The 57,671-nt window shown below is 68.0% G+C and carries 37 protein-coding genes (1 of these 37 running past the window's edge); 19 read left to right on the top strand and 18 right to left on the bottom strand.

Annotated features, from left to right (window positions below; all coding sequences use genetic code 11):
* On the top strand, positions 1-1,440 hold the 3' portion of the coding sequence (locus AB0H42_RS27780) for an acyl-CoA carboxylase subunit beta (protein ID WP_357061231.1). Its footprint begins 105 nt before the window's first position; 1,440 of the gene's 1,545 nt are visible here — the last part of the coding sequence; the start codon falls outside the window, past its left edge; the stop codon is at positions 1,438-1,440.
* 637 nt (positions 1,441-2,077) lie between these two features.
* On the opposite strand, the gene AB0H42_RS27775 is transcribed toward AB0H42_RS27780, so the two are convergent.
* A complete protein-coding gene (locus tag AB0H42_RS27775) occupies positions 2,078-3,130 on the bottom strand; it encodes an acyl-CoA desaturase (protein ID WP_357061229.1) in 1,053 nt (350 codons plus the stop codon).
* 300 nt (positions 3,131-3,430) lie between these two features.
* Positions 3,431-5,968 (bottom strand): hypothetical protein, encoded by a 2,538-nt coding sequence (locus AB0H42_RS27770; protein ID WP_357061226.1) that lies wholly within the window; start codon positions 5,966-5,968, stop codon positions 3,431-3,433.
* 653 nt (positions 5,969-6,621) lie between these two features.
* Between AB0H42_RS27770 and AB0H42_RS27765 the strand changes: the two genes are divergently transcribed.
* From AB0H42_RS27765 to AB0H42_RS27755, 3 genes are all read left to right on the top strand, one after another.
* Complete coding sequence (locus AB0H42_RS27765; protein WP_357061223.1) at positions 6,622-6,861, top strand: hypothetical protein; 240 nt, start codon at positions 6,622-6,624, stop codon at positions 6,859-6,861.
* A 69-nt stretch (positions 6,862-6,930) separates the two neighbouring features.
* Positions 6,931-8,103, top strand: coding sequence for a class I SAM-dependent methyltransferase (locus AB0H42_RS27760; RefSeq protein ID WP_357061221.1), 1,173 nt, complete (start codon positions 6,931-6,933; stop codon positions 8,101-8,103).
* Between the two features lie 208 nt (positions 8,104-8,311).
* The gene (locus tag AB0H42_RS27755) at positions 8,312-9,688 is read left to right on the top strand and encodes an MFS transporter (protein ID WP_357061218.1); all 1,377 of its coding nucleotides are present in this window, start codon (positions 8,312-8,314) and stop codon (positions 9,686-9,688) included.
* A 145-nt stretch (positions 9,689-9,833) separates the two neighbouring features.
* On the opposite strand, the gene AB0H42_RS27750 is transcribed toward AB0H42_RS27755, so the two are convergent.
* The gene (locus tag AB0H42_RS27750; protein WP_357061216.1) at positions 9,834-10,415 is read right to left on the bottom strand and encodes a TetR family transcriptional regulator; all 582 of its coding nucleotides are present in this window, start codon (positions 10,413-10,415) and stop codon (positions 9,834-9,836) included.
* A 4-nt stretch (positions 10,416-10,419) separates the two neighbouring features.
* On the bottom strand, positions 10,420-12,639 hold the full coding sequence (locus AB0H42_RS27745) for an MMPL family transporter (RefSeq protein WP_357061213.1): 2,220 nt from the start codon (positions 12,637-12,639) through the stop codon (positions 10,420-10,422).
* A 225-nt stretch (positions 12,640-12,864) separates the two neighbouring features.
* On the opposite strand from AB0H42_RS27745, the gene AB0H42_RS27740 reads away from it, so the two are divergent.
* Together AB0H42_RS27740 and AB0H42_RS27735 are read left to right on the top strand one after the other, a co-directional pair.
* Positions 12,865-13,614 (top strand): GntR family transcriptional regulator, encoded by a 750-nt coding sequence (locus AB0H42_RS27740; RefSeq protein ID WP_357061211.1) that lies wholly within the window; start codon positions 12,865-12,867, stop codon positions 13,612-13,614.
* A 193-nt stretch (positions 13,615-13,807) separates the two neighbouring features.
* Positions 13,808-15,001, top strand: a complete 1,194-nt coding sequence (locus AB0H42_RS27735) for an acyl-CoA dehydrogenase family protein (protein ID WP_357061208.1) — start codon at positions 13,808-13,810, stop codon at positions 14,999-15,001.
* A gap of 46 nt (positions 15,002-15,047) precedes the next feature.
* Here the strand turns inward: AB0H42_RS27735 and AB0H42_RS27730 are convergent, their stop codons facing one another.
* Positions 15,048-15,479, bottom strand: coding sequence for a universal stress protein (locus AB0H42_RS27730; protein ID WP_357061205.1), 432 nt, complete (start codon positions 15,477-15,479; stop codon positions 15,048-15,050).
* A 131-nt stretch (positions 15,480-15,610) separates the two neighbouring features.
* On the opposite strand from AB0H42_RS27730, the gene AB0H42_RS27725 reads away from it, so the two are divergent.
* The 6 genes from AB0H42_RS27725 to AB0H42_RS27700 all read left to right on the top strand — a co-directional run bounded on the left by AB0H42_RS27725 (position 15,611) and on the right by AB0H42_RS27700 (position 21,137).
* A complete protein-coding gene (locus tag AB0H42_RS27725) occupies positions 15,611-16,399 on the top strand; it encodes an enoyl-CoA hydratase/isomerase family protein (RefSeq protein WP_357061203.1) in 789 nt (262 codons plus the stop codon).
* Positions 16,396-17,622: a CoA transferase gene (locus AB0H42_RS27720; RefSeq protein WP_357061200.1), complete on the top strand. Its 1,227-nt coding sequence runs from the start codon at positions 16,396-16,398 to the stop codon at positions 17,620-17,622. Before AB0H42_RS27725 ends, AB0H42_RS27720 begins: the two co-directional genes overlap by 4 nt.
* Positions 17,623-17,701: 79 nt before the next feature.
* Positions 17,702-18,442, top strand: coding sequence for a 3-oxoacyl-ACP reductase FabG (gene fabG / locus AB0H42_RS27715; RefSeq protein WP_357061198.1), 741 nt, complete (start codon positions 17,702-17,704; stop codon positions 18,440-18,442).
* Positions 18,439-19,326: a MaoC family dehydratase N-terminal domain-containing protein gene (locus tag AB0H42_RS27710; RefSeq protein ID WP_357061196.1), complete on the top strand. Its 888-nt coding sequence runs from the start codon at positions 18,439-18,441 to the stop codon at positions 19,324-19,326. The genes fabG and AB0H42_RS27710 overlap by 4 nt, the downstream gene beginning before the upstream one ends.
* Positions 19,327-19,458: 132 nt before the next feature.
* Positions 19,459-20,670, top strand: coding sequence for an acetyl-CoA C-acetyltransferase (locus AB0H42_RS27705; protein WP_357061193.1), 1,212 nt, complete (start codon positions 19,459-19,461; stop codon positions 20,668-20,670).
* Entirely contained in the window at positions 20,667-21,137 is a 471-nt protein-coding gene (locus AB0H42_RS27700) for a MaoC family dehydratase (RefSeq protein ID WP_357061190.1), read from the top strand. The genes AB0H42_RS27705 and AB0H42_RS27700 overlap by 4 nt, the downstream gene beginning before the upstream one ends.
* A 135-nt stretch (positions 21,138-21,272) precedes the next feature.
* Here the strand turns inward: AB0H42_RS27700 and AB0H42_RS27695 are convergent, their stop codons facing one another.
* The 7 genes from AB0H42_RS27695 to AB0H42_RS27665 all read right to left on the bottom strand — a co-directional run bounded on the left by AB0H42_RS27695 (position 21,273) and on the right by AB0H42_RS27665 (position 31,424).
* Positions 21,273-22,406 carry an extracellular solute-binding protein gene (locus tag AB0H42_RS27695; protein ID WP_357061187.1) on the bottom strand — a complete coding sequence of 378 codons (1,134 nt, stop codon included), beginning with the start codon at positions 22,404-22,406 and terminating at the stop codon, positions 21,273-21,275.
* Between the two features lie 30 nt (positions 22,407-22,436).
* Positions 22,437-24,191: an iron ABC transporter permease gene (locus tag AB0H42_RS27690; protein ID WP_357061185.1), complete on the bottom strand. Its 1,755-nt coding sequence runs from the start codon at positions 24,189-24,191 to the stop codon at positions 22,437-22,439.
* A gap of 1 nt (position 24,192) precedes the next feature.
* Entirely contained in the window at positions 24,193-25,314 is a 1,122-nt protein-coding gene (locus AB0H42_RS27685; RefSeq protein ID WP_357061182.1) for an ABC transporter ATP-binding protein, read from the bottom strand.
* Positions 25,315-25,408: 94 nt separating this feature from the next.
* Positions 25,409-27,526, bottom strand: a complete 2,118-nt coding sequence (locus AB0H42_RS27680; protein WP_357061180.1) for an acetate--CoA ligase family protein — start codon at positions 27,524-27,526, stop codon at positions 25,409-25,411.
* Complete coding sequence (locus AB0H42_RS27675) at positions 27,523-28,920, bottom strand: MmgE/PrpD family protein (protein ID WP_357061178.1); 1,398 nt, start codon at positions 28,918-28,920, stop codon at positions 27,523-27,525. The genes AB0H42_RS27680 and AB0H42_RS27675 overlap by 4 nt, the downstream gene beginning before the upstream one ends.
* Positions 28,917-30,068 (bottom strand): acyl-CoA dehydrogenase family protein, encoded by a 1,152-nt coding sequence (locus AB0H42_RS27670; protein ID WP_357061175.1) that lies wholly within the window; start codon positions 30,066-30,068, stop codon positions 28,917-28,919. The genes AB0H42_RS27675 and AB0H42_RS27670 overlap by 4 nt, the downstream gene beginning before the upstream one ends.
* A 24-nt stretch (positions 30,069-30,092) precedes the next feature.
* Positions 30,093-31,424 (bottom strand): MmgE/PrpD family protein, encoded by a 1,332-nt coding sequence (locus tag AB0H42_RS27665; RefSeq protein WP_357061172.1) that lies wholly within the window; start codon positions 31,422-31,424, stop codon positions 30,093-30,095.
* Between the two features lie 216 nt (positions 31,425-31,640).
* Between AB0H42_RS27665 and AB0H42_RS27660 the strand changes: the two genes are divergently transcribed.
* Both AB0H42_RS27660 and AB0H42_RS27655 read left to right on the top strand, forming a co-directional pair.
* Positions 31,641-32,348 carry a GntR family transcriptional regulator gene (locus AB0H42_RS27660; RefSeq protein WP_357061170.1) on the top strand — a complete coding sequence of 236 codons (708 nt, stop codon included), beginning with the start codon at positions 31,641-31,643 and terminating at the stop codon, positions 32,346-32,348.
* Positions 32,349-32,355: 7 nt separating this feature from the next.
* Positions 32,356-33,531, top strand: a complete 1,176-nt coding sequence (locus AB0H42_RS27655; RefSeq protein WP_357061167.1) for an MFS transporter — start codon at positions 32,356-32,358, stop codon at positions 33,529-33,531.
* Positions 33,532-33,899: 368 nt separating this feature from the next.
* Here the strand turns inward: AB0H42_RS27655 and AB0H42_RS27650 are convergent, their stop codons facing one another.
* From AB0H42_RS27650 to AB0H42_RS27640, 3 genes are all read right to left on the bottom strand, one after another.
* Positions 33,900-34,913: a hypothetical protein gene (locus AB0H42_RS27650; protein WP_357061164.1), complete on the bottom strand. Its 1,014-nt coding sequence runs from the start codon at positions 34,911-34,913 to the stop codon at positions 33,900-33,902.
* On the bottom strand, positions 34,913-36,193 hold the full coding sequence (locus tag AB0H42_RS27645) for a peroxidase (protein WP_357061313.1): 1,281 nt from the start codon (positions 36,191-36,193) through the stop codon (positions 34,913-34,915). The genes AB0H42_RS27650 and AB0H42_RS27645 overlap by 1 nt, the downstream gene beginning before the upstream one ends.
* 62 nt (positions 36,194-36,255) lie before the next feature.
* Positions 36,256-36,816 (bottom strand): hypothetical protein, encoded by a 561-nt coding sequence (locus AB0H42_RS27640; protein ID WP_357061161.1) that lies wholly within the window; start codon positions 36,814-36,816, stop codon positions 36,256-36,258.
* Between the two features lie 225 nt (positions 36,817-37,041).
* Between AB0H42_RS27640 and AB0H42_RS27635 the strand changes: the two genes are divergently transcribed.
* On the top strand, positions 37,042-37,476 hold the full coding sequence (locus tag AB0H42_RS27635; RefSeq protein WP_357061158.1) for an FAD-dependent monooxygenase: 435 nt from the start codon (positions 37,042-37,044) through the stop codon (positions 37,474-37,476).
* The gene (locus AB0H42_RS27630; RefSeq protein ID WP_357061156.1) at positions 37,359-37,844 is read left to right on the top strand and encodes an FAD-dependent monooxygenase; all 486 of its coding nucleotides are present in this window, start codon (positions 37,359-37,361) and stop codon (positions 37,842-37,844) included. Before AB0H42_RS27635 ends, AB0H42_RS27630 begins: the two co-directional genes overlap by 118 nt.
* Before the next feature lie 309 nt (positions 37,845-38,153).
* On the opposite strand, the gene AB0H42_RS27625 is transcribed toward AB0H42_RS27630, so the two are convergent.
* The gene (locus tag AB0H42_RS27625) at positions 38,154-38,474 is read right to left on the bottom strand and encodes a hypothetical protein (RefSeq protein ID WP_357061154.1); all 321 of its coding nucleotides are present in this window, start codon (positions 38,472-38,474) and stop codon (positions 38,154-38,156) included.
* Between AB0H42_RS27625 and AB0H42_RS27620 the strand changes: the two genes are divergently transcribed.
* Positions 38,467-38,793 (top strand): hypothetical protein, encoded by a 327-nt coding sequence (locus tag AB0H42_RS27620; RefSeq protein WP_357061152.1) that lies wholly within the window; start codon positions 38,467-38,469, stop codon positions 38,791-38,793. The genes AB0H42_RS27625 and AB0H42_RS27620 overlap by 8 nt on opposite strands.
* Before the next feature lie 574 nt (positions 38,794-39,367).
* Positions 39,368-39,859, top strand: coding sequence for a MarR family transcriptional regulator (locus AB0H42_RS27615; protein ID WP_357061149.1), 492 nt, complete (start codon positions 39,368-39,370; stop codon positions 39,857-39,859).
* A 294-nt stretch (positions 39,860-40,153) separates the two neighbouring features.
* Here the strand turns inward: AB0H42_RS27615 and AB0H42_RS27610 are convergent, their stop codons facing one another.
* Both AB0H42_RS27610 and AB0H42_RS27605 read right to left on the bottom strand, forming a co-directional pair.
* A complete protein-coding gene (locus AB0H42_RS27610) occupies positions 40,154-41,227 on the bottom strand; it encodes a hypothetical protein (RefSeq protein WP_357061146.1) in 1,074 nt (357 codons plus the stop codon).
* Positions 41,228-41,357: 130 nt separating this feature from the next.
* A complete protein-coding gene (locus AB0H42_RS27605) occupies positions 41,358-57,215 on the bottom strand; it encodes a LuxR C-terminal-related transcriptional regulator (RefSeq protein WP_357061143.1) in 15,858 nt (5,285 codons plus the stop codon).
* 126 nt (positions 57,216-57,341) lie between these two features.
* On the opposite strand from AB0H42_RS27605, the gene AB0H42_RS27600 reads away from it, so the two are divergent.
* The coding region (locus AB0H42_RS27600; RefSeq protein WP_357061141.1) for a hypothetical protein at positions 57,342-57,671 on the top strand (330 nt) is incomplete at its 3' end.

The following is a 57,671-nucleotide window of genomic DNA, read 5'->3' as shown; positions in this document are numbered from 1 at the left end:
CCGTCCGCCCGCGACCGCATCGAGATGCTGCTGGATCCGGGCACCTTTGTGGAGATCGGTGCTCTCGTGCGAAATCCGGCGGACAAGGACGCCCTCTACGGCGACGGGGTGGTCACCGGGCGAGGCCTGGTGGACGGCCGGCCCGTCGCGGTGTTCTCCCATGACCAGACCGTGTACGGCGGCACCATCGGCGAGATGTTCGGCCGCAAGGTCGCCGCGATCATGGACCTGGCCGGGCGGATGGGCTGTCCGCTGGTCGGGATCAACGATTCGGGTGGCGCGCGCGTCCAGGAGGCCGTGACGTCGCTGCGCTGGTACGGCGAATTGGCGACCAAGATGGAACCGCTCTCGGGTGCGGTACCGATGGTCTCGCTGATCCTGGGTAACTGCGCGGCCGGTGCGGTTTACCAGCCGATCTGCACCGATGTCGTGGTCGCCACGAAGAGCGCGCACATGTTCGTCACCGGGCCCAAGATCATCGAGGACGCCATCGGCGAGAAAGTGGATATGGAGGAACTAGGCGGTGCCTACAACCAGGCTGCCTACGGCAATATCCACCATGTGGCCGAGGACGAGGCGGCCGCCTTCGCGTGGGTCCGCAACTACTTGAGCTACCTGCCGTCGAGCGCTGTCGAACTGCCGCCGATCGTCAATCCCGGACTCGAGCCGGAGGTCACCGAATCCGATCTGGCGCTGAACACGCTGGTCCCCGACTCGGACAACGCGGTTTACGATATGCACGAGGTGCTGTTGCGCATCTTCGACGACGGCGAGTTCCACGAGATCGGTGCGGCCGCCACCAAAAACCTGATCACCGGATTCGCCCGCGTCGACGGTCACCCGGTGGGTGTGGTCGCCAACCAGCCGACCGTGCTGGCCGGCGCGCTCGACGCCAAGGCCAGCGACAAGGCCGCGCATTTCATCCACATCTGCAACGCCTTCGAGATCCCACTGGTGCTGGTGGTCGACACCCCCGGCTTCCTGCCCGGCGTGGAACAGGAGAAGGCGGGCGTCATCAAGCGCGGCGGCCGGTTCCTGTTCGCCTATGTGGAGGCCACCGTCCCCAAGGTGACCGTGGTGGTCCGCAAGGCCTACGGCGGCGGGTGGGCGGTCATGGGCGCCAAAGCTCTCGGCTGCGATATCTACCTGGCCTGGCCCACCGCGCGCATCGCGGTCATGGGGGCCGAGAGCGCGGTGGGCCTGACCCAGCGCAAGGTCCTGGACGCGACCCCCGAAGATCAGCGCGCCGCGCTGCGGCAGCAGATGATCGACTTCTACAACGCGACCGTCGCGACCCCGTGGATCGCGGCCGAACGCGGCTACATCGATAGTGTGATCGAGCCGTCGGCCACCCGGCTGGAGCTCCGGCGGGCTCTGCACCTGCTCCGCGACAAGAAGGTCATCCGCTACCCGCGCAAACATCATCTGCTGCCGCTGTGAACAGACCCGCCGATCGGCGGGCAGGATCGGTGGCGGATCTCGGCCGTACCGGCGCATCGAGCCGGTACGGGCTCAGCATCCAGCAAAGTATCAATGGAGACCTCAGCGTCTCCGCTTCGACACCCGTATTCATTCGCCCGGCGACGGAACCCGACCCGGCGCCCGCGACGATCCCACACCCTTGCGCATAGACCATCGCTGCCCGAGTCCGATAGCGCTGACCAGGGACGGCCGTCCGGCGGGCCGACAATGTAACGAATAGGCGTCAGCGAACGAAAGACGCAGCAGCGCACGCATTCCAGCGCGGCGCGTGGAATTCGGAAGGCGCTCCGTGCGCGGATGCCGTTCGATGACCAGGACCGACAATCGAGAAAGATAGATATGCCTGGCTTTCTGAAATACATTCTGTGGCTCAACATGCTGGGCATGCTCTCCGGTGCCTACTACTGACCCAGCCGCGACAGGGCCGGATTCAGTGGTGGATTCCATCGACTGTGAGTAGCTGCCCGCTCCATCGGGCCGGTCGGCGGATCACCACCGCGCCGTCGGCCGGCCCGCGCCGGGTCCGGCGCCGGCGCGAACCCGGTGCCACGAGCGGCGCGAGCAGGCCGGGAAACGTGCGGCCGGCGCCCCTATGTCAGTCGGCGGCGCGCAGGGGCGCGCCGACATGGTGCAGGTGGGCCAGTGCCTCCCGGTACGACGCGAACAGTCCGGTCTCGTGGTAGGGCACGCCGATTTCGGCGCAATAGTCGCGGACTATTCGTTGTGCGTGACGAAGGTTCGGCGTAGGCATACTCGGGAACAGATGGTGCTCGATCTGATAGTTGAGCCCGCCGAGAGCGAGGTCGGTCAGCACGCCGCCCCGGACGTTGCGGGAGGTCAGCACCTGTCGGCGCAGAAAATCGGGGCGGTCGTCACCGGTCAGGGTCGGCATGCCCTTGTGGTTCGGAGCGAAGACACAGCCCATGTACAGGCCGAACAGCGCCTGGTGGACAGCGAGGAACGCGAAGGCCTTGTCCACGGGCAGAACCGCGAACACCGCGGCCAGGTAGACGGCGAAGTGACCGAAGAGCAGGGCGCCTTCCAGCAGACGATGCTTCATCGATTGATTTCTGAGCGCTCGTACGCCCGCCACATGGAGATTCAGGCCCTCCAGCAGCAGTAGCGGGAAGAACAGGAATGCCTGCGCCCGCCCGAGAAGTCGAGGCAGACCGCGGCTGGCCCGAGCCTGCCGCTGGGACCAGAGCAGAATATCGGGCGCGACGTCGGGATCGAGTTCCTCATGGTTCGGGTTCGCGTGATGGCGGGTGTGTTTGTCCTGCCACCAGCCGTAGGCCAGACCTATCCCGGCGTTGCCGACCACTCGGCCCACGATCTCTGTCGCCCGCCGCAGCCGGAAGACCTGGCGGTGCGCGACATCGTGCATGACAAGTGCGACCTGAGCACATGTCACGGCCATGAACGCCGCGATCATCAGCGTCCACCACGAGTCGCCGACGAGGACGAACGCCGCCCAGCCGGCGACGAACACGCCCCCCACCAGGCCGAGCCGGACGGTGTAGTAGCCGGGTCGCCGGTCCATCAGTCCGGCGTCGGAGATTCGGCGCAGCAGGCGGGAGTAATCGCCGTCGGCAGCGCTGCGCCGTGGTGATCGTGGAGAGGACTGCGGTATCAAGGCCGGTGTCGTCATAGATCTTCCTGAGAGTTGGGACAAGGACCCCACCCCCACCCGTTCGGCTGCCGACCGGTCGATGTCGGTCGGAGATCCGTTCCAGCCGGTCTCGGGCGCAGGGTCGGGCTGACGAATTCGATGAAACCGAGGATATCGGCCGAATTCTCGTCTCGGGTAATCCTCTGGTATTAGATCGGATCGCACTGTGATGTGATATCAGCTCTTCCCGACCCCGCAGGCATCGGTGGTCCTCGATGCGCGCCGGATGGGCCGATCACCGCGCTGCCGGCGACAGCGGCCGGCAGCGCGGGTTCCCGATCAGACGGGCATGGTCGCGTCACCGGACTCGTCACTCGGCGGCCCCGGGTCGGCAACACCGGCGCTCTTCTCCGCCGGTCCAGGCGGTTCGATACCGGGCGGACGCCGGAAACCGGCGAACCAGCCGAGTTCACCGGCGCCATCGGCCATCACATCCGCAACCGGCGTCAACTTCCCCTTGATGATGACATCCACGATGCCACCTTCCGGATCGCCTTCCTCACGTTGCACCCGTACCACCGCCGATCCGTCGTCGAAGGTGATGAGGTCACCGCTCGCCAGATCGCTCGGGTCGACCGGTTCCAAGGCTTTCTCGTCCAGCCACTCGGCGTCCGTACCGGCGTAGGCGGCCTTCCCATCGGTACCACCCGCGTTGCTGTACGCCGCTTCGTAAGCGGCGGCGACACTCGGCCACACCTGCTCGGTGACGTCGTCCGCCTTATGGGTGTACGGGATCCGTCCGTCCTCGTCACGCGCCTTTTCGCCGGTCGGAGCGACCGTCCGCGGTGCGTTCGCGTCATCCTGCTGTCCGGGATCCGGCGCCGCTGTCGCCTCGCCCGGCGAGTGCTGAACCGCGGGCGTGGTGACCGTCGGTTGAGCGGGCTGCGGGGCGGCAGCCGGACCTCCCCGCTGCGGGCCGGCATCGTGATACCGCTCGCGATCGGGTTCCAGGTCCGCGCCCGGGCCGCTGTCGGCGAGGCCGGGATCCTGGAGATTCGACATCATCAAGGGCATCAGCAGACTGGAAGGATCGAATGGTTGCCCCCCACCCTGCGGAACCGCCGCGGACAGTTGATCCATCCCGATGCTCCCCTGAGACGGCGGATCGGCCTGCGCGCGGGAAATCTCCGCCACCGAGTCGTCCGACGTGTCGCCGCCGGAACCGGTGCCCGAGGCGAGACCTGTGTCGGCACCGAGGCCGGGATCGGCACCGGTAGAACCGGTGGTGACGACACCCGCAGGGCTCGAACCCGCCGCGGCCCCCCACGAGCCGGAATTCGCCGCGGCGGCTCGGAAACCCGGAGCCGCGGCAGCAACCTGCGAACCCGAGCCCGGAGCCGCGGCAGCAACCTGCGAACCCGAGGCCGGCGCCGCGGCAGCAACCTGCGAACCCGAGTGCTCCGAACCCGAAGCCGCATCCTCCGAACCCGAGTGCCCCGAACCCGAAGCCGCATCCTCCGAACCCGTACTCGAGTCGGAGCCCGAATCCGAGTCCGAAAGAGCGTCGATGGCGTATAGACCGGCACCCACGGCGACTGCGCCGACGGCAACGCCACCGACAATCTTGAGGGTCCGGCCGGAACCCGAACCATTGCCGGCTGCCGACCCCGAACCGGCCCCCGCACCCGAACCGGCCCCAGCACCCGAACCAGCACCAGCACCCGAACCAGCACCAGCACCCGAACCAGCACCCGAACCAGCACCAGCACCCGAACCAGCACCAGCCCCCGAACCAGCACCAGCACCCGAACCAGCACCCGCCCCCGAACCAGCACCCGCCCCCGAACCAGCACCCGCCCCCGAACCACTGCCACGATCCGGCTCGTCCGCACGCCCACCGGCATCCGGATCCGCACGCCCGCCGGCATCCGGATCCGCACGCCTACCGCCATCCGGCGCACCTCCACGCCTACCGGCATCCGGATCCGCGCCGGCCCGATTGCGGTCGGGAAGGCCCGGCTCATGCATAACCAACAGTTCGTCCCGTTCGCCCCGCCGGCTCGGCCGGTCCGCCTCGCCATCCCGGCGGGCCTGTTCCTCCGCCTCCCTGGCCAGGCGTGCCTGCTCCCGCGCCTCCTCGTCCAGGCGTCGCTGCCGCTCCTCCTCGAGGCGTGCCTGCTCCCGCGCCTCTCTTTCCACGCGGGCCTGTTCTTCCGCCTCGGCCCGGCCGTGTGCCCTTTCCCGCGCCGTGTCCAGACGGTCCTGTTCTCTCGTCACGTCACGCTCCAGCCCCTGGATCTCCCGCCCCACTCGTTGCTGTTCCCTCGTCAGCTCTTCCGCCATCCAATGGGCGTTGTTCCGCGCCCCGGACAGATCCGGCAGCACCCGTGCTTCCTGGTCGCTGTACCGGCTTTCCAGGACATCCCATCGCGGCTGTGCTGTCACACCGCTCCGGTCGTCGGTGCCGTCCGGAGTGGTGTCGTTCCACTCCCTTTGCTGTTGTCTGCGCAGCTCATCCCGCTGGGCCCGGAGTTCGTTCCGTCGTGCCTGCAGCTCCTGCAGGCCGCGTCTCCCGTCGTGCACCCTGTTCTGCGCGACTCGCAATTCCGCAATGTCGCGCTCACTGTGGTTCGGCACCCAGGGCGGCCGGCCCTCGGCCTCCCGATGTGCGTTGAGCCTGTTCATCGCGTCCGTGAGCGCCGAGTGGTCCTGCTCGGCCCGCTCGAGCCGCCGCATGAGCCCGCGTGACCCCGGTCGCTCCTCCAACCGTTGCGCGAGCGTCCACCGGCGTCGCTCCAGCTCCCGCAGCTGACCCCGAATCGTGACCTCTCGGGTGAGGTCGATGATTGCCTGGTGTGCCGGACTCGCGTCGGACAAGTTCGCTCGTTCACCGAGTGCTCTTCGAATCCGCGCCGGGTCGCCGGCGTCTGTGAATATGTCGGCGCCCCTGGTCTCCCTGTCCGCGATGGCGCGCATCGGGCGCGAAAGCCCCTCCCCGAGTTCGCTGGTCGCATCGACCAGACGCCGGGACAGTCGCGCCACGCTACTCGCTATCGACACCAGTCGCTCACCAACCGGACAACGGCGCTTCGGATGAGGTAACTCGGCAGAGATTTCGCTCGAGCGAGAAACGTGGCGCCCCACTGTGGCACACAGCGATTTCGTGCGATCCGACAGCCGAACGCCGAATCGGACAGCTACGGCACGAAACACGGTTCATATCAACACTTCCTGTACTGATACCGCTGTTCTCTGGTCGGGCCGGAACCGGTCAGGATGTCGAGCGTACTGACATACTCGACGATGTGGTACCGGTCAGCATGATTCCAGATCACCCGTAGTAGTCGACCGATATAACTTTCCCCTGGTTGTCGACCGAACAACGCTAACCGTATCGCGGTCGGCTCCTCAACTATGGGAATGCGAACCCGGGTTGATCTGCCGGCGACCGGCAACACCACGACCCCAGAGGTCGGTACCTGTTCGTTGTTCGAACAGTCCATAACCAACTCCAACACACAGGTGGTCGCATGGCAGGGAAGCCCGCCGCCGCGGCGATCGACAAGGCGGCGGCACATCCGCCGGAATTCCTCTTCACGGCAACGGTCATGACGACACCACCGAGTGCGGTGTGGCAGCGTGCCTGTGCGATGCTGGGAGACCGCACGAAAGGAATCGACCGTGGTCGTGGGCATGGTGCTCGGCGATCGCCGCTTCCGCATTTCGACGTGGGAGCGATCCGGCCTGTCATCGTGCTGATCAGCGGCTGATCCCTGCCGTACCCCTGCGTCGAAGCGTCGCCGCCCCGCAGGCACCTTCGTTTCCCACAGGAGTACGTCATGTCCACGATCGGTTGGACCGAACACGGATCGTCTCTTTCCGCCCGGTGGCATTCCGAGAATGCCACCCCCGCCCCCGAACGCGTCGTCGCCGTGGACGATCGCATCACCGCGAAGGCCGCGTACGGCCTGGTGAGAGCGGGCACGGGGCTACTCTGGCAGGGCGATTTCCACAATGCCCGCCAGATCGTGCGGGCCGTGGACCGCCGCTGGCAACGGGTTCCGCGGGCCACGCGGGCCGGAAGCGACCCCGCCGCTCTCTTCTACGACCACCGTGCCGCACGGGCCGAACGAGCCGAACTGCTCGGCAGGCTGCTGGTTGTACTGGAGCGCGACCGCTCGCTGCGGCTGCGGCGCGCACCGGATGTACGGCCGGCCTGCGACCACGCATACGGCGCGGCCACCGGTGGCCCGGTGGCCGACGAGCGGATCTGCGTGTCGCTGCCCGAACTCCTCGGCGTCCTCAGCGCCTACGAGTGGCATCGCAAGGGTGTCGATGTTCCCGCGCTCGGCGCGCGCATCCACCCGGACTACGGTGTCTTCTCACCGGTGCGCGGCGAGTACGTCGATCTGGTCGCTCGGGCGCCGTTCCCGGCGGGTGCCGGGCAGCCGCTGGTGTTCGACCTCGGCACCGGCACCGGAGTGCTCGCCGCCGTCCTCGCCCGCCGGGGCGCCCGGGTGGTGGCCACCGATATCAACCCCCGCGCCGTCACCTGCGCACGTACGAACATGCGCCGGCTCGGCCTCGGCGACCACGTGCGGATCCTCGAGGCCGACCTGTGGCCGAGCGGGCAAGCCGATCTGATCGTGTGCAACCCGCCCTGGCTCCCGGCGGAGCCGACCTCCGCGCTGGAGCTGGGCATCTACGACCGCGGATCCGATGTGCTGCACCGCTTCCTGGACGGCCTCCCGGCCCACCTGACCGGGACCGGTGAGGCGTGGCTCGTCCTGTCGGATCTCGCCGAGCGGCTCGGCTTACGGACCCGCGACGAGCTTCTCGCCCGCATCGCCGCGGCCGGTCTTCGCGTGGCGGACCGCTACGACACCACGCCGCGGCATCCCCGGGCCTCGGATACCACCGACCCACTGCACGAGGCCCGGCGGTCCGAGGTCACGTCGCTGTGGCGGTTGGTGCGGAACTCCCGGCCGGGTACTCGACCGCCGCGATCGTAGGGTCGTGGCTCCTGCCGGGTGAGCCGGCGCCGGGCAGCTCCATCGGACGGGCTCGGGCATGCAGGGTGGGCCGGTGCACGAGCTCCTGAAGGCGAAAATCTCGGACCCCGCCTCCGGACCGTGGCCCCTACCTGCACACTGAGTGCGGAGCCGCGCGGGATTCCGGTCCTTGCGCACTCCGTGTACGGGTGAACGAGAGGGATCACTTATGTCCGAAACCAAGACCTCGGGTCCGGCCGTCCCCGACGGCCGGCCACCGACCACCGAACCGACGTCGTCGCCGGCGGCGACGCGCCGCGCGGTCTGGAACACACTGCGCGGATCGTCGGGCAACCTCGTCGAGTGGTACGACGTCTACGTCTATACCGTGTTCGCCTCGTATTTCGAGAGCCACTTCTTCGATTCGGCGGACAAGAACTCCACCGTCTACGTGTACGGGATCTTCGCCGTCACATTCCTCATGCGTCCGGTCGGCTCGTGGTTCTTCGGCCGCTACGCCGACCGGCGCGGCCGGCGCGCGGCGCTCACCTTCAGCGTCTCGCTGATGGCGGCGTGTTCGCTGGTGATCGCGCTCGTGCCGGGACGCGAGACGATCGGCGTGGGTGCGGCCGTGATCCTGATCCTGTGCCGGCTGGTTCAGGGGTTCGCGACCGGCGGTGAGTACGGTGCGTCGGCCACTTATATGTCCGAGGCGGCCACCCGGGAACGCCGCGGCTTCTTCTCGTCGTTCCAGTACGTGACCCTCATCGGTGGTCATGTGCTCGCCCAGCTCACGCTGCTGGTGCTACAGGTGTTCCTGGACAAGGCGGAGATCTCCGATTTCGGGTGGCGTATCGCCTTCTTCATCGGCGGTGTAGCGGCGGTCGTGGTGTTCTGGTTGCGCCGGAGCATGGACGAATCGCTGACCACCGAACAGCTCGACGCGGTCCGGCGCGGCGAAGACTCCGAATCGGGCTCCCTCCGCGTACTGCTGGCGGAGTACTGGCGGCCGCTGCTGGTGTGCTTCCTGGTCACCATGGGTGGCACGCTCGCGTTCTACACCTACAGCGTGAACGCCCCGGCCATGGTCAAGACCGCATTCGAAGGTCAGGGTATGACCGCCACCTATATCAACCTGGCCGGGCTGGTCTTCCTCATGCTGTTGCAGCCGGTCGGTGGGCTGATCAGCGACAAGGTGGGCCGCAAACCCGTCCTGGTGTTCTTCGGCATCGGCGGGGTCCTCTACACCTGGTTCCTCATCACCTTCCTCCAGGACGCCACCTCGGTGGCGGCGACACTGGTGGTGACCTGCGTCGGCTACGTGCTGCTCACCGGCTACACGTCGATCAATGCCATCGTCAAAGCCGAACTGTTCCCCTCACATATCCGGGCCCTGGGAGTCGGTATCGGATACGCCCTGGCCAATTCGGTGTTCGGCGGTACCGCCCCGATGATCTACCAGGCCGCGAAGAACGGCGGACAGGTGCCGTGGTTCATCGGGTACGTGACGGTCGTCATCGGTATCTCGCTGGTCGTCTACCTCTTCGTACTGAAGAACAAGACCGAGACCGCACTGGACAGAGAACAAGGGCGCGCATTCCGGTGATCCCGCGATACCCGGACGCACCGGCGCGCACTGCGGTGGCAACCACCCCGGCCCGCGTCCGGATGTAGCCGAGCGGCCCCCGTCGGTGACGGGGGCCGCCGTGGTTCGGGAGGGCGGGCGGCCACTCGTCCCCGGCTTTCCCGAGTCAGAGTGGCATGCCGTTCTCGAGGAACTCCAGTGCCTCGTCGACAACAGCGTAGATGTCCTCATCGTTGTCGATCGCGCGAAGATAGGCCATCACTGCTACACCGGCTATCGCCCCGGTCCAGTATCGGACCCGCGGATCGTCCGGTTTCCGGCCGGTCCGCCGGGCGACGGCTGAAATGAACGGCGGCAGATCCGTCTCCACCTTGTGCGCCACGGCGGCACGCAGTTCGGGCACGGTGGCGATGAGTCTCATCCGAGTGGTCTCCACCGCGGCCATGTCGACATGTGCGCTGTCGAGTACTGCGAGCAGCGCGTTGCGTGCGGCCTCGAGTGGCGATAGATCGGCAGGTTCGGCGAGGAACTTGTCCAGGAAGATGGGGTCCACGCGGTCGAAGAGCACCGTATCCGGTTTGGTGGGGAAATAACGGAACAGCGTGCTCGGCGAGACCTCGGCGGCCGCGGCCACCTCCTCGAGCGTGGTGTTGGCGTACCCCTTTTCCCGGTAGAGGCGCAGTGCGTGATCCTGGATGGCTTCACGCGTCCGCTTCTTCTTGAGTTCTCGCAGCCCGCCGGTGCTCATGGCTTCATACTGCCGAACCTTTCGCCGGTGCAACAACGCGGTGGTGCGCGTCGGCAGGGTCGGGTTCCGGCGCCCCGCCCAGCTTCTCTCCCTCGACGTCCAGGTTCGGCAGTATCCGGTCCAACCACTCCGGCAACCACCAGGCCTTGTCCCCGACCAGCGCGAGAACCGCCGGAACGATGGTCATCCGCACCACGAAGGCATCGACCGCGACCGCTGCCGCCAGCGCCACACCGATCTGCACGATATCGCTGGCCTCGCCGGTGGCGAACCCGGCGAACACACTCACCATGATGATCGCGGCCGCGGCCACCACCCGGGCGCCGTGGCCGAAACCGGCTCGAATCGACGAGGCCGCCGAGGCGCCATGGACATACTCCTCCCGCATCCGGGTCACCAGGAACACCTCGTAGTCCATGGCCAGCCCGAATACGACGCCGATAATGAAGATCGGCAGCATGCTCACCACGACATCGGTATCGCGGATGCCCAGCCATTCCAGGTGACCCCACTGGAAGGTGGCCACCAGAACACCGAAGGTCGCCGCCACGGTGAGCAGGAAACCCACCGTGGCCTTCAGCGGTACGACGATCGAGCGGAAAACCGTCATCAGCAGCAGGAACGACAGACCGACCACCACCAAGAGGTAGATCCACAGGGCGTCCGCCATCCGGTCGCTGAAATCGATGATGACGGCGGCGGTTCCGGTGACCGCGATCCGGGTGCCGAACTGGGCGACGCTGTCGGCGACACCGCCGCGCAGCCGCTGAACCAGTTGCTCGGTCTGTTCGCTGTCGGGTCCACTCGCCGGGACGACTCCGATGATGGCCGTATCGCCGGCCGGGTTGAATTCGGGCGGTGCGGCCATGGCGACCCCTTCGGTTACGGCCAGGGCGGCGTGCACCCGTCGCGCGGCGTCCTCGGGCCGTGGCGCGCCGGTGAGGTCGGCGACCACCAGCAGTGGGCCGTTGAATCCCGGGCCGAATCCTTCCGCTACCGCGTCGTAGGCCTGACGCTGCGTCGAATGCTCGGGATAGGTGCCCTGGTCCGGAACGCCGAGGCGCAGATCCAGCGCCGGAAACGTCAGGACACCGAGTCCGAGCAGCGCGACGGTCAGTGTCGTCACCGGCCGCCGGGTGGTCAGTGTCGCCCAGCGCTGCGCGAGAGTGCGCCGGCCGGTCGCGGCGGGCGGGGCATCTTCGGTCGATTGCCGGCGCCGGCCGCGCGGCAACACCCGCCGCCCGGCGAACCCGAGCAGCGCCGGCAGCAGGGTGACGGCCACCAGCACCGCGATGACCACGGTCACCGCGGCGGCAACCCCCATCTCGGTGAGCAGCCCGATCCCGACGACGCCGAGCCCGAGCAGCGCGATCACCACGGTCAGGCCGGCGAAGAGGACAGCGGATCCGGCGGTGCCCACCGCCCGGCCGATCGCCTCCTCGGGATCGGGGTTCCGGGTCAGTTCATGGGTGTAGCGGGAGACGATGAACAGCGCGTAGTCGATGCCGACGGCGAGACCGAGCATGAGCGCGAGGATCGGGGTCGTGACGCCGAGGTCGAGAAAGGCGGTGGCCGCGAGGATCCCCAGGAGGCCCACCGCGACGCCGGTGACCCCGGTGACCAGCGACATCCCCGCGGCGACCAGCGATCCCAGGGTGATCACCAGAACCACTGCGGCGATGAGCAATCCGACGAGTTCCTTGCTCACATCCGGCATCAGCTCCATCACATCCCCGCCGACCGCGATCCGCAGGTCGGCCGAACCACTCCGTTCGACCAGATCCATGAGCTCCTGGCGGCTCGAATCACGCACTGCCTCGAAGGACACCGCGTAGGTCACGTCGGCGACGGCGATCCGCCGATCCGCCGAGATCAGGCCGCTGTCGAACGGGGTCCGCACCGCCGCCACCTCGGCGGCCCCCGCGGCGGCGTCGACCACCTCGGTGATCCGCCGGCGCAGCGCGGGATCGGTCACCGTGCCGTTCTCGGCGACGAAGACGATCTGGGCGGACCCGCCGTCCAGCGGAACCTCGGCGAAACGCTCCGCCAGCAGATCGAGAGCTTCCTGGGATTGCGTGCCGGGCAGGCTCAAGGATGTCGCGGAAGGGGAGGCCAGGGTGGCGGCCCCTACTCCCAGGGCGGCCACGAGCAGCACCCAGAACAGGACCACGAGTCGTCGAGCGCGAAAACTGAACCGCCCGATCCGATACAGCAGGGTCGACATGACAGCCTCTCGAAATTGGTAGTTACTGTCTTATGACAGTAACTACCAATTTAGAGCGAGGCAATGCCAACCCGGTGGAATCCATCCACGATGGGAGTCGGCCCGGCCCGGGCACTACCGTTGTCCCCGGCGTGCCACGCGAGCCGCACACCGGCGACGCGGGAGAAACACCGGCTCCTTCGCGGGGCAGGTCGGGCGTATTCCGGATCCAGAGGGCAGGAGAGCATGAAGGCAGACCGGGAGCGGGCCGCGGAACCGGCACATCAGACGGTGTCCCGGGAATTGCGCCAGGGTATTGCCGCGGGCGACTATCGCGGCGGCGGCAAACTTCCGACCGAAGCGGAACTCGCGCAACGGTATCGGGTCAGCCGCCAGACGGTGCGCCGCGCCTTCCAGGATCTCGTCGCCGACGGGACGGTCTATCGCGTACCCGGCCGCGGCACGTTCGTCACCGAGTCCGAGGGCCATTACCTGCGTCATCACGGCTCGATCGAGGACCTGATGAACCTGTCCTCCGACACCACCATGGAGGTGCTCACACCGCTGCATCGCCGCGTCGATATCGAGGCCGCCGGCAGGCTACGACTCGATACCGACATCGTCTACACCGTTGCCTTCCGCCGCATACACGAAGGCGTTCCGTTCGTCCTGACCACGGTGCACCTGCCCGAGAACGTCGGCAAGCACATCGCCGGCCTCGCCGAGGTGGCTGCCGGCGGGGCCAGTTCCCATACCGTCATCGGGTTGCTCGAACCCCGTCTCGACAGCCCGATAGTCGAAGCCGCGCAGTCGATCACGGTGGCCGGTGCCGACAGCGAAGTCGCGGCCGGGCTGGGGTGCGAGCAGGGCCATCCCATGCTCCGGGTCGACCGGCTCTACTCGGACGCCACCGGCCGGCCCGTCGACCTGTCGGTCAGTTACTTCCTGCCCGAGCACTACACCTATCGGGTGACGCTGCGCCGCAGCACGCCCTGACATTCCACCCCGGTAGCGCGCTTCCACAACGCTGGAGGCGCGCTTTATTCATACCTCGAGCCGTTCTGTTTGTACGTACTTATGATAGAAATGACCGGACTTAATGGTTGCCACGACCGGACTCGGGAACAGATCGCCCGGCCCCGGTCCAGATCGCGCGCGAGGCACGGTCGCAGAGCGAGGAGGACGTCTTATGAGCCGGCTGTGCAGCACCGACGGATTGACCGAGGACCAGACCGAGATCATCAGAACGGTCCGCACCTTCGTAGAGAAGAAGATCCTCCCGGTGGCCACCGAGCTCGAACACGCCGACGAGTACCCGCAGGAAATCGTCGACGGGCTGAAGGAGCTGGGCGTTTTCGGGTTGATGATCCCCGAGGAGTACGGCGGACTGGGCGAGTCGCTGCTGACCTACGCGTTGTGCGTCGAAGAGATCGCCCGCGGGTGGATGAGCGTCTCGGGCGTGATCAACACCCACTTCATCGTCGCCTACATGCTCATGCGGCACGGTACCGACGAGCAGAAGCGGAAGTACCTGCCGAGAATGGCCACCGGTGAGGTGCGGGGCTCGTTCTCGATGTCGGAGCCCGGCCTGGGCTCGGATGTCGCCGCGATCAAGACCAGGGCGGTCCTGGGCGAGGACGGCTGGTACACGATCGACGGCCAGAAGATGTGGCTGACCAACGGCGGCACATCCAACCTCATCGCGGTGCTCGTGAAGAGCGACGAGGGCGCCGACAGCGTCTACAAGAACCTGACCACGTTCTTGATCGAGAAGGAGGCCGGCTACGGCGAGACCGCCCCGGGCCTGACCATCCCCGGCAAGATCGACAAGATGGGATACAAGGGGGTCGACACCACCGAGGCCGTCTTCGCGGGTCACCGGGTTCCGGCCGGCCAGGTCCTCGGCGGGGTGCCGGGCAAAGGCTTCTACCACATGATGGACGGTGTCGAGGTCGGCCGCGTCAATGTCGCCGCCCGGGCCTGCGGAATCGCGCTGCGGGCTTTCGAACTGGCGATCGCCTACGCTCAGCAGCGCGAGACCTTCGGTAAGCGGATCGCCGATCATCAGGCGATCCTGTTCCGCCTCGCGGAGATGGCCACCAAGGTCGAGGCCGCCCACGCGATGATGGTCAAGGCCGCCCGGCTCAAGGACACCGGCGAACGCAACGACGTGGGCGCCGGTATGGCCAAGATGCTCGCCGCGGAGTACTGCAACGAGGTCGTCCAGGACTCCTTCCGCATCCACGGCGGTTACGGCTACTCCAAGGAGTACGAGATCGAGCGCCTCTACCGCGAGGCCGCCTTCATGCTGATCGGCGAGGGCACCTCCGATATCCAGAAGATGATCATCGGCCGCGCGCTGCTCGCGGACTACCGGATCTAGGCCCGCGCCGAGCCGGAACCCCCTCGTCCGGCGACCGATCCACGCGTCAACGCTCGCGGGTGTGCGCGACATAGACGTCACAGTGCGCCCGGCTCGCCACATCACGCGCGATGCTGCCGAGGACGCGGGCGAAGCCCTGGACCCGTTTGTTGCCGACGACGATGAGATCCGCGGCGCGTTGCTCGGCGACCCGGACCAGCACCTCCCCGGGCTGCCCCTGGATCGCGTGCGCGTGCAGGACGATCGTCTGGCGCTGCGCCTGCAGGGCCCGTACCACCTCGACGGCCGTGCGCCGGGCCTCGTCCTCGGTCGACCGGACGAGCTCATCGCTGCCCTGCCGGAACCGCTCGATCTCCAGGCGCTCGTACGCGCAGACCACGTGGAGTTCGGCGCCCAGCGCCTCGGCCAACCGCGCGGCCCGCTCCGCCGCACGCGCTGCGGTGGGGCTGCCGTCCACACCGGTGACGATCGTCTTCATCCCGTACCTCTTCTCGCTGCTCTTCGCGGCATCGGGCGATGCCGTACCCGGCGCCTGCCCGGGAGTACCACGCCGGACAGCCGCACGACCTCTCGACAGAATACTGAGTCATACTATATTTTCTATAGATTATGACCTCCGAGACAGCTCAGGCACCCGTTCATCAGGAGCAACCGGGCCCCGGGGTCACCGTCCTGAGAATCAACCGCCCACACCGCCGCAACGCCCTCGACGCACCCACCGTGGAGCTGCTGCGAGCCGGTCTCGCCGACGCCGGCCGACGCCGGGACGCGGCCGTGGTCATCACCGGGGGCGACGAATTCTTCTCGTCCGGAGGCGATGTGGCATCGATGCCCGGGCCCGAGGACGGCCTACTCGCCCCCGCGGCACGGTTGGCTCTGATCCACGACCTGGTGACATCCATGGTGCGCGCCGACCAGGTGATCGTCGCCGCCGTCGAGCGGTACACGATCGGTGCCGCCTGGGGCATCGTCCTCGCCTGCGACCTGGTCGTCGCCGGGGATGACGCCTACTTCAAGGCCCCCTTCGCCGCCCGTGGCCTCACGGCCGACGCCGGGACGGCCTACCACCTTCCGCGCCGGCTGGGACAACAGCGCGCCGCGGCCCACCTCTTCCTCGGCGAGCCGCTCACCGCCCGGGACGCCCGAGCGGCGGGGCTGGTCACGGAAACCGTGGCGTCCGGAAGCGCGACCGCGCGGGCCGTCGAGCTCGCCACCGTGCTGGCGGCCGGCCCGACCCAATCGAACGCCGTCACCAAGTCACTGCTCGCCCAGGACCGCGCGGACCTCGCCCAGTTCCTGGCCAACGAACGCACCGCCATGGCCCTGGCGAATCACGGGACCAATGCACAGGAAGGCCGGCGGGCCTACCTCGAACGACGGGAGCCACGCTTCTCATGAGCACCACCCCCCTGACCCATCTCCAGGTGGTCGAATGCGCCACCTTCGTAGCCGGACCCTCCTGCGGCATGAACCTCGCGCAGCTGGGGGCCGAGGTGATCCGGGTCGACCTCCCCGGTGGCGGCAGCGACCACCTGCGCTGGCCGCTGGCCCACACCGGTGCCAGCCTCTACTGGGCAAACCTCAACAAGGGGAAGCGGTCGGTCGCGCTGGACTACCGCACACCGGAGGGACGAGAACTGCTGCTGGCGCTCTGCACCAGGCCTGGACCGGGCGCAGGCATCCTCGTCGACAATGTGGCCGGGCGGCACCGGGTGACCCACGAGGATCTCACCGGTCGGCGCCCCGACGCGATCTCGGTGCACGTGCTCGGGTTCCCCGACGGGCGTCCCGCGGTCGATTACACGGTGAACGCCGCAGTCGGCGTCCCGGACATGACGGGACCGGGCGGTCCCGCGGCACCGGTCAACCATGTCCTGCCGGCCTGGGACCTGCTCACGGGCGCTTCCGCCGCTCTCGGCGTACTGGCCGCGGTGAGCCGGCGCGAGCAGACCGGTGCGGGGTCGCGCCTCGACATCGCGCTGGCCGACGTGGCCCTGTCCGCGGTGGGAGCGCTGGGCTGGCTGTCCGAGGCCGAGCAGCACGGGGACCGCGCGCCGCACGGCAACCATCTCTACGGCAGTTTCGGCACCGACTTCGCCACCGCCGACGGCCGGCGCGTCATGGTCGTCGCCCTGACCGAGGGGCAGTGGCGCGCACTCTGCGAGGTCACCGGGACCGCGCCGGTCTTCGCGGCCCTCGAGACCGCACTCGACACCGACCTGCGGCACGAGTCCGCGCGTTACGAGCTCCGCGAGACCATCGCCTCGATCCTGCGTCCCTGGTTCGCGGCGCGCTCCCTCGACGAGCTGACCGACCGGCTGAACCGGGCCCGGGTGCTGTGGGGTCCCTACCGGTCGATGGGTGAGGCCGCCGCGCTGGCCCGCGCGGATACGGGTTCGGTGGCGCGGCCGGTCGACCAACCCGGGATCGGGGAGATGCTGGCCACCGGGAATCCGCTCCGTTGGGAAAACCGCCTCGCGGCTCCCGTATCCGCTCCACGCCTCGGCGCCGACACCGAGGAAGTGCTGGCACGAGAGCTGGGTCTGGCCGGACACGAGATCGGCCGCCTGCACGACCTCCGGGTGGTGGAATGCGGCCCGGAGGGCGCTTCTCCCTCATGACGCAGTCACCTCCGATCGTCGAACCCGCCCTCCGCTCCGCCCCGACTTACCCTCCGCAGCACCGACAGGAAGGCCCCTCATGACCGCGCTCCTCACCGACAAGACCGCCGTCGTCACCGGCGGCGCCCAGGGCATCGGCCTGGCCATCGCCCGGCTGTACCTCGAGCACGGCGCCCGGGTCGTCATCGGCGACCTGGACGAAGCCGCCGCGCGGGCCGCCGTCGAGGAGCTCGGCCGCGACCGGGCCCGCGCCGTGCGGTGTGATGTCGTCGACGCCGCACAGGTACAGGCCCTGGTCGATACGGCCGTCACCGATTTCGGTTCCCTCGACATCTTCGTCAACAATGCCGGTATCACCCGGGACGCGACCATGCGCACCATGACCGAGGACGACTTCGACCTCGTCGTGCAGGTCCACCTGAAGGGCACCTGGAACGGCACCCGGCTGGCCGCGGCCCGGATGCGGGAACAGAAGTCGGGCGCGATCGTCAACATCTCCTCGCTGTCCGGGAAGGTCGGGATGGTCGGCCAGACCAACTACTCGGCCGCCAAGGCCGGGATCGTGGGGCTCACCAAGGCGGCGGCCAAGGAGATGGCACACCACGGAGTGCGCATCAACGCGATCCAGCCGGGGCTGATCAGGTCGGCGATGACCGAGGCGATGCCGCAGAAGGCGTGGGACCAGAAGATGGCGGAGATTCCGATGCAGCGGCCGGGTGAGCCGCACGAGGTCGCCGGTGCCGCCCTGTTCTACGCCTCGTCCCTGTCCTCCTATATGACCGGCACCGTGGCCGAGGTGACCGGCGGGCGGTTCATGTGAGCGCGCCGCGGGAGAGCGTCGTCGACCGCGTCGTCGACCCGGTCGCGGCGGCCGGCCTGGCCGGCCTGCTCGGTGCGACGGACCTGGACCTGCGGGCAGGCGCTCCACTGCCACCCCTGTGGCACTGGGCCACACTCTCCCGGTGGCCGGCCCCCCACGCGCTGGGACCGGACGGGCATCCCCGCCGGGGGACCGGCATCATGCCGGACGTCGCCCTGCCACGGCGGATGTTCGGCGGCGGCAGCCTCACCTTTCACGCTCCGTTACCGGTGGGCGCCGAGGTCGCCGTGACCTCGCGCGCCTCGGAACCGCGGGAGCGGGACGGCCGCACCGGCCCCCTGATCCTGGTCGACCTGACCGTCCGGGTGCACGACCGGACCGGCACCCTGCTCCTGGAGGAGATCCAGCACATCGTCTACACCGGCACGCGGCAGGAGCCGGTGACCGTCGAGCCCGCGCCCGCGCCACTCACCGCGGAGCTGATCGGTCCACTCCGGAGCACCGAGGAAGGTGAGACGAGGTGGGACCTGCGCACCGATCCGGTGCACCTGGCCCGGTTCAGCGCGCTCACCGCCAACCCGCACCGGATCCATCTCGACTGGCCCTATGCGACCGGAGTCGAGGGCTACCCGGGCCTGGTCGTCCACGGCCCGCTCATGGCGGTGGCGCTGGCGGAGGCGGCCCGGCGCGCCGGCGGCGCCCCGCCCCGGACGCTCCGGCACCGTGGTCTGGCCCCGCTGTTCTGCGGCGAGCCGGCGGAGCTGGTGGCGCGGCCGGGGACGAGCCCGGTGCTGGAGGTCGTCTCCCCCGGGTCCCGCGTCCACGCCCGCCTCGAGTTCGACCCCGCACCGACCCGGCCGAGCAACCATCCCCGAGAGTCGTGATGCGATACCTCCGCCTTCGCTCCGGCCTCCGCGAACCGCATGAACCCCGCACAAGAGGAGAATCGTGATGCGATACCTCCGCCTTCGCTCCGGCCTCCGCGAACCGCATGAACCCTGCACAAGAGGAGAATCGTGAACGAGGCTGTCATCTGTGAGCCACTGCGCACCCCCATCGGGGGGTACGGTGGCGCCTTCCGTCCGCTGACCGCGGTGGATCTGGGAGTCACTGTGCTCCGTGAACTCGTCGCGCGTGGCCTGCCGGCCGATGCCGTCGACGACGTCATCCTGGGGAACTGCAATCCCAACAGTGAAGCACCGGCAATCGGCCGGGTGGTCGCTCTCACCGCCGGCCTGCCGGTCACGGTGCCGGGTCAGCAGATCGACCGTCGGTGCGGCTCCGGTCTCCAGGCGATCCTCAACGCGGCGATGATGGTGCAGACCGGAGCGGCCCGGGTGGTGGTCGCGGGCGGCACCGAGAGCATGAGCAATGTGCCGTTCTACACCACCGACGCCCGCTGGGGCGCAGCCCGCAGCGGGATGACGATGCACGATGGGCTGGCCCGCGCCCGCACCACGGCCGGCGGACCCGACTATCCCGTCCCCGGCGGGATGATCGAGACGGCGGAGAACGTTCGGCGCGAATACGGCATCACTCGCGAAGCGCAGGACGCGCTGGCGCTGGAATCCCATCGCCGCGCCGTGGCCGCCCAGGCATCCGGGGTGTTCGCGGAGGAGATCGTGCCCGTGACGGTGCCCGGGCGGCGCGGCGCGACGGTCGTCGATACCGACGAACATCCGCGCGCCGACACCAGCCCGGAATCCCTGGCCGCGCTCCGGCCGATCATGGGGCGGACCCTCGACGACGCCACGGTCACCGCGGGCAATGCCAGCGGACAGAACGATGCCGCGGCGCTGTGCGTGGTCACCACGCCGGAGCGGGCGGCCGAGCTGGGTCTGCGCCCGCTGGTCCGGCTGGTGTCCTGGGCCGTGGCGGGTGTCCCCCCGCGCACCATGGGTATGGGTCCGGTGCCGGCCACCGCGGCCGCCCTGGAGCGCGCCGGACTCACGCCGGCCGATATGGATCTGATCGAGCTCAACGAAGCCTTCGCGGCCCAGGCCCTCGCGGTGCTGCAGGAGTGGAAGCTGAGCGAGAGCGACCGCGCGCGAGTGAACGCGCACGGCTCCGGTATTTCCCTGGGCCACCCCGTGGGCGCCACCGGAGCGCGGCTGGTCGGCACCCTGGCACGCCAGCTCACCCGCACCGGCGGCCGTTACGGCCTCGCCACCCTGTGCATCGGCGGCGGCCAGGGGCTGGCGGCCGTGGTCGAACGGGTCACGGTATGAGCGCGGCCGGGCCCGCCGTCGTCCGCACCCGGGCCGAGCTCGAGACGCTCGTGGGTGTCGAGCTCGGCCCGGGCCCGTGGGTCACGGTGGACCAGGAGCGCATCGACCTCTTCGCCCGCGCGACAGGGGACCACCAGTGGATCCACGTCGACGCCGAGCGTGCCGCCCGGGGCCCGTACGGCCGCACCATCGCCCACGGCTACCTGACGCTCTCCCTCATTTCCGCCCTCGCCGAGGACCTCTACGAGTTCCGCCTCGGGACGGCCCGGCTCAACTACGGTCTGGACAAGGTGCGCTTCCCCAGCCCTGTCCCGGTCGGCAGCGAGGTACGGCTGCGCTGCACCGTCGCCGAGGTGATCCCCCGGGCGGACGCACTGCTGGTGCCCATCGATTTCACTGTGGACCTGGCCGGGAGTGAGCGGCCGGCCTGCGTGGCCCGCAAGATGTCGTTGGTCCTGCTCACCTGAAGACGCCCTCCGCACTCCCCGTCCACGGGGAAGAGGCCGACCCCGGACAAGGCACGGTCGCCGCAACCTCCCTCATCGAGGTTGCGGCGACCGTGTGAACACGAGCCGGGGCCGATTCTTTCGCGTGCCGGGTCGTCAGCCGAAGGCGAACATCTTGTTCCAGCGGGCCACGATGTCGCGGCCGCGGGTCCGCGCGTCCTCCGGGGTGTACACCACGAAGCCCTCGTCATCGGCCTTCGGCAACTGGTACTGACCGGTCGGGACCTGGTCGATATCGGTGCGGGAACTCACGAAACCCTGTGCCGCCGCGAACTCCTGGCCGGAGCGGGACATGGTCCAGTTCATGAAGAGCCGCGCCGCCGGGCTGTTCGCACCCGCCGCGGTCAATCCCTGCATATTGAAGGTGCCGGAAACTCCCTTCGCCGGGACCACCAGCTCGATGGGAGCTCCGGCCTCCTCGGCACCGTAGGTGCTGTTGAAGCCGATCGTGGCCACCTCGATCTCCCCGCGGGCCAGTGCGTCGAGCTGGACCGAGGTGGTGTCGAAGATCCGCGGCTCCTGGGCGGCGAGACCGCTCCAGTAGTCCGCACCCAGGACGCGCTCCTGGAAATCGGCGAGGCCCTGCACGGTGCCACCGGCGCCGGCGTTCACCACGCCCACCTTGCCCTTCCACTTCGGGTCGAGCAGGTCCTCCCAGGCGGCGGGGGCGTCGTCCTTCTCGACCGCGAGGTCGTTGTAGGCGAACGCGTAGGCCGAGTAGTAGACGGTGTAGTACTCACCGTCTTTCCAGACCACATCCCCCATCTCGGCCAGCTTGTCGTAGGTGGGTGTCCGGTAGGGGGCGAAGACACCCGCGGCGGCGAAGCCCTCGGCGAGAATCGGGTCGGTGATGGTGACCACCCCGGCCGACAGGCGGCCGGCGCCGTGTTCGCTGAGCACCCGCTCGTTGAGCTTGCCCGACGGCAGCCGGGTCATATTGACGTGGACCCCGGTCTCGGCCTCGAACCGGGCCGCGGTGAGCCCGGCGCTCTCCGCGCCCGACGCCGTGTACCAGTTGAGCGTTTCCCCGCGGGCCGCCGCCAGCAGTCCGGCGTCGGCGATCTCTTCGCCGTGGACGACGAGCCCGGCGGAGTCGTCGATCACGGGCATCGGCAGCATCGCCGCGGCGACGGCCACGTCATCCGTCCTCCCCGCACCCCCGCCGCACGCGGCGAGTGAGGCGCTGAGGAGCAGGGCGGCTACGGCGGCGCCCCATCGGGTGAGCTTCATGGTTCTAATTCCTTCTCGAAGCGGTCGTCGTCACTGGCGGGCCAGTCGGCGCGGGATATAGGACAGGACGAACATGAAGGCGGTGTAGATCACGCTCATCGCGGCGGCCTGCCGCAGCGCGCCACCGTTCTCGAACGCGTCGTAGATGGCGATCGAGAGGATCTCGGTCTCGCTGGTGTAGAGGAACAGCGGCACGGTGAGTTCACGCATGCTGAGCATCAGCAGCAGCAGGAACGTGGAGAGCAGGCCCACCTTCATCAGTGGCACCGTGATGCGGGTGACGGCCGTGGTGCGCCGCGCGCCGAGCATCACCGCACTGTCCTCGAGGTCGCGGTCGGTGGCCATGATGGACGAGGCCACACCCCGGAAACCCTGCGGCGCCTGGACCGCCAGGAACGCCACGACCAGCACGGCGAGCGTTCCGTAGAGCGGTACGGGCAGCACCAGCCAGGTCCACAGCAGCCCCATACCGAGAACCACCGCGGGGATGGCCAGCGGCATCATCGACACGGTCTCGACCAGGGTCCGCCCGGATGCCTTCGACCGATAGACCACATAGCCGCAGAGGAAGGCCAGGACGGTGCCCGCGACAGCGGCGAAGACACTGACCACCGCGCTGTTGAACGCGGCCGCGCGGAACCCGGACGACCCCAGGACCTCGCCGAAGGAGCTGAAGTCCAGCCCGCCGGACGCGGTCAGCTGGCTCAGGGAGGTCAGGTAGGGCGAGGTCTGGCCGGCGGCGACCAGCAGCGCCAGAATGGGCAGGACGATCGAGAGGCCGAAGAAGCCGAAGGTGAGCAGGAAGACCGGAATACGCGCCCGGCCCAGGGCGAACTTCTTCTGCCGCACTCCCTTTCCGGTGACGGTCGTGAAAGAGCGTTTCCTGAGTGCCCGGTTCTGCAGCCATGTCACCAGGACGACGATCGTGACCAGCACCACCGCGATGGCGGCACTCTCGTTGCCTCGCGACGGGGTGGCGTTGAGCAGCCGGAAGATGAAGGTGGGCAGCGTATCGACCCCACCGGGCGTCCCCAGGACCTGGGCCACCGGGAAGTTCTCGAAGATCAGCGTGAAGGTGAGGATCGCCGAACCGATCAGCGCGGGCAGCGCGAGTGGGAAGGAGACCCGGCTCAGCATCCGGCGCGGTGTCGCGCCGTGAATACGGGCGGCTTCCTCGAGGTCCGGGCTCATCATCGACATCGCGCCGTGGACCAGGAGGAAGGTGTACGGCGAGTAGTACATCGCGAAGACGAAGATCATCCCGGGCAGCGAGTAGACGTCGAACGGCACCGACAACCCGACGTCACGCTGGGCGATATTGAGGAGACCGGCGACCGGGCTGCCCAGAATCGACCAGGCCAGGGCGCCCACATAGGACGGCAGGAACAGTGGCATCAGGCCGATCAGGTAGACGAACTTCGGGAACGGAATATCCGAGCGGGCCGCCAGGAAGGCCAGGCCGCCGCCGATCGCGCAGGCGAGCACGGTGGCGCTCACGGCCAGCACCAGTGAGTTGACGAAGGCCTCCTGCACCTGGGGTGCGGAGAAGATGCGGAAGTTGTCCAGGGTCAGATCGAAGCCGATGTTTCCCGGACGCGGCACGCTCGAGCTCAGGGCGGCGAGCAGGACCAGCGCGGCGGGCAGCACGATCAGCACCGCGAGCACCACCAGCAGCGCGCCCGAGGGCAGCCATCTCTTCCGCCACGGAAGGGTGGAGCGCCCCGCGATCGCGGGCTTCTGCCCGGGAGGCAGCTGCGCCTCGGGGGCCGAGGTCATGAGCGCCATATCAGGATTCCTCTCCGGGCGTGGGCACCTCACCGGGCAGGACCCGGACATACTTGGGATCGGCCGCGACCACGACGCGGTCGTCCTTGCGGAGCAGACCGGCCGTCTCCTCGTAGCTCTGTACCTCGATCACCGGTCCGGCGTCCAGCCGCACCGAGCACCGGGCGAACGACCCCTGGAAGACGCTGATCTCGACCGTGCCGAGCCAGGTGTTCGGCCGTTCCGGGGCCGAGTCCCGGTCGTCGACCGGGCCGAGGCGCACATGCTCGGGCCGGATACAGACACTCAGGTCGCTCGTATCGCCCGGAAGATCCGTGCCGAAAGCGATTTCGAGGTCGTGCTCCCGGAGCCGGAGCCGGTCGGAGCTTCCCGTCGGCGGCCGGACCGGGAAAATGTTGGAGACGCCGAGGAATGCCGCGATGGAGGCCGAGGCGGGGGCCCGGTAGGTGTCCTGCGGGTCTGCCAGCTGGGAGATCCGGCCGCCCTGCATGATGGCGATCCGGTCCGCCAGGGCCAGCGCCTCACCCTGGTCGTGAGTGACGTAGATGCAGGTGAGACCGAGTTCCAGTTGGAGTCGGCGCAACTCGACCCGCAGGTCCTCCCGCAACCGGGCGTCCAGGTTGGAGAGAGGCTCGTCGAGGAGCATCACCGCCGGTTCCATGGCGAGGCTGCGGGCCAGGGCGACCCGCTGCATCTGCCCGCCGGACAGCATGCTCGCGCCACGCGCGGCGAGGTGCGCGAGGCCGACGAGCTCCAGGGTCTCCAGCGCCTTGGCCCGCCGCTCGGCCTTCGGGCGCTTCTTCATCTCGAGGGGGAAGGCCACATTGTCCAGCACGGTCATATGGGGCCATACGGCGTAGGACTGGAAGACCAGGCCCACATTGCGCTTGTTCGGCGCGAGGTTGACCTTCCGTCCCGCGTCGAAGACCGTCGTGCCCCCGATACCGATGGTGCCGCTGCTGGGGTCTTCCAGACCGGCCACGCAGCGCATGGTGCTGGTCTTGCCGCACCCGGACTGCCCGAGCAGCACCAGGGACTCGCCGTCCTGGATGTGGAGGTCGAGATGCCTGACGGCGGTGAACTCACCGAAGGTGAGCGAGAGGTCGTCGATGCGCACGTCCATGGGGATCACTGGCTCCTGCGGGGATGAAATCTTGGACAGAGTCGCCGGCCGGCCGACGGTCGGGGGCGGGAGGGGAATGGGGGCACGGGTGGGCTCACCTCTCCTGGGACAGGCGGACGAGAGCATCCAGGGCGATCGCGCCCCGGCCCCGCGGAAGCACCGCGAGGGGATTGACCTCGGCCTCGACCACGTCGGGTCGTTCCGCCGCCAATCGCGAGACGCGGACCACGGCGTCGACCAGGGCGTCGAGGTCACCCTCGGGCTTACCACGGAAACCCCGCGCGATCGCCGTCGCCTTGACCTCGTCCACCATCTCCCGGGCCACTTCCGCGGTGACCGGCGCCAGCCGCAGCGCCGAATCCTCGTAGATCTCGGTGTACACGCCGCCCGCGGCCAGCAGGACCAGCGGTCCGACGGTCGGACTCACCCGGTAGCCGACCAACGCTTCGAACACCGTCTCCTCGATCATCTCCTGCACGAGAAAACGGTCGACCGGCACCGTGGCGTCGTAGTCCGCGACGGCGGCGACGATAGTGGAAGCCGCCGCGCGCAGCCCGGCCCGGTCCTCGACGCCCAGGACCACTGCCCCGGCGTCGGACTTGTGCGGCAACCGATCGGAGAGTGCCTTGACCACCACGGGAAATCGCGGCTCGACCTCGGGCACGCCGTCCACGCCGCACGTCGTCGTGACCGGGAAACGGAGGCCGAGGGACGCGAGGACCGCCGCCGAGGAGGCCTCGTCGAGGCCGTGGGTGTCCGCCGGGAGCTCGGTCCGCCGCGCCCGGAAAGTCGCCGGGTCCACCGCTCGGCGGCCCAGGGTCGCGGCCACGGCCTGGGCACACGCCTCCGCGGTGCGGAACGCCGGAACGCCCGCCTCGTGCAGCCGGCGGACCGACTCCAGTGCGTCCGGGAGGGCCCAGGCGGCCACCGGGACCGGGCCCGCGGCGTGCTCGGCGATCGCGCTCACGGCCAGTTCCGGGTTGAGCCGCGCCGACGAGCCGATGACGAAGAGTACGAGGTCGAACTCACCGCTCGCCCGGAGCACCTGCAGGGCCCCGTCGACCAGATCGTGCCGGGTGCCGGCGAGGGTGAGGTCGACGATCAGGCTCTCCGCCACGTCGAGTCCCAGCTCCTCGAGCCGGGCGAAAACTTTCCGGCTCGGCCGGGTCACCGCGACGCCCAGCGTCTCCAGCTGGTCCACCAGGATCGCCGCCCCACCTCCGGTGGAGGTGATAACGGCCACCCGGCGGCCGGCTGCCGTGGTGGGTGGGCCGACGCGGCGCTGGAGTGCTTCGGTCTCGATCAGCGCCTCGAAGTTGTCGACCCGGGCGAAACCGCAGGCCCGGAAGAACGCGTCGGCCTCGTCGTCCGCACCGGAGAGAGCGCCGGTGTGGGAGACGGCGAGTGCCGCGGCGGCATCGCTGCGGCCGAGCTTGTAGACGGTGACCGGTTTCCGGCGGGCCGCCGCGTCGACCGCGAAGGCCGCCAGGTCCGCCGCGTGCTCCAACGACTCCATGAAAAGGGTGTACGAGCCGATCTCGGGGTCGTCCAGTGTCGCCGCGCAGATCTCCCCCAACGTCAGGTCGACCTCGGAGCCGGTGGAGACGAAGCCGGAGAAACCCAGTCCGCGGGCTTTGGCGCGCGTCATCAGCGCGCCGATGACACTGCCCGATTGCGAGGCCACGAAGGACGAGCCGACCGGGATCCCCTCCTCCGCGAAGGCGGCGTTGGCCGTGAGCATCAGCCCATTGCGCGGGTTGACGACGCCGATGCTGTTGGGGCCGATGACGCGCACGCCGTACTCCGCCGCCACCGCCAGCAGCGCACGCAGCCGCTCGGCACCCTCGCCGAGTTCACCGAAACCGCCGGACAGCACCGTGACGAGCGGGACACCCGCCCGGCCGCAGTCCCGGACGGCTTCGACGACCAGCCGGGTGTCGGCCACGATGAAGACGTGGTCGGGTACCTCCGGGAGGGCGGCGATATCGGGCCAGGCCTGCTCCCCCAGCACCGTCTCCCGGCGCGGGTTGACCGGGTATACCGCACCGGCGAAGCCCTGCCGGCGCAGGAACCGCAGCGGTCGGGCGGTGGTTTTACGCACGTCGTCGGACGCGCCGATGATCGCCACCGAGCGGGGGGCCAGCAGTGCCCGGCCCAGATCCGCCCGATCCGGCATCCGCGCCTCGACGACCTGGTCGGTCGACTGCGTCATGGCTGCTTCCTCACGTACGAGTCGGTGCGGGAGATGACGTCGAGGGACTCGAACGCCCACAGATCGGCGGCCAGCTTCTCGGCGACCCCGGTCCCGAGGACGGGCCCGGCGAGCCGGACGAATTTGGCCGTCATCTCCGCGTCGGTGACCGGGTTGCCGGGCTCCCCGTAGGGGGTCTCCACCCGGTGCGAGAGGACCCGGCCGTCGTGCAGCCGCAGCTCCACCGAGGCGGGACGCAGCCGCGGGTATTCCCGGTCCGCCTGCGCGTCGGCCACGACCTCGACCCTGGTGGCGAAGTCGCGGATCCGGGGGTCCCGGCGGGCCTGCTCGCCGAACTCGGTCAGGCCGACCTCGTCGTGGGCCAGGGCGGTGGCGAGCGCGAACGGGATGCTCATCTGGGCGTCCAGGAGCGAGTCCACGACGGTCGCCGCGTGATGGGAGGCGACCGTGTAGGTCCGTACGGTCGCCCCGGCGACCTCGTCGAGGCCGATCGGCTGCGCGGCGCGTAACGCCAGGACCGCGTCGAGCGGACCGTGCAGATGCCGGCACGAGGGGTAGGGCTTGACGTAGGAGTTCAGGACCACCCAGTCCCGGCCCAGCCCGTCGAGCAGGACGCCCGCGTCGAAGCCGCCGGCGGCGAACGCGTCCACATAACCGTGCGGCGTCTCCAGGATGGAACGGGGACCGGTCACCCCGGCCGCCGCCAGCTCGACACTCGCTATCGCGTCCCGCGCGGCCTTACCCGGGTGGACCCGCTTCACCTCGGCCGATTTGCCGAGGAAGGCGAAGAGCCCACCGGCGTGCGACGCGGCGATACCGAGGGCGTCGTGGACGCGGTCGGCGTCCAGCCCGTGCAGCACCGCGACCCCGCAGGTGGCGCCGAGCACACCCGCCAGCGGTGTGTTGTGGAAGTGGTTGCGCCAGGTCGTCGGGTGACCCGCCGCCGCGAGCCGCGAGATCGCCTCCAGTGCCACCGCCAGGGCCCGCGTCGTGGTCACGGTATCGCTGCCCAGCGCCTCCGCCGCGGCCAGTACCGCCGGGAAGCCGACGCTGCTGGGATGGACCGAACCCGGCGTGTAGCCGTCGTCCACCTCGAGGCTGTGGCAGCTGGTCCCGTTGAGCAGTGCGGCGCCCGGCGCGGAGACCCGGCCGAGGCCGACCGCGGTGGCCCCCGCCCCGCCGTAGGTCGCCGCGACGTGACCGGCGACCGCGCGGGCGACATCGGTGGCCGACCCGGGCACCACCGCCGCCAGATAGTCCACCAGCAGTCGCCGCACATGGTGCTCCACCGTCGCGGGCAGTTCTGCGGTGGCGGAGTCGACCACCCAGGCGACGAGGGCGTCGGTGGCGCCGTCCAGCGAGGTGGCCTTGCGTGTTTGTGCCGCGGTGCTCATCGGGCCACCGCCCCGGCGCGCTGGTCGAAACGGCGCCCGAAAATCGACTGGGCGATGGTGTTCTTCAGGATTTCGACCGAACCGCCCGCGATCATCCAGCCGCGGGTACGCCGCACGATGTACTCCAGCGGGAACTCCTGGGAGTAGCCGCTCGCGCCGAAGACCTGCATGGCCTCGTTGGCGACGGCGAAGGCGGTGCGGTTGGCGTGCAGTTTCGCGATCGCCGCCTCGTTCGAGTCCGGGGTGCCGGCGTCGGCGCCTGCCACCGCGCGCAGCAGCAGCATCTTGGCGGCATCCAGCTCGACCTTCATATCGGCGAACTTCCACTGCAGGCCCTGGAACTCACAGAGGTTCTTCCCGAACTGCGTCCGGGTCGACGCGTGCTCGACCGCCATGTCGTATGCCTTCTCCGCGAGCGCGAGCGCTCGCGAGGCATTTCCCATCCGCTCCACGCCGAAGACGGACAGCATTTTCTTCAGCGCCCCGCTGTCGGCCAGGACGTACTCCTTGGGCACCTTGCATTCGTCGAAGTAGAGCTGGCAGTGCGATTCCCCGGACATGTGGTACTCGCGTTTGCCCCGGCTGAACCCCGGCGAGTCGAACGGGACCAGTACCGCCCCGATATCCCGGGAACTCGGGCCGAAGCGGCACCAGACCACCGAGTGGGTGGCGTCCGGCCCGTGCGAGTTCCAGCATTTCTGGCCGTTGAGGACGACATGATCGCCCTCGATTCGCGCGGTGGTCCGCAGGTCGGTCAGCGCGCTTCCGGCTTCCGGCTCGCTCATCCCGGCCGTCACCAGCGCGTCCCCGGCCAGGAACCGCGGCAGCACTTCGGCTTTCACATAGTCGGAACCGAAGTTGGCCACCTGCCGGATGGCACCGAAATTACTGGCCTGGAGCGCGTCGGCGCTGTGCGGGCACACCTTGGTGATCGCCATCATGACGAGGACGGCGTCCAGCAGGGACGCGCCCTGTCCGCCGAGCTCGACGGGCAGCGTGAGACCGGTGAGGTCGTGCTCGGCCAGGACTTTGAGGCTGTCCCAGGCGAACTCCGTGCGCGTGAAGGCGCGTTCGCCGAACTCGCGCTGGGCGAGTTTGGTCACCGACTCGACGAGGGCGGTCTGTTCGGGAGTGAGGCTGAAATCCATCTAGGGGTTCCTGTTCGTCTCTCGTTACGGTCGGGGTGTCGTAGTGCTGTGATCGAGGACGGCCGCCAGGGCGGGCGCGTCGAGTCCGGGCAATCGGTCGGCCAGCTGCCGAAGTTCGGCGACGGCGCGATCGGGGTCGGTGTGCGCGCCGACCCGCAGGCAGGAGCCGGCCTTGCGGGTGAGTGCCGCCCAGGTCGTGCCACCAGCGCCGGGCATCGGCGCCTCGGCGGTGGCGTGGGCGCCGTCGGTCGTCCGGACCTCGACGCGGGCGCCGGTCATCACCGAACTCTCCGGTAGGTCCTGCGCGACGGTGATCCGGGCGGCCGCCGCGGCGATCTCGGGGTTGCCGAGGTCGCCGCCGTGCAGGGTGGTCAGGTCGTAGCGCCCGGTGACCCAGAGCGCCGCGAGTTGCCACGGAATGGAGAACTGGGCGTCCACCAGGGGGACACCGCGATCCTGGTAGGGCCTGGCGACCAGCGAATACGCCGATCCCTCCGGGACGTGCACCCGCACCTGCTCGACCTCGTCCCAGCGCGGATGCCGGTCGCGCAGGCTCTCCGCGGCCGCAAGTGCCGCATGCGTATAACGGCAGGCGGGATAGGGTTTCACCGCGACCCAGCGGCCTTCGAAGTCACCGGTGAACAGGTCGTCCCAGCGCACACCGGAGCCCGGCGCGAGCCCGAAATCGCCCGACAACCACCCGCTCGGGCCTTCGATGCCCTGGGCGGCCAGCGCGGCCGCGGTGATACCGAACTGCGCGGCCAGCCCCGGCTGGATCCGCTTGGCGACCGAACCGTCGACCACGGCCTGCCGGGTGCCGGGCGCCAGCGCAGCACCGAGGGAGAGCGCCACGGCGTGCTCCACCTTGTCGGCGGGCAGTCCCCAGACGGTGGCGGCAGCCGCCGCGGCCGCGAGGGAGCCGAGCCCCGCCGTACGGATCACGCCGGTGCGCGGGCCGGTCACCCGGGCCAGCCGGGAGAGGAGATGCACGCCGGTGACCAGGCCGTCGGCGACGCTCGCGCCGTTCGCCCCGGCAGTGGCGGCGGCCGCCAGGACGGCCGGCACCACAACGCTCGCGGTGTGCACCACCGCCTCGTCGTGTGTGTCGTCGAAATCCCAGGCGTGGATGAGTGTGGAGATCGCCACCACGGCGGCCGGCGCGGACAGTCGCAGATCGGTCCACGGGACCCGGACCTCGCCACGCCCCACCGCGGCGAGACCGGCGAGGACTCGCTGGGCATCCTGCGATGCCGTACCCGCCGCGGCGAGCGCGAGAGCGTCGACGAGCAGCAGCCGGAGCTGTTCGCGGTCGGGGTCGGTCAACTGTGTCCATCGCCGGTTGGGAATTTCGGCCACCGGGTGCCTCCTGGTGCGATTGCGGTCCGGCCCGTGACGTCGATCACGTGAGCCGGGTCATAACCCTGACAGAGAGCGCTCGGTCGCGTCAATATGTTCTATAGAATCTTTTTTCTGATCTATCGAATATTGCCGTGTTAGGCTGAGGCTCCCCAGTCAGTCGGCGTTCCGGCGTGCCGGCGCCAGACGACCGAGTCCGATCAGGAGCCGACCGCAGTGACCCAGACCAACGCACCCCTGCCGCAGAGCCGTACGGCCTACGTGCTGGAGCGCCTGAGGGCCGACATGGACGCAGGCGTGATCAACCCCGGCGACCAACTCCGCCAGACCGCCATTGCCAAGCGATACGGCGTGAGCCCCACCCCCGTCCGCGAGGCGCTCCGAATCCTCGCCGCCGACGGCGCCGTCGACTACACCAGTCACCGCGGCGCCACCGTCCGCGACTTCACGCCGCAGATGGCCCAGGATCTCTACCGGATGCGCGCCGAACTCGAGGGGCTCGCCTGCGAGATCGCCTGCGAGCGCATGACCGACGACGACTTCCGGGCGGTCCTCCGAGCCAACGAGACCCTGGTGAACGCCACGGCCGCCGGCGAGGATCCGGCCCGGCTCTCCGTCCTCAACCGCGAACTGCACTTCGCCATCTACGCCGGTACCTCGGCGGCGGTGGTCGACTCGGTCCGGCACCTGTGGGAACGGTTCAAACCCTCCGTCACCCTGTGGGGCGTCCAGTCCTTCTGCCAGGCGCTGGACCAGGATCACGACCTGATCCTGGCGGCGCTCGAGCGCCGCGACGGGGCCGCGGCCCGCGCCGCCATGCGCGACCACGTCCTGCACGCCTGGGAGCTACGCCAGACCGACACGGACCTCAGAGCCGACGGGGCCGAAGGAGCCACCCCGGTCGCCGCCGAGGCCGGACGCTGACCCGATCTTGCGCAGACCGGCCTGGTTCCTTGCCATCGCGACCGCCTCGCTGCTGTCGCACACCGTCCTCAGCGGCGTCCGCACGCTGATCTCCTACCGGGCCCTGGCACTGGGCGGCGACGGCCTCGCCGTGGGCGTCATCACCGCGGCGTTCGCCGTCCTACCGCTCATCGCCGCCCTGCGCATCGGACGTGCGGTGGACCGCGGCCTGGCCGTGCCGGCGCTCCGGGTCGGCCTGGGCCTCACCGTGGTCGCGGTGGTGCTCGCGGCCGCGAGCTCCCAGCTGATCGTGCTGGGGGTGGCCAGCGCGCTCCTGGGGCTCGCCCAGATGCTGCACACCGTGGCCTGCCAGAGCATGGTGGCACTGTGGTCCCCGCCCGAGCGCATGGACGCGCGCTTCGGCCACCTCACCCTGGGCGTCTCCGCCGGCCAGTTGCTCGGCTTCCCGATCGCCGGCCTGGTGGCCACCCTGACCACGCAAACCTCGGGCTCGGTCAGCACCGGCCCGGCATTGCTGGTCATGGCCGCGATCGCCCTCACCGCCGTGCCGCTCGCCTTCCTGTTCGCGCCCGGGGATTCCACCCGGGTCAGCCGGTCCGACGCTGCCGACGGGCAGCAGTCCACCTTCCGGCTGCTCGCCACACCGGGCATGAAACCGGCCATCTACTCCAGCCTGACCGTGCTCACGGCCATGGACCTTCTCATGGCCTACCTGCCCGTCCTGGGACAGGAGATGGGGCTCAGCGTCGCTATGGTCACCACCCTGCTCACCGCCCGGACCGTCACCTCCGTCCTCTCCCGCGCGACCATGCCGATGCTGCTCCGGCGAATACCGCGGCGATGGTTGCTCGTCTCCGCCACCCTCGCCTCCGGAGTGCCGATGGCGCTCGTGCCGTTCACCTCGGCAGTCGTCCCGCTCATGCTCGCCATGCTGCTCATGGGCTTCTTCTGGGGCGTCGGCCAGCCGCTCACCATGTCCTGGGTGACCGTGATCGCCGACTCGCGCAACCGGGCCGCCGCACTGGCCGTCAGACTGGCCGGCAACCGGATCGGCCAGGTCACGGTACCGGTGCTGGCGGGCAGCCTCTCCGGCCTGGTCGGCGTCGGTGCCATCTTCCACGTCAGTGGCCTGCTGCTGATCTCGTCCGGCCTGCTCACCCACTCGGCCACCCGCGGCATCTGACCCGGCGCCGCATCGACCCCCATCGGCAAATGGGTGAACCCCGGGTACTGCCCGGCCCCTTCACCCGGCGACGAAGTACTCGGCCGGCGAAGTCCTTCGACCCTGTGAGCTCGGTGTACGAGGCGTCATCCTGAAGTCGGCGGGTCGTGACCGCCGCACTGTGTGCGCGTCGAGTCGACGATCGCGACCGCGTCGGGGAAATGCGCCGACAATGCCGTCGACAACCCGCCCTCGGAGGTCGACCCCCTTCGAGCCGGTCAGGAGGAGTCGTGAACGTACTCGTGACTGTCGGCGCCGTCGTCGTCGTGGCACTCATCATGCTGTGGCTGTCGGTTCTTCTCGAGCTCGGTCCCGTGTGCCGGGCCCGGTCATTTCATGGTCGCCAGATTGCGCCAGAGGCTCTCGAGACTGTCGGTGCCGCCGAACAGGGTGGTGAAGTTGGTGGAGTCGATGAGGACGATGTCGCCCGCCCGCCAGTCGGTGGGTGGCATCCAGATCAGCGCGTTGAACTCCGTGTTACCGGCCGCGGTGAAGGGGTGGGGCCGCCCCGGATCGATGCGCTGGCGACCCAGGACCCGTAACGAGTCGCTTTCCGGTGCCGTGAGCTCGTAGTGCGGCAGGTGGGGGTGGAAGTTGAAGGTGGTGACATCGTCCAGCAACTGGGGGGTATCCAGATCGCGAAAGGCGGTCAGCGGTGCGATCTCCCGGGTGCCGTCGACGACCGCCGGGCGCAGACCCCATATGTTGTTCACCGGTACTTCCAGGGCTCTCATCAGCGAACGCGTGTACCGGCCGAATCGCTGTTGCCGGGGTACCAGCCGGTCGCCGTGATGCTCGTACTCCGTTTGCCGCTGCGTATCGTCGTCGGTGAAGCCGACGTCGTGGTGCGGCGCCAACACCAGGCACGTACCGTCGCGTTCCAGCCAATCCCGGACCGCGGCGCTCTCCTCGGGCGCGGCGTCCTGCTGGGAGAGCAGGTGGTCGAGCCCGAATACCATCAGCGTATCGGTGTCGGCCAGGATCCGCTCATCGATCGGCAGTGTGTATCCGGCCTGGTCGATGCGCTGGAACACGGCGACGGGATGACCTGTCACCGCACCGGCCAACCGCTGGAACGCCAGCGTGGAGCGGTGGAACAGCTCCAGTGTGCCGGCGATGCCCTGCAGGAAGTGCGCCGCGTCGAAGGCAGGGGTCTCGTAACCCGGCCACGCGGCGTTGCGCACTTCGGTCATCGTGGAGAAGCGGTTGTACATCTCCGCGGGATCGCGTTGCGCTTCCCACGGGTAGCTCCACGCCCAATAAATGCTTATCCGCCGGCGCCCATCGTGTCTGCGTGGGACGTGGGTCTGGTTATAGGTGCGGGCGGGCGATGGGGTGTTCATCATGTCGCCTCTCCACTGTCCAGGGTGGCCAGATACCGGAGGGCTCCGATACCCGGCAGGAAGAAATACGCGCCGCCGCGGAGCGTGGTGAAGGCCGGCAGGTTCGCGAGCACCTTGCGGATGGGCCGCTTGGGGATCGTGAACTGCAGGCTGCCGTCCTGCGCGCCGCAGATGGGGTCGTGTTCATTGCCCAGTTCATGGAAATTCTTGTCGTTGATCCAGACGTTCTGCGCGAACTCGAACTGGCGAACCAGGCTCGCGCAGATTATGAACGCGGCGATGCCTCGGTCCGCCCCGTCCTCAGGTGCGTTCTCGGGCAGCGCCGGACCATAGGTGGCACCACGGCGAATCATCCGGTGCCGGTTCATATCGGCCGCGGTGCCGCGAGGGTTGAGTCGCCGCACATGCGAGCCCAGTGGCACCGCGTAGCCGTGCGGATCGGTCTGCTGGTAGTCGAAGTCGTTGTTCCGCAGCGGATCCGCCCCCAGCTGTGGATCATCGCGTTCGGGGGCCAGGGCCAAGGGGGCGCCGCTTCGCCAGCGGCCCATGAGCTTCGCGGCGAGCAACTCCTGCCCTTCCGCGGTATCGGCGTGCTCGCTCAGATAATCCCGGAACGCGCCGACATGCTCCTGCAGTCGCCGGTAGGCCAGATAGCTGCCGTTGCGGGACAGCACCTCCGGCTGCGGTAGTCCGCGGGGCGGCCCCGCCTCGTCGGGATACCCGAGGATGAACTCACCGGGTTCCAGCGGTGCACCCGAGCCCGGTGTCGGTTCTTCGCCGGACCCTTTCATCACCGGCTGGGACAACCGGTCACGGAAACCGAAATGGTCGTGGGCATAGTCGAATGGTGGCGTCGCGTTCAGATCCAGGTACGACAACACCCGCACACCGGGGCTGCGGGACACCAGCCGGTCGTGCTCTGCCGTGCATCGCCGGTGTTCGTCCTCGGTGCGGGCGAACAAGATCGCGATGGCGTGCAGGTCGTCATCGGCCAGCCCGCCCACCCAGTTGTCCGGGTGGCCGGCCCCCGTATCGCCCAGGATATCGGCGCGGGCGGGCATACCTTCCCGGAACTCGTCGGGGAAGGTGGCGAGCGCCGCCTCCGGCACTCCCAGCGCCCCCAGCCCGCGCCAGGTGAAGGCCAGCGTGATCCAGCGCTCGGAGCTGTCCATCGTGGCGCGCGCGTCGGCCGCCGACTGGACCCGGTCCACCAGCGCGGTCAGCCAGGCCCGGCCGCCGGCGGGATCGTCGAAGGACAGGAACGCGTAGCGGCCGGTCATCGCCGGGGTACGGGTCAGCAGGATGTGCTGGATATCGTCCAGCTCGAGGGTCGGCACGGGAATCACTGCATCTGATCGAGCATGTCGGAGAACGCGGCCTCGAGCCGCAGCGCCTTCTTGATCCGCTCGGCGGTGACGTAGGGGTACTCGCCGTATTCGAGGAAACTCGGGACCTGATGCTCGCGGACGAATCGGGCGAAGGCCTCGGTATTCTCCCGCCAATCCTCGGGAAACCCTTCGAGGTTGGTGAAAACGGTAGTGATGCCGGTCTTTCCGAAGAGGGCCACGGCATCCTCGGTGTACTTGTCGAAGTCGGTATCGAAGATGCCCTGATATTGAAAGTGCAAGCCGGAGCCGACATCGAACAACTGCCACCGCAGATAGTGGAGCCGTAGCGGCGCGAGCACATTCGGACTATCTGCTACGGCATCTTCGATCTGCTTCCCGTACGCGCGTATCGCCTCTTCTCGGCCCGGTTTGACCTTCGCGATGATCGAGAACCCGTAGCAGGCGGGGGTCCGTGGGTAGGTCGGGCCGTACCGACCCCGCTCCAGCTCGAAATAGCCCTCCCTGGGGATGGCCAGCGCCGCGGGTTTGCTCCATTCGTGATCGTTCGTCGGCATATCGTCCTCCATGGCAGGAGTTGACCGGACATCGAAACCCAACAAACACGCGGTGGAACCCGGAAAACCGCAACCCCCGATGCCAGGAGCCCCGGGGGCACATCCGCCGGGTATCAGGATAACTGTGATTTTGCCGCTCAGCACCCTACGATCCCTTCCCCTCGCGACCCGGCGACGTACCCCGCTGCCCAAGCACATCGGCGAGAGCGACACCGCCCTTCGGCCGTGGTCGCCGACCACGGCCGAAGGCTTGCACGTACCGAAGCGACCGAACTGATCCGGGTAGCGGGCAAGGTCACCGGTTGCGCCTATCGGACGGCCGACGGCGCGACCGGCGCGATCCACGCCGACCTCACAGTGGCATGCGACGGCCGCGCCTCGGCGCTCCGGGCCTCGACCGGACTGCCCGCGCGAAGCCGGCCGACACCGATGGATGTGTGGTGGTTCCGTCTCCCTCGCACCGCTACCGACCCCGCCGGAGCGCTCCCCGTCGTGACCGCCCGCCGCGCCGCCGTCCTGCTCGACCGCGGTGACTACCGGCAGTGCGCCAAGTCGACGATCTGCTCTGCATCGGCGACGCAGCGCACGCGATGTCCCCGGTGGGGGGCGTCGGCATCGATCTCGCGATCCAGGACGCCGTCGCCGCCGCCAGGATATTGACCGCACCGTTGCGCGCGGGAACCACAACCACCCGCGATCCGGCCCGGGTACAGCGCCGCCGCGCCATCCCGACGGCGGTGATCCAGGCGGTCCAGCGGGTGCTGCACGCCCGCCTGATCGTGCCGGCTCTCACCGGGCGGGTCGAGATCGCCGGCGCCCCGAGCACACCCCGGACCCTGCGATTACTGCGCCGAACTCCGGTAATACGCAGCATTCCCCCATATCTCCTCGGCCGCGGGGTGTTGCCCGAACACGCACCGGATTTCGCGCGCCGCCCGCCCGCCGGATCCGCCGACCCGACCAGGCAGGAGCCGCGCCGCAATCGGCTCCGGCGGCGCCGGGTTCCGTATCGCCCGGCGAGCCGGTGAGTAAAGAATGCCGTGAACGGTAACCATACGAAAGCTGACGATGGGCAGAAGTGGATATAATCTGAGGCCGGGCCCATATTTCCGATAATTGCAGGCCTATTCACCCGGTGATGAATGAGCCGATATGCAGCAAGACAACATCGATTCACGTGGAAAACCTTTCCAGAATTAGCTATCCAGAGTGGATATTTAATCCCGGAAAAGCTTTTTTCGGCACGCCGGAATCGACGGTTTCGAACACAGAAAGATTAGAACGGGCTATATTTTAAAAACCCATTCGGCGGGTTCGACATCCAGTCGTACCGTTGCTCAACATTTCCTGGAGATAGCCATGAGATCGACTTCGTCCCTGCTTCGTGCCGGCATTCTTGCTCCGGTGGCCGTCGCTACCGTCTTTTGTCTGGCCGCACCGGCAAGTGCCGCCCCCGTCAGCGTGAACTGGAACTGCCGGGGCACGATCCTCGGTATCGGCCAAACCTCGACCATGACCACATCGGTCACCGGCACCGCGCCGAGCTCGGCGGCATCGGGTTCCGCGGTGGCAATCACCATCACACCGGGTGCCTCGTCGGTTCCCAGTTCGGCTTCCGGCTTCACCGTGAACAACATCAGTAACCTGAAGATGACCATTCCGACTCCGGCGAATTCGACATTGGTCTCGGCTACCGCCTCCGGGGGTACCGTGGCCGGCACCGTCTCCACGTCGGGTGGGAATGTCGTTCTGACCGTACCGGGTCCGATCGCCGGCGGCACCAGCTTCACCCCGCCGGCGGTGACCGTCAACGTCACCGCCGGCACCCCCGGAACACCGATCACCAGCAAGTACGCGGGGACCAGCTACACCAGTCCCGGCATGACCATGACGACCAACGTCTCATTGGTCGGCAATGTCGCGACCTCGTGCTACCCGAACCCGTCCCCGACCCTCACCACCACAACTGTCAGCTGAGCCCGCGGATAGGCGCCACGGCGTAATGATCGGCGCCCGCGCCGGCGGCCGGTGCTGAACATGCCTGGACCGGGTTGTCCCAGCAGCCCGGTCCAGGTCGCACCCAGGCGGGCCGGGTGCGACACATTCCTGATAGTGATTGTCCTACTTCGGGTTTGGTGTAGCGGCAGTCACTTCGGCCGAATATTCAGATGCGCAGTATCGCATCCGCCGCTGTGTCGTACAGTGCATATCCGGCACAGCGACGGCCGCTTCGACAGCCGGAGCGGTGCCCGCTTTCGTGATGATCGTCAGCCGCGGTTCGGGCTGCCGACCGATCGATTGACAGGAGCCCACATGCCCGCTTCAGACGCCCGGCGGCGATCCCTACCGCATGCAGGGAAAACGATGGCGTGCACTCGCGATTCCCCGGCTGCCTCCGATCCGCGCCGCGCCACCGCGGCCCGCGGCATTCATCGAGTCCACCGATCGCCCTGACGCCCCGGACGGAATCGGGCGCTCGGCAACCGAGCGCGCCCTCGTCGGTGACTTCTGTTGAGCGGTTACATGTTTCAAGTGATCGAGGGGAATGCCTATGCGCCCGACAACAACCGCCCGCATCTCGGTCGAGCTCAAAAGGGCCCTGGAGTTCTATCACGGCACCGTCGAGGATCTGATCCGCGAATTGATCAGAGTGCTGGGCGTGAACGAGACCGATCGGCGGGCATTGGAGATCGTCTTGCTCGAGGAGGAGAAGGCCACGACGCCGGGGATGCTGGCCGAACGGCTCGGCCTCACCGCTGCCGGCGCCACGATCATGCTCAACCGGCTGGAGAAGCAGGGCTACATCGCCCGATCGCTGCACCCGACCGATCGTCGTCGCGTGATTGTGATGGCCACCGAACTCGCGGCCCATCGCGTACAGGAACTCGTCGTACCCATGATCGTCGAGAGCTACAAGATGTTGCTGAGCTCGTACGACTCCGCCGAACTCGACATAATCGCCGACTTTCTCACCCGGGCGGGCGAACTGCAAAAAATCCACCGGCAACGGCTACGGGACGTGGATCCCTACTCGAAACCCTGAAACCTCGACCACGAAGCCCTACATGAATTGAGAGAAATACGGGGCGCTTCGAAATTCAGTGCCCAGAATGTGCTGTGTGGAAGTGCGGATGCCCGGTGTCCGTGCACTGCTCTTCTCGGTAAATACCTGAATCACGGATGACTCGCTCGAGCTGTTCGGCGAGGCGACACCGTACTGCCCGCGCTTCGGCGTTCGGCAGAACTGCCGGAGTTGAATGTTCCGACACTCGCGCTTCTTTTGGTGCAGACGGTCCGGTCGGTCACGGATTCACAGGCCGTGCCGTCCGAAGTGTCGTCACCGGTTCCCAGCGGTCGGCACATCCCGACGGAGAAAGCAATATCGAATGCAAACAGGTGACAACAGCGAAGACAATGTGGCAGAGCCGGACATCGACGCCGAGCCGCCACGGCCCCGGATTCTGCGGTGGGGCGGTCGGCAGGCCGCGGGGCCATCGGCCGATCGGTTCCGGCGGCAGATGTCACGTGCGGGTGTGGTGGCTGCATTGCTGACCACGGCGATCGGGATAACGATCATGGTACGGGCGGATTCGAACCCGCCGATGCGGGCGAACGACTCGGGCGAATGCACCCTGAAGGCTTTCGACCACCACGCCGTCCGAAGCCGGACCAGCGTGACGAACCCGAGCACGACATCGGGCGCACCGAGCGCGGTCTCCGTACCGGGCGACGCCGCGGGCCCCGACACGGCTACTACCGATACCGGGGCCGGCCGGGCGGCCGCCGATTCCACCGACCCCGGTACCGGCACGGCCACTGCGACGGAGTCGACGACAGCCATGACGACGGATGCCCCGGCCGGAAATTCGACCGATGCGTCGGTGAGCGCAAGTTTCTCTGCCACGGTGAGTCTTTCGGTCCACGCCACGGTCAGCGTGCCGGACCCGGGTACGGTCACCTCGACCTCGCTATCCACGGTGCCCGTCACCATGACTCCGACGGATACGTCGACGGTCACGGTGACAGCCGATCCGAGCACGGAGACGGTGACGGCCGATCCGTCGACGATCACCGTCACACCCGACCCGGCGACCACCACAGTGCCGACCACGGCACCGACCACCATCACGACAACGGCACCGACCGGCACCACAACGACGACCACGACGGCACCCACAGACACCACAACGACCCCGATTCCGCCGAGTTCGACCACCACATCCACGTCACCGGAGGTGTCCACAACACCCGCGTCGCCGACGACCACCTCGACGCGGTCTACGACGACCAGGGCGCCGAACACGACCCGGCCCCCGACGCCGACGACGTCGGCGCCTCCGGCGCCTCCGTCGATCGCGCATCCACCGGCCACGTCACCCAAGGTGGAGGAGGCACCGGGATAGCCGGTCACACCACCGACGGTCGATGCCGGTGGAGTGACGTCGACCGAGGTCCTCCCGTTCCCGGGGCACACCGAGTCCCCACCCCGAACGCCCGCCCGAGCCTCCGCCCGCGGCCCCGCGTGGCCGTGTCGCCGGCCCTCACGTGAACGCCGGATCGATCCGGCCGTTCCCGAGCGCCCGGGCAACCTTTTTGGCCAGCGCCTCCTCCGAGCGGGCCCGCAGACCTCCCGCGAACATCCACGCCACGACGTTGCCCGTATCCGCGGCACGATGGGTATGAGCGAGTTCGAACCGGTTCAACCAGTTCGCCTCATGATTCTCCCGCATCTGGACCTGGATCACTACGCCGCCGACCACGATCTCGTGCGACGTGGTGGCGCCCGGAATGTCCGGGGGTGTATCCCGCCACCGGGCGCGCGGATGATGCTCCTCGGTGAGCATCCGGATCACGGCCGCACGCGCGCTGGTGTCGTCGACATCCTCGGTGATGTCGATCCGCGCTTCCAGTTCCTCGAAGGTGGTCGAGGAACTGAACCCGCCGAGCGATTCCATCCAGGTGTCGAAACCGATCGGACCCGCCGGCCGACCCGCGAGCAAGGCCTCGGCGTACGCCATCATCAGCCGAGCGCCGATCTCGGCGTTGCTCGGGCGGTACTCTTTGCTCTCGATCTGGTAGTCGACTTCTCCGTCCGCACGCGGGCTGACCGTTATATAGGCGACGTTGTAGGGCGACGAGCGCGCCAACGCGCCGGCGAACTCCGCATGCTCGGCAACCAGCTCACGCCGAGCCCGCTCGTGCCGGCCCTGCGTGGCAACGATGAGCAGCGTGGGCTTCCTGCCGCGCTCGGCCGCCGGCACCAGCTTGGCATGGTCGGTGAGCCAGGTGCCCCCTTCGGACCTGCGATACCGATGCTCGTGGTGGCGGCGGGTCGCTTCGTCGTCGAGTACCTGCTGTGCGTCGCGGAGTTCGGCGACCACCGCGTCGAGGCGGATGATTGCTTCGGCCCGCTTCCGGATATCCGCCGCGCGCTGTCGATCCGCCGGTCCCAGCCGTTCGACCAGCGGCCGTATGGGATCGTCGGCGGGGAGCCGGGTCGGGTCGTCGAGGATGGTCGCCGACAGGTCCACCAACTGCGCCGGAGCCACTTCCCACGCCGCGGCCAAGGCGCGCCACTCCTCGTCCACTGCCCGGCGCGCCTCCCGCAGCGTCGCCGAATCCGGCGGCACGCGGGCGTGGTCACTCGCTTCGCCGACCTGCCCGAGCAGCCGCCGGATCCGTTCCTGTACCAGCCCGAAGTCCACGACAGCCGGGCCGTTGTCGCCCAGCGCCGGCCGCGGCGGCATCGGCATCGGCTCTACCGGGTCCGGTTCGTGGCGGAGCACCCGCAGTTGCCGCAGAATCTGCGCCAACCGCGCCAGCTCGACCTGATGGCGCCGGAGCTCGAGCCGTTTCCGTTCCTCGCCCTCGGGCAACGTCACCTGGTCCAGACGCGTCAGGTCGGTCCCCGCTCGGACAGCCAGCCGGTCGAGTTGTCCGTCGATGAATTCCCGTCGACGCGTGAACTGCTCGAGCACCTCTGGGGAGCCGGGTGTATTCCCCGGCTCGGTCCGCGCTCCCCCGGGTGTCAGACCGTGTCGTCTCATCAGCTCGTCGCGCTCACGCTCCAGCCTGCCGGTCCGGTCGGCGATATCGGCCTCCTCGGCCGCCTCCTCGGCGGCGACCGGCCGTTCGGTGACTTCCACCCAGCCCTGCTCGGTCCACTGCAGGCGCTGTCGTGCGACTTCGAGGTCGGCGCGTACCACCACTGCCTTGCCCACGTCTCGATCGAGCTCGGCGAGTGCGGCCCGGCCCCAGCCGCTCCAGCCGGCACGAGCCAAGGCCGGATCGCATGCCCGCAGCTGTTCGCGCAGGTCGTCGATCTGTGACCAGGACATACCGACGGTGTCGAAAGACATCTCACGGCGCCCGTCGATCTCGACAGTGCGCAACTGCTCCCACAGCCGTCCAAGCGGCTCCGGTAGCACCGTGATGTCGAGATTCCCGAACGGCGACCGGTCGGTCCGGCGGTAGCCGGTGCCATACTGCACGGGCTCACTCCGGCCGGGGCCGTAACACAACACGTCGGCCGCCCGGCGGACCCGCTCCACTGTCGCCGGCTCCCCGGCTCCCAATGCCGTGGCGTACTGGGCGGCCAGCTCCGTCAGCTGCGCGCGTGTGTCCGCGGCCATCGGATGTACGGCGGTTTCGGCCCCGGTGAAGACGAAACCCGCCACCTCCGAAATAGCGCCGGGTATCGCGAGCTGCATCTCCTGCAGCACAACGCCGTCGCGGCCGACGGCCACGATCCGACCGCGGATATTGGCCAGCGCGCCGATCTCACCGGCGGCACCGGACAGCACGACGACCGCGCCGTCACCCAACGCGTCCAACACCCGGCATATCTGCTCGATGCCGCCGGTGAAGGTGCGCGGTTCGGAACCGAGGGCGGCGGCGACCGCGAATTCCGGGGCGCCGTGGCCGCCGCTGTCCTCGCCGAGCGGACGGATATCCGGGTTGCCGGTCAGCGCCATGGCCAGCGCCACTACCGCCGGGCCGTGGAACCGGGCTCGGTCGGCCGGGCCGGGCTCGGACTGCGGCCGTCCCGCGAGCCCGGTGGCGATCTGCTCGTCCAGCTCCCGCACCTGCCCGGCCAGCCGGTCGAGTTCGGCGGCGATCCGGACCAACTCCGGCAACCGCTCGGCGAGCGGGGCCGGCGCCGGGAGGTAGAACCGACTCGGCTTCTCCGCAGGCGGGGGCGGGGTCTGCGCCATCCGGTCCAGTTGCTGCCGGCTCAGCGTATCCGGGTCCACACCGAGCCTTGTCGCCAATTTCCGGTATTCGGCGGTGGTGACATATTGCTTCAGCATCACCGACGACCGACGGGCGGCGAGCTCGGACAATCCGTCCTGCTGCTGCGCGGCGGTCGCGGTGTGCAACCGAGTGACTTCCGCACCGCGCTGTCGCGCCGTGCCCGGATCGAACAGGGGAATGCGGTCCCAGGCCCCGCCGACAGGGTGTACCGGTCGTTTGTCCGGCCCGAAGAAGACACCCTCCACCGTCGAACGGAAATTGTCCTTCGGAGCGAATTCTCGCAGCACTCCAGTGCTGCGGTCGATCTCCACGATCGTGCCGTCGATATTCGACAGCACATACCGCGCCGCGCCCCCGCGGGACGTATCCGACACCAGCACGACCGCGCCCGGGCCCAGTCGACGCAACTCCCAGACCAGGTACGTCTGCCCCGGGTAACGCAGAACCCGGGCGCGCACACTGTCGGCCAGATCGTCGGGTGCGGCGCCGAAATCCGGGTGGTCGGGGCGGCGAACCCAGTCCGCACCGACCAGGTCGGCAAACGTTTGCAGCGCTCCGATCAGGCTCCCGTGCCGTCCGAGATGGGCCTGTCGCGGGTCGATCCCCGCTGCCTCCACCAGCCGCGTCAGCTCGCGGTCCGCCTCGGCCAACCGATCGCGCGCGTCCCGGTACTGCCGGGCCGCTTCCCGCTGCTGCGCGCGTTCGCCGGGGTCGGCCTGCCGGTAGGACAGCCAGAACAAATCATTTTCCGCGATGTCGTGATCGCGCCATCCGCTCAGGTCCACGGTCTGGGTGTCCCAGTACCCATACCGCAGCAGCGCCGCGGTGTGCTCCCGGCGCGCATCGGCCAACCGCGCGTAGAGCTGATCGGTCGCGTCGAGATCCCGCAACCTGTCGGGCGTGTCCGCCGACTGCCCGGTGGTGGCCGGTTCGGCGCGCTCTTCACGCAACTGCCGCTGGGCGATATCGGCGGCGAACTGCGCCCCGGCCAACGGCACCGTCCGCTCCGGCTGGTGTGGGGCACCGTCGTCGAATCCGAACGCGGGAAGGATAGGGCCGATCCGGCCGCGCGCTTGGGCGAGCTCTTCTCCGGCGAGGTTGTGACCCCATTGCGCCTCGCGATCGTTCGACCCGGAGTCCGGTGCCTCGGGCCGTGGCCTCGCACCGATTCGGCGGGTGTCCACATCGGTATCCGGCCGGTCGACGATATCGGCGGCCGGCGGTGCCGGCTCCTCCGTGATTCCAAGAGGACTACCGCCGCTGTTCCCCAGGCCCGCCCGAAACACACCACGCATCGCCGGTGCGTAGTTGCTCGTATCGCCGAGCGGCTCGGCCTGTAGTCCACCGGCTGCGACAGCACCCCCGGCGTAGGCGAGCTCGAGCCGCACCACCCCCTCGCTGTCGACCAGGACCACGAATTCCGCCGGTGCGCTCAACCGCGGCAGCACCTCGGCGGCCAGTTCCTCGGCTGTGGATTGCACAGCGCCCAGGTCGGCGGCGGAGCTACCCATCATGACGTCGCGTACCAGATCCTTGACCACCGCAACCGCCGCGTCCGGGGCGACCTCGTCGGAGATCGGTATATGCCACGCCTCAGCCGGCCGTGCGGGAAGCGACCGTTTGCTCACCATCTCCTCCGGCGAATAGAACGTGACCACCCACGCCGCGAGGCCGTGCTCGTCCGGAGAGAATTGTTCCTCTCCGCCCGGAAAATCGTGGGATTCGAGCACTCGGATCGACTTCACCCGCGGGTCCTGGCGCAGGATAGTCAGATACGGCTGCCGCAGGTAGGCCGTATTCGGGAACAATTCCTCGCCCGCGTAATAACCCTTGCCTTTACCTTCCGGACCGGCCTCGTCCTGGTCGTTCATCACAAAAGCCACGATCGAGCATTCGGCGGCCGCTGCCAGAGCACGCTCGAAAGCTCCCAGCGCCACATCGAGTTCCCAGCTGAGCGAATCGTGGACAAAGGTCATTTCGGTCGCCGCCCAGCGTCCGTCCTGCAGCGCGAAGACATTTCCCTTGGTGGGTATGGACTCGCTCAACACGTCGGAAATGACGGCATCGGCTCGCTCGTCCGAACGGGCGTCCGCTGCGGCGGATTCGTGATCCGGGTAGTAGCGGGCCATGATCTCAGCGCTCGCGGGTACCCATTGCCGCCAGATCGTGCGAGTGTTGAACATTCGCGGGATGCCCTGAGCGTCGACATATTTCTGCATCCCCGGGCCGGGACCGTACATCGCTTGGGCGTACAGCCATTCGTCGGCGTTGCCCTCGTAGATGAGCTGTTCGACGTTGTTCCGGACGAAGGGGGCGAGAGCCAGCGTATAGCCGAGCGCGTTGCCGCCCCCGATGTTTCCGATGTGCTCGAACTGTCCCGGACCGAACCCCTCGGCTTTCAGGAACCGGACGATGGCATCGATCAATGCGAGGTCGTGGCCGAAGATCCGGTAGCGGAACCGGGCCGGGACGAGCGTGCCCGGTCGGTCATGGTTCGCAGGTGTGAAGACACCGTCCACCCACTCCCCGACATAGTTGCGCAGAATATATTCGCCTGCGCCCCATTCCTTATCGGCTTCGAAGCCGTCCTGCTGATCGGCCTGATCGGCGGGGCGTTCTGCCAACTCGTCGAGTGAGCCGACGATATAGTCCGGTGCCTCGTCGTGGACGCTCCGGTAGCGCAGTACCAGGTGGTAAGGATCCCATGATTCCGCATATTGCCGTGTGACGAATTCGAAAAATCGGAAGGACCGCCCCTCTGCCTGCGGCCATTGCTTGACAATCAGATCTTGCAGGAGCGCGATCTCGCCGAGCATCACCGTGTGTTCGAGGTGTCCGCGGCTTGCGGAGTCCAGCGCGTCCAAGCGTCTGCCGAGCCCATAGAACTGAAAGATCAGCGCCGCATCCAACAATTTACGGACTTCGTCCGGTGAGCTGTCGGCGACCGATTCACCGCGGTGGGCAGCGATGGTGATATGCGCGAATTCGCGAATCAGGTCCGGGTCGACCCGAGCGGACTCGTCCAGATCGTAACGTGCGCGGACCAGACGCTCCACCTCGAAGAGTGCCGGAATGAACATTCTGGCCGTGTCCGCCGGTGCGCCGGTGAGATCCATTACCCGGTGCAGCGTCGCGCTCCACCCGGCGAACTCACGCAACTGATCGATACTCGGCGGGTAGCGATCGAGGTCGTCCTCGGCTCGATAACGCGAAATCGCCGACAGTACGGTCCGCAGGTCCATGCCCGAGTCCGGCAGTTCCGAAGGCCAGTCCAGGACCACCCGAAGCCGCTTACCGAACTCCTCGGCATCGGGCACGACCTGTGCTGGATCCCCGTACTCTTGGTTGAGCCAGCGCACCAGGCCGTCCAACTCACCGGGTGTCTCCGCTCCGCCGTATTCGGTGATCAGCATGTGCAACGATGCCCAACGCGCGGGGTCGTCGATACCGTCGAGGTATTGCTCCGCGGCAGTCCGGAAGCGCTCGACGCGCCACGTTCGGTCCAGCCGCACAGCCGCCAGCGCTGCCCGGACGGATTCCGGTTTCTGCGGGTCTACCGGCAAGCCCAAGGTGGTCGCCAACTCCGCGACCCGGTCGCCGAGGCCGGCCAGATCGGTAACGGCACCATACGTTTCATTCAGGTGCAGCGGGACCGTTCCCGAGGTATGTCTGCCATGGTGCCACACCGAGATTCCGAGGTTCTGCCCGTCCGGCTCGATCCGCACCTCCAGCCCCATACCCCTGCCGTGCACGTGCGACTCGGCGCGGTCGCCGTATACTCGCACGGCGATATCGCTCGCCGCGGCCGCCACGTGCTCGGTCCCGCCGGACTGTTCGGTGACCAGGAAACGCACTGCGTCGTCGAGGTGATGCGGTTCGGTGGTGTCGTCGAGGTAGCGCCAGATCACGACGCCGGTACCGGCGGGGGTGGCGGTGATCGTCACCGAGTCCTGCTGGGACCGGTTGGCCACGGCAAGCCGCAACGACGACCTGCCCGATTCGCCGGCCTCGACCGTCAACTCCACCCAAGGCAGACGGACGGGATCCAGATCATATCCATTGTCCAAGCTTCGTTCACCGAAGTACGCGACCGCACGCTGGATCATCTCGCGCTGCGACTCGAACGCGAGACCCGTTATCCGGCCGACCAGAGTGTGTACCTCTGCGAACGGTAATCCGCCCTTTTCCGGACGGCTCACCAGTGGCACCGACAATCCGGCGGTGACGGTCCCCGACACGTCGTCCCGGCTCAGCCGGAATGTCAGCGGTCGGTCGGTGTATTCGCTCGAAACCTCGACCGCCGCTGCGCCATCCTGCGCTTTCAGGGTCACGGTCGCAGCCGATTCTGCCGTGGTGCGTGGGTGGTCGAACACCCGGCGTAGCAGGTCATGCACTGCCGCCGAGGTCATATCGACCCTATCCTGGGTCCAGCCCCGGAGCATCTCGAGAAGTGCGGCCGTTACCCGGTCCCGTGCGGAATTCGCCGACACCTCGCGCCGCGGCACGGTCATGGTTACGGCAGACTTGCCAAACAGTGAGGTGACGGCGTCGCCGGAGGCGGGAGACTCTGAGAATCCCTCGTCGTCGGGGCCCTGCTCGTCCGTGCGACCCGAGCGCGGTCCGGACGGGCGATCGCTCCACGGTGTCGACCTTGATGCGCCGGCCACCTCGCCCCGCTGGTCCGTCGATGCCGGCTGGCCTGTCCGCGCCGTTCGCTTCGGGTCCGGCGCAACTGCTACGGCGGCGTTCTCGCTCTTACGGGCACGCTCCTCGGCATGCAGTCCGGCCTGGCGGCTTCGGTCGGAATCCCCGACCTTGCGCCGCGCGTCGGCCAGTACTCGTCGTACCTCGTGCGCGGACATGCCGGTTTCGGCGGCGATCTCGGTATGGGTTCGCCCTTGCCGCACCTGTCGCAGGACCGCTGCCTCCGTCACGGACAAGCGCTGTGCGAGCGTCGCGTCGCCGCCGCGTCCGGCGGTCGTGTCGGATGTCGATGCGGCGAGCCGGGCGAGAGCTTCCTCGTCGAACAAATCGAGCGCGCCCACGATTCGTGGCATGGCCGTGACCAGAGTGGGCGACCCGATATCGGGCAGCGCACGGTTGACATGCTTATCGACCGTGCGGGGCGAGAGGCCGAACATCGTCGCGATTTCGCCCCTGGTGCGTCCGCGCGACAAATGCGCGAGGACGACGATCTGGCGTGGCGTCAACCGCTTGCCGAGGTCGGCCAGTGGCGACTGTGGCTGCACCAAGCCGCGCCGGGTGGCTTCGGCGGCGATCAGATAGCGCTTGTTCGCGATGCCGAGCGCCGAGGCCACCTCCCCGACATACTTCGATGCCTGCTGCCCACCCAGTGCCTCGGTGATTCGCGCATTGTCCCACCCGTCGGTGATCCACCGCAGTACCCGCAGGTGGTCCTCGCTCAATCGCGGTTCATCAGCGGCATTTCGGCTCGAATCCTGATGGGACCCGATGGCCCACCGAGATTCCGCGGGACCATGGCCGGGTCGAGATCCGATGGGGTTGTCGTCCTGCCTGCCGCGATCCGACGGACTCGTTGGCGCGGGCTGGGGAATCGACTTTCCTTGGGGCTGGTCGCGCCGGGCGGGTGGATCGGTGTTCTCATCGGAATCGAACTGGATACGCGCGGTCTCGGTCTCGTCTACAGAGTCTGCCGCAGTCGGCATCACCTCGGTGGCAATCGGGCCGTCATGGGGCTGATATCTCGGGTTGGGGCGCCAGTACTGCCGCACCTCGTCGGCGAGCGCTGCGAAATCCCCTTGCCATATCTCGGCAGGAATCTCGAAGCAACCCACGATCCGCTCGCTTCGGAGCCCCCCCGGCCAATGCACGGCGACGACGCCGTCGAGCTCGTCGACCACCCCGAACCCGCCGGGCGCATCTATGACGAAAATCTGGTGGACGACCGACCACCGCGACGTGCGGTCGTTCATCTTCACCGATTCGCCATAGTCGGCGGCCCGGTTTACACGGACCGTTGTGTAGACAACCCTGCCGTCGCGCTGCTGCAGCGGAACGAAGCCCTCTGCCAACGCAACGGTGTGGGGTCGTTCGTCGCCACGGAACAACAGCCCGCCGCCGGTGCGCCAACCCGAGCGCGGATAGTCGGTCGCGATGATCTCCCATCTCCGCCGGACCGCGGCGAGGTCGATGTCGGTGTCGGCGGCCGCGGCAAGCAACTCGTCATCGTGCACCTGGGTTACCGGCTGCCACTGCGCCGGTGCCGACGAACTGCTCAGGACCAGTTCCACCACCTGTGCGGCGTCGAACGGGTCCAGCGGGACGTTGGTCGGCGCGCTGCCGATGAGGTCGTCGGAATCCGGATGGATGGGCGACTGCGGCGGTCCGCCCGTGTCGGGGCCGTCGGATACTGGCATATCGGCCTGTGTGACGGTTTTGCCCGACCATGGTGTGCTGGCCGGTCGTTGGTCGGCGGGTTGCGCGTCGTCGGGTATTCCGCTGTGCGTGGGTCTGGCGCCGATGTGGCGCGATCGACCGGTCCGTGGCTGCGATCGGGTGGGAGATGGTGTGGTGGTGTTGTCGGGATCGCCGGTCGCTCGCGATGCGGTCGGCATTCCGGGCAGGATGCCGGTGCGAATGGCGATCGCCACGCTCTCCTGCCGGTTGCGTACGCCGAGCTTCTGCCGAATACCGGCGAGAGCCACATCCACTCTGCCGTAAGTCGTTTCGAGGTCGTTCGCGATATCGGTGTTCGTTTGTCCGTTCGCGACTCGGTCGAGCAGGTCGACCTCGGCGGAGGTGAGATCGGCAAGGTCCCGGCTCATCGGGTGGATATCGGGGAGCATGCCGTTACGCAGCGCGACCGCCACCATTGCCGCCCGGTTGTGCACCCGCAACTTGTTGCCGATTCGCGTCAGATACTCGTCCACCACGGTGGGCGACGGTCCGAGCGCCCCCGCGATGTCCTTGGTGGTCTCACCGTTCGCGACTCGGGTGATCAGATCGATTTCGCGGGGGCTCAGGTACGGGACGGCGCTACCCTCGACGTCCGGAGGGGCGAGCTCGACGTGTCCCGCGCGCACGGCGGCCAGCACGATCGCGGGCCGGTTGGGTACATCGAACCGGCGGCGGAGATCGGTCACCTGCTCGTCCACTGCCGCCGCGGTGATGTCGAGGTCCTGCGCGATGTCGTGGCTGGTGTCGCCGTTCGCGATCCGGATCAGCAACTGAAGCTCGCGGCTCGTCGGGTCGAGCATCGCGGTGGCAGGCGATCGGTCGCCGACCGGGACAGTACTGGCGAGCACTCCGGCGCTGAGCGCGAGATACACCAGTTCCGCCCCGTTGCGCGCGCCGAACCTGCGGTGTAGCTCGGTGCGGTAGATCCCGACGGTACCCGGCGAAAGCCCCAGTTCCGTACCGATTTGGCGGGACGTCATACCCGCGGCGATCAGCTGGAGCACCATGAACTGGCGATTGGTCACCCCGCTGTCGGGAGGAGCGGTCGTGTCGATACCGCTGGGGTGTTTGCCCTCGGCCTCGAACTCGCGCCGGCCGGCCTCGAGTAGCCGGTCGAGCGCACCGCGCTGCACCACCGTGAGGTTGCCTCCGTGCTGCGCCGCGGCAAGGGCCTCGGCAGCGTGGCCGCGTTGCGTAGCACTCATTGCGAGCCAGCCGGTCACCAGATTGCTCGCGATGCCGTGCAACCATTCGAGCGGGGCGGCATCCTGAACCCGCCACCGGTACTGGTCGGCGATGTCGAACGCCAAGCGGTTGAGTCCCTGCGCTACGCGCACCAACGGCCGTAGCTCGGGTGTGACGGCGGTGGCCGGAACTCCGAGATCGGCGAGCACTTTCGCGAACACGGCGCGTCCGTACTTCCCGCGCAGTTGCTCGAATGCCGCTTCATCGTTGCCTCGAGCGCGGTGTAAGAGGCTGTCGGCCTCTGATGTGTCGCTGCCGCCGCGCTGTTCGGCCGCAATGGACGTTTCCGGCGCGGTGCGCCTTTCGTTGGGCTCCGGGGGGCCGGCGATCCTCTTCTTGCGGGGTGGATTGCCGCGATCTCGGTGGGTCAGGTCCTTGTTGATGTCTTCGAGAGCGCCGTCCTCGGTTCTGCGGTATCGGGCGGTGTGGATTCGGCGGATTGTTTCGTACGGGTGGGTGAATTCGTCGGCGTCGATCACCCGGGGAATATGGAGTTCTTTCTCGCCGGATGGTTTCGCCTCGGCCTCGCCGGATGGTTTCGCCTCGGCGTGCTTGATGTTGGTGTCGAAGATGATGGCCTGGCCGGGGCCGGTATTGACGATCGTGAAGACATGCATGGTGTTGCCACCGTTGTCGACCAGGACGTCCATCGTGTCGACCTCGGTCTCCTCGGCATTCTTGACCTGGTCGATGAGCGGTCCGAACACTCCGGGGGTGTGCGGGGTCCGCGGGTCCGTTGTTCCGTCGGCGGCATCGGTCGGGAGGTGGTATTCGACGAGTGTGCCCTTGGTGTACTTCTCGAGGGCTTTGTAGTCTCGTTTCCTGCCGCGGGGCGCGGTGGCGTCGTCCTTACCCAGCCCGTACAGGATTCGGGCGGTCCGGTCGAGGCAGTCGTCGCGCAGTTCCTCCCACCACTGGCGACGGACACCGTTTTCCAATGCGAGCGCGGCGGCGGTGGCGCCGGCAAACATCCCGGCGGTGGCCAGGCCGGCACCGGTGCGGCCGAAGGTCGCTACGGCCGGGATCACCAGTCCGGAGCCGGCGATGGCACTGACCTGATTGACCGTGTTGGTGATCGACCATCCCTGCCCGAGGCCGGCGCCGGTGAGATTACGCAGGTAGTAGGCGAAATCGATATTGTTGAGCATGACCGTGGCGCCGGTCGCCGCCACGGCACCGGCGATGACCCACTGATTGTCGGTGGCCGCCAGGGTGCCCGCCTGTATCATCCAGCTACCGAAGGTGAGTCCCAGGGTTCGGTCTTTGATCCATTCCCGGAAGGATTTCCACGCCTTCAGCGCCGCGCCGAACAACGTCCCGATACCTGCGCTGGCCGCCACCATTCCGATGCTCTGCGGCGAATAGTTCGCCTCGTCCATCAACGCTGCCAGCTGCACCCAGATAGCACTGGCGCCGACGCCCCAGGGAATGAGCAGGCCCTGGTAGTAGCGCATGTATCGGTCGTTCCGCATCGTGCGCGCCACCTCGCGCATCGAGGGTTGTTCTTCCTTCTCCGAGCTCGTATCGGGCAAGCCGCGCATTGCCCGCCAATTCGCCAAACCCGTTGCCGCGCTAGCCCACAACGGCATGGCAGCGGTAATGTTCGCCATGACCGGCCAGGTGAATCGGCCGAGCAAACCGCTGGAATGGCGGTCGATCATCATGAGGGTGTCGGCGGCTTTGCGTCCCTCCGGCGTGCTGATGAGCGAAGGACCGTAAACCTGGACTCCGGCGTTGTACACCGCGCCGGTGGCCGCCATGACGGTCCCCGCGCCGATGAGTGCCTCGACGGTGCCGGGCAGGCCGAGCCCGGCATACAAGGCCGCGCCGCCGGCGGCCACCGAGCCGAGCAGCCCCGCCCGCATCATCCACCGGCGGGCGTTCCGGTCGACCAGCATGCCTCCCGGCAGTGTTGCCGCCAAGGCCGCGGAGCTCATCAGCGCATTGGCCATCGCGGTCATATCGACCGAACCGGTCGTCTGCTGGACGGCGTTGATCAGATACGTCGCTGCTCCGGCGTTTCCCGCGCCCGCGACACCCGACCAGAGCGCGAATTTCGTGAGATTCTTCTGCTCCTCGGTCTGCGCGGCCTGGCGTTCGCGGATCCGCCGCAGCAGCGAACGACCGTCCGGGTTTCGTCCCGGCGCCCCGGTGATGTCGATTCCTTCGAAGGAAGGGGCGACTTGGGATTGGCCGGGCGTGGTCCGGGCTTCGAGAGTGCCACTGCCGGTGGGCTCGAAGTAGGCGATGTAGGTGTGCTCGGGCTCGGTATAGGTGGCTTTCCAGTCGAGGTAGGGGCGGGGGTCGCCGCCGGTGAGCTGGTCATGGACGTAGGTGGTGGTGAGTCCGGTTTCCGGGTTGGTTCGGCGGGTGATGATGTACGCGTGCGCGCGCTCGCCGCGGCCGACGACTGCGACGGCATAGGTGCCGACCGGTTTGGTGCGCAGGTCGTCGACGGCCTTCCACATCGGGTCGTCGGACCGGTCACGAGTGGTGATCGGCTGATGTTGCAGCCCGGAGCCGGTGGCGGTCTGGAAGTGGACGGCCCGGCGCCCGGTGACGGGCAGCACGGGCAGGCCGTTGCGCTGCAGGATGTCGACAACCCACGGCAAACATGTGCGAACCTCTGCCGGAAGGCTGGGCGCCGGTGATCCACCGGCGCGTTGCTGCCGCGCAATGGGAATCGGTGCCGCGATGTTGTCGCTATCGCCGGTGATCCGGTCCGCTGCGAATGAGACGTCATCGGACCAGGCGATCCCTGATGCGCTGATCCACTGGGTGAGTACGTCGTGCACGGCACGAAATGCCGGGATGGTCCGCGCGGGTTCAGGGCCGGGATCGAACCGACCATAATGGGCGGCCGCGGGTCTGCCGCCCAGCCCGATCTCGATCGTCACCTCCGCTGGTTCGCCGAGAACGGGATGGATGATCGCGTCGATAGACATTCCGCCCTCGGGCGGAAATTCGACGGTTTCGACCTCGAACCAGAATTCTTCATTGCCGCCTCGAAGGTGCTGCGCTACCTTTTTTTCGAGCGCGGGCAGATCCAGGGCGGTGCCGGAGGCTCTGATAAATGTTTCTACAGAGTTCTCTTCCGTGTTCTCGGGCGTATTTTGCCACGCGCCCCCGATATGTCCATTGTCGAACTCGATCAATATATTCGACAAATCGAAGTTCTGACTCAGGCGGTGTCGCGATTGGGCCCAGAATCTCGGAGTCTTGGTCGCATGGGCAAGGAACATGCCGCTGAAGAATCCGATTATTTCCGGCCTTCCGTCGACTAGGCGCCAGTATCCACCACCTGCGACGATGCTCGGCCCTTCGATTCTCTGATGTATTCGCTTTTCGTTTTCATCGGCATGGGTTGATATGTAAGAGTGCAGAAGAATTGGATGTTCGGCGCTGCCGTCCTTCGTGGTGACAATTTTACCGCTGCGTAGTATGAGGAAACAATGCTGTCCGCGTCCGGTTGTTAATTTCTTTTTGTCCGTTCCGATGAATGAGCCATCGTCGTCCTCGTCGAGAACAATGACCTCAACCCGTCTTCTCTTCCAGAATTCATCGACTTCAGGATGGTATTGTCTGGAAATTTCTGCGCCGTCGTATTCCGTTCTACTCGGCCGCGCACCGATCCGCCCGGTGGTCCGGTCCGGTCGCGCGCCGATCGCGTCGGCGGGTCCCTCGAGCAGGACTGCGGTGAGATTGTCGTTGGTCTGCTTCGCGGCGATCGCACCTTGGATGAAGGCCTGGGCGGCGCCGAGCAGTGTGCCGGACCGAGTGAAATGCCGGGCGACTGTTTCGGCGACCGATTCGGCGGTGGTGCGGGGATTCGACGGACTGCCGGCGAGATGTTTGATCGGTCCGTCGGTGAACAGGCCCACGATTCCTGGACCGGTGGGTTCGAATACCTGCGGCTGCGATGGTTGCCACTCCCGCTGCCAGCCCTTACCGAGACCGGTGAGTGGTTTGTCGGCCTCGGGCCGGCCCATGGCTTCGCGTTCGGTGATGCCGAACATCTCCATGTACTGCCGGACATAGGTGTCTGGCTCGGTGAGCTCCCGGGATGCGCTGTCGTCCAGGCTGATCCACATCGCCCGGGCGTCGCCGCGCGAGTCGGTGATGAGCTGGGTAGGGGTAACCAGCACCGCCACGATGGTCGCTTTGGGGGAGTCCACGTCGCTGGTCTCGGCGAACTCTTCGGTGGCGATCAGATCCAGCACCGCCTGCTGGGCGGCCTCGAACGCCTCGGTGACCACTGCGACCGGATCCCATCCGGCGCCCGCTTCGGCCGCCGCCGCAAGCCGCGCCAGCACCTCGGCCGCCGCCTCCGATCCCACCTGTGCCGCGAGTTCCGCGCCTATCGAATGGGAGACACCATCGGCCACGATCGCGAGGGTCATCCGCTCACCCGAGACGGTCGCGGTCGCGATGGCGAAGGCATCCTGATTACGCCGGTGACGTTGATCTGCCGATTTGCCGCCGATATCGGTGACACCGGCGGCATGCCCCAGATCCAACTCTCGGTGGGCGCGACCATCGGTGCGCTGGGGCGTCGCGGCCGGATCGGCGGTGGGCGTCGACTCCGCCGAGGCGGTGACGGACGACGTGTGCGCATCCGTCACGGTGGTGGGTTGTTCCGCGTCGACCGGCCCGCGAGGATCGGTGGGGATCAGAAGCCGGTCGAGTTCACCGACAGCGGCTACGGCGGCTCGATTGCGTTGTTGGGCGGCTGCGGCCCGCTGTTCCAGCTCGGTCGAGCGGTCTGCGCTACCGATCGCCTCCCGCATCAGCCAGGATTGCAGGGGTGACGGATCGAGGGCGCGTGGGTCCGGGTCGTGGGGGATGGTGTCGATCAGCGTTCGGTGTTGCTGGGAGTGGTCCTTCGGTGACGAGTGCTCCAGCACGGTGATCAGCGCATCGAGCCAATCGATCTGTTTCACCAGCGATTCGTACTGCCGGGCCGACCGCTCGAATTCGTGTTCGTCGGTGTCGTCGACCTCGTCCACATATTGGCCCGCGTCCCGCATGTGCTCGGACAAAGCGGCGTACACCAGGTGCACCTGACCGACGGCCGCGCCGCCGAGACGGGCGAGCATGCGGACTGCTTCGTCGTGGCGGGCGGTGTCGCGAGCCGCGGCCTCCACCGTGGCCGCAATCGAGCTGACGGTGGAAAGTGCGGATTGCCAGCGGGTTTCGGACTCGATATCGGCGCGGGTGCGCGCCATCGCGGCGGCGGCGTCCTCCATCTCCTCGACCGCGTTCGCGAATTCGGTCAACTGCCGGGTCCGCTCGGTCGCGGGCGTATTCGCCTGCTCGGCCGCCTGCAGTTCCGCGAGGCGTGGTCGAATATGGGCGACCGGAACCGCGGCGGCCGACGGATCGTTGTTCGGTGACGCTCGACGTGCCGCTTCCTCCGATGGCCTGCTGCCGATGCTGTCGAAATCGCCGTCCGCCGGATCCACCCATTCCCGGCTCGTTACGCCGGGATCCCGGTCGTTCGGTCGTCCGCGGACCGGCGCATTCGTGCCGTCGAGTGCGGCGCCGGGCTCGTGTGGAAGCGGTGTGAGAACACCGGCTGCGCTTTCGAAGTGGGCGAAGAATGCGCGATCCACCCGGGTAAACGACTGCCGGAAGAATTGTCGCCAGGTGTCCCGGTCGCGCATGCGGGCGAGGGGTTTGCCGCCCAGATCGGGGTCGGCGATACGCGGGACGTTGGTGTCGTAGACAAAGAGGGCACCGTCGAGCTGGGTGACATAGAACGCGTGCGCTATGCCGTCGTGCTCGACGACGAATACCGAACTGTGCCGCGGGTTTTCAGGATCGAGCAGGCTGTCGATTTCACGATCCAGGCGCTCCTCGAGAGCTCCGTCGGCATCAACGAACTCGGCGAGACCGGTGGTGAGGCCGGTGACGAGTGC

It is taken from the genome of Nocardia sp. NPDC050799 (assembly GCF_040654015.1).
GTDB lineage: Bacteria > Actinomycetota > Actinomycetes > Mycobacteriales > Mycobacteriaceae > Nocardia.
This window is presented reverse-complemented; position numbering and strand designations above follow the sequence as displayed.

What these genes read in the sequence shown, in the direction of transcription:
- AB0H42_RS27730 (WP_357061205.1), bottom strand. Translation starts at nt 15,479, where the DNA reads ATGAAGACGATCGTCACCGGTGTGGACGGCAGCCCCACCGCAGCGCGT.
- AB0H42_RS27615 (WP_357061149.1), top strand. Translation starts at nt 39,368, where the DNA reads ATGCGCCCGACAACAACCGCCCGCATCTCGGTCGAGCTCAAAAGGGCC.
- AB0H42_RS27670 (WP_357061175.1), bottom strand. Translation starts at nt 30,068, where the DNA reads ATGGATTTCAGCCTCACTCCCGAACAGACCGCCCTCGTCGAGTCGGTG.
- AB0H42_RS27720 (WP_357061200.1), top strand. Translation starts at nt 16,396, where the DNA reads ATGAGCACCACCCCCCTGACCCATCTCCAGGTGGTCGAATGCGCCACC.
- AB0H42_RS27640 (WP_357061161.1), bottom strand. Translation starts at nt 36,816, where the DNA reads ATGCCGACGAACGATCACGAATGGAGCAAACCCGCGGCGCTGGCCATC.
- AB0H42_RS27755 (WP_357061218.1), top strand. Translation starts at nt 8,312, where the DNA reads ATGTCCGAAACCAAGACCTCGGGTCCGGCCGTCCCCGACGGCCGGCCA.
- AB0H42_RS27765 (WP_357061223.1), top strand. Translation starts at nt 6,622, where the DNA reads ATGGCAGGGAAGCCCGCCGCCGCGGCGATCGACAAGGCGGCGGCACAT.
- AB0H42_RS27700 (WP_357061190.1), top strand. Translation starts at nt 20,667, where the DNA reads ATGAGCGCGGCCGGGCCCGCCGTCGTCCGCACCCGGGCCGAGCTCGAG.
- AB0H42_RS27760 (WP_357061221.1), top strand. Translation starts at nt 6,931, where the DNA reads ATGTCCACGATCGGTTGGACCGAACACGGATCGTCTCTTTCCGCCCGG.
- AB0H42_RS27695 (WP_357061187.1), bottom strand. Translation starts at nt 22,406, where the DNA reads ATGAAGCTCACCCGATGGGGCGCCGCCGTAGCCGCCCTGCTCCTCAGC.
- AB0H42_RS27750 (WP_357061216.1), bottom strand. Translation starts at nt 10,415, where the DNA reads ATGAGCACCGGCGGGCTGCGAGAACTCAAGAAGAAGCGGACGCGTGAA.
- AB0H42_RS27735 (WP_357061208.1), top strand. Translation starts at nt 13,808, where the DNA reads ATGAGCCGGCTGTGCAGCACCGACGGATTGACCGAGGACCAGACCGAG.
- AB0H42_RS27620 (WP_357061152.1), top strand. Translation starts at nt 38,467, where the DNA reads ATGACCATTCCGACTCCGGCGAATTCGACATTGGTCTCGGCTACCGCC.
- AB0H42_RS27685 (WP_357061182.1), bottom strand. Translation starts at nt 25,314, where the DNA reads ATGGACGTGCGCATCGACGACCTCTCGCTCACCTTCGGTGAGTTCACC.
- AB0H42_RS27645 (WP_357061313.1), bottom strand. Translation starts at nt 36,193, where the DNA reads ATGACCGGCCGCTACGCGTTCCTGTCCTTCGACGATCCCGCCGGCGGC.
- AB0H42_RS27740 (WP_357061211.1), top strand. Translation starts at nt 12,865, where the DNA reads ATGAAGGCAGACCGGGAGCGGGCCGCGGAACCGGCACATCAGACGGTG.
- AB0H42_RS27690 (WP_357061185.1), bottom strand. Translation starts at nt 24,191, where the DNA reads ATGGCGCTCATGACCTCGGCCCCCGAGGCGCAGCTGCCTCCCGGGCAG.
- fabG (WP_357061198.1), top strand. Translation starts at nt 17,702, where the DNA reads ATGACCGCGCTCCTCACCGACAAGACCGCCGTCGTCACCGGCGGCGCC.
- AB0H42_RS27625 (WP_357061154.1), bottom strand. Translation starts at nt 38,474, where the DNA reads ATGGTCATCTTCAGGTTACTGATGTTGTTCACGGTGAAGCCGGAAGCC.
- AB0H42_RS27725 (WP_357061203.1), top strand. Translation starts at nt 15,611, where the DNA reads ATGACCTCCGAGACAGCTCAGGCACCCGTTCATCAGGAGCAACCGGGC.
- AB0H42_RS27775 (WP_357061229.1), bottom strand. Translation starts at nt 3,130, where the DNA reads ATGACGACACCGGCCTTGATACCGCAGTCCTCTCCACGATCACCACGG.
- AB0H42_RS27680 (WP_357061180.1), bottom strand. Translation starts at nt 27,526, where the DNA reads ATGACGCAGTCGACCGACCAGGTCGTCGAGGCGCGGATGCCGGATCGG.
- AB0H42_RS27745 (WP_357061213.1), bottom strand. Translation starts at nt 12,639, where the DNA reads ATGTCGACCCTGCTGTATCGGATCGGGCGGTTCAGTTTTCGCGCTCGA.
- AB0H42_RS27675 (WP_357061178.1), bottom strand. Translation starts at nt 28,920, where the DNA reads ATGAGCACCGCGGCACAAACACGCAAGGCCACCTCGCTGGACGGCGCC.
- AB0H42_RS27650 (WP_357061164.1), bottom strand. Translation starts at nt 34,913, where the DNA reads ATGAACACCCCATCGCCCGCCCGCACCTATAACCAGACCCACGTCCCA.